This window comes from Amycolatopsis sp. NPDC114478 (assembly GCF_055633805.1).
On the sequence record NZ_JBVKDO010000003.1, the window covers coordinates 498,819 to 553,258 of the forward strand.

At 71.1% G+C, this 54,440-nt stretch carries 59 protein-coding genes, 3 tRNA genes and 1 pseudogene (2 of these 63 cut by a window edge); 25 read left to right on the forward strand and 38 right to left on the reverse strand.

Going from position 1 to position 54,440, the window contains the following annotated elements:
- Positions 1–757 carry the 3' portion of a protein phosphatase 2C domain-containing protein gene (locus ACZ7OH_RS11350; protein ID WP_470280693.1) on the forward strand. Its footprint begins 29 nt before the window's first position, so only the last 757 of its 786 coding nucleotides appear in the window; the start codon falls outside the window, past its left edge; the stop codon is at positions 755–757.
- 35 nt (positions 758–792) lie between these two features.
- Positions 793–1,356: pseudogene (locus ACZ7OH_RS11355) on the forward strand (DUF998 domain-containing protein); the annotation flags it as partial.
- A gap of 81 nt (positions 1,357–1,437) precedes the next feature.
- Here ACZ7OH_RS11355 and ACZ7OH_RS11360 read toward each other — a convergent pair.
- Complete coding sequence (locus ACZ7OH_RS11360) at positions 1,438–2,466, reverse strand: D-cysteine desulfhydrase family protein (RefSeq protein ID WP_470280694.1); 1,029 nt, start codon at positions 2,464–2,466, stop codon at positions 1,438–1,440.
- A gap of 85 nt (positions 2,467–2,551) precedes the next feature.
- On the opposite strand from ACZ7OH_RS11360, the gene ACZ7OH_RS11365 reads away from it, so the two are divergent.
- Genes ACZ7OH_RS11365 through ACZ7OH_RS11375 form a run of 3 tightly spaced genes read left to right on the forward strand, consistent with a single transcriptional unit; the run spans position 2,552 to position 5,366 of the window.
- Positions 2,552–3,928 (forward strand): amidase, encoded by a 1,377-nt coding sequence (locus ACZ7OH_RS11365; RefSeq protein WP_470280695.1) that lies wholly within the window; start codon positions 2,552–2,554, stop codon positions 3,926–3,928.
- Positions 3,895–4,470 (forward strand): TetR/AcrR family transcriptional regulator, encoded by a 576-nt coding sequence (locus tag ACZ7OH_RS11370; protein ID WP_400901136.1) that lies wholly within the window; start codon positions 3,895–3,897, stop codon positions 4,468–4,470. Before ACZ7OH_RS11365 ends, ACZ7OH_RS11370 begins: the two co-directional genes overlap by 34 nt.
- Positions 4,470–5,366, forward strand: a complete 897-nt coding sequence (locus ACZ7OH_RS11375) for an oxygenase MpaB family protein (protein ID WP_470280696.1) — start codon at positions 4,470–4,472, stop codon at positions 5,364–5,366. The genes ACZ7OH_RS11370 and ACZ7OH_RS11375 overlap by 1 nt, the downstream gene beginning before the upstream one ends.
- Before the next feature lie 11 nt (positions 5,367–5,377).
- Here the strand turns inward: ACZ7OH_RS11375 and ACZ7OH_RS11380 are convergent, their stop codons facing one another.
- On the reverse strand, positions 5,378–5,929 hold the full coding sequence (locus ACZ7OH_RS11380; RefSeq protein ID WP_470280697.1) for a CGNR zinc finger domain-containing protein: 552 nt from the start codon (positions 5,927–5,929) through the stop codon (positions 5,378–5,380).
- Between the two features lie 53 nt (positions 5,930–5,982).
- On the opposite strand from ACZ7OH_RS11380, the gene ACZ7OH_RS11385 reads away from it, so the two are divergent.
- The 5 genes from ACZ7OH_RS11385 (at position 5,983) to ACZ7OH_RS11405 (ending at position 10,415) form a co-directional block, all read left to right on the forward strand.
- On the forward strand, positions 5,983–6,837 hold the full coding sequence (locus ACZ7OH_RS11385) for an alpha/beta fold hydrolase (protein ID WP_470280698.1): 855 nt from the start codon (positions 5,983–5,985) through the stop codon (positions 6,835–6,837).
- Positions 6,838–6,933: 96 nt separating this feature from the next.
- On the forward strand, positions 6,934–8,331 hold the full coding sequence (locus tag ACZ7OH_RS11390; protein WP_470280699.1) for a hypothetical protein: 1,398 nt from the start codon (positions 6,934–6,936) through the stop codon (positions 8,329–8,331).
- Positions 8,328–8,720, forward strand: coding sequence for a FixH family protein (locus ACZ7OH_RS11395; protein WP_470280700.1), 393 nt, complete (start codon positions 8,328–8,330; stop codon positions 8,718–8,720). Before ACZ7OH_RS11390 ends, ACZ7OH_RS11395 begins: the two co-directional genes overlap by 4 nt.
- 14 nt (positions 8,721–8,734) lie before the next feature.
- Positions 8,735–9,877, forward strand: a complete 1,143-nt coding sequence (locus ACZ7OH_RS11400; protein WP_470280701.1) for a hypothetical protein — start codon at positions 8,735–8,737, stop codon at positions 9,875–9,877.
- A complete protein-coding gene (locus ACZ7OH_RS11405) occupies positions 9,870–10,415 on the forward strand; it encodes a hypothetical protein (RefSeq protein WP_400901150.1) in 546 nt (181 codons plus the stop codon). Before ACZ7OH_RS11400 ends, ACZ7OH_RS11405 begins: the two co-directional genes overlap by 8 nt.
- Before the next feature lie 130 nt (positions 10,416–10,545).
- Here ACZ7OH_RS11405 and ACZ7OH_RS11410 read toward each other — a convergent pair whose 3' ends face one another.
- Positions 10,546–10,800 carry a DUF397 domain-containing protein gene (locus ACZ7OH_RS11410; RefSeq protein ID WP_400901152.1) on the reverse strand — a complete coding sequence of 85 codons (255 nt, stop codon included), beginning with the start codon at positions 10,798–10,800 and terminating at the stop codon, positions 10,546–10,548.
- A gap of 285 nt (positions 10,801–11,085) precedes the next feature.
- Here ACZ7OH_RS11410 and ACZ7OH_RS11415 point away from each other — a divergent pair, with 285 nt between their 5' ends.
- The gene (locus ACZ7OH_RS11415) at positions 11,086–11,355 is read left to right on the forward strand and encodes a hypothetical protein (protein WP_470280702.1); all 270 of its coding nucleotides are present in this window, start codon (positions 11,086–11,088) and stop codon (positions 11,353–11,355) included.
- 3 nt (positions 11,356–11,358) lie between these two features.
- Positions 11,359–11,613, forward strand: a complete 255-nt coding sequence (locus tag ACZ7OH_RS11420) for a hypothetical protein (protein WP_470280703.1) — start codon at positions 11,359–11,361, stop codon at positions 11,611–11,613.
- A 72-nt stretch (positions 11,614–11,685) separates the two neighbouring features.
- Here ACZ7OH_RS11420 and ACZ7OH_RS11425 read toward each other — a convergent pair whose 3' ends face one another.
- From ACZ7OH_RS11425 to ACZ7OH_RS11440, 4 genes are all read right to left on the reverse strand, one after another.
- The gene (locus ACZ7OH_RS11425; protein WP_470280704.1) at positions 11,686–12,291 is read right to left on the reverse strand and encodes a class I SAM-dependent methyltransferase; all 606 of its coding nucleotides are present in this window, start codon (positions 12,289–12,291) and stop codon (positions 11,686–11,688) included.
- On the reverse strand, positions 12,288–13,136 hold the full coding sequence (locus ACZ7OH_RS11430; RefSeq protein ID WP_470280705.1) for an SAM-dependent methyltransferase: 849 nt from the start codon (positions 13,134–13,136) through the stop codon (positions 12,288–12,290). Before ACZ7OH_RS11430 ends, ACZ7OH_RS11425 begins: the two co-directional genes overlap by 4 nt.
- 1 nt (position 13,137) lies before the next feature.
- Positions 13,138–13,959 (reverse strand): SAM-dependent methyltransferase, encoded by an 822-nt coding sequence (locus tag ACZ7OH_RS11435; RefSeq protein ID WP_470280875.1) that lies wholly within the window; start codon positions 13,957–13,959, stop codon positions 13,138–13,140.
- An 88-nt stretch (positions 13,960–14,047) separates the two neighbouring features.
- Positions 14,048–14,911, reverse strand: a complete 864-nt coding sequence (locus tag ACZ7OH_RS11440) for a helix-turn-helix domain-containing protein (RefSeq protein ID WP_155548665.1) — start codon at positions 14,909–14,911, stop codon at positions 14,048–14,050.
- 236 nt (positions 14,912–15,147) lie between these two features.
- Here ACZ7OH_RS11440 and ACZ7OH_RS11445 point away from each other — a divergent pair, with 236 nt between their 5' ends.
- Complete coding sequence (locus ACZ7OH_RS11445) at positions 15,148–16,068, forward strand: MBL fold metallo-hydrolase (RefSeq protein ID WP_470280706.1); 921 nt, start codon at positions 15,148–15,150, stop codon at positions 16,066–16,068.
- Positions 16,069–16,153: 85 nt separating this feature from the next.
- Positions 16,154–17,593: an NADP-dependent phosphogluconate dehydrogenase gene (gene gndA / locus ACZ7OH_RS11450; RefSeq protein WP_470280707.1), complete on the forward strand. Its 1,440-nt coding sequence runs from the start codon at positions 16,154–16,156 to the stop codon at positions 17,591–17,593.
- Positions 17,594–17,716: 123 nt separating this feature from the next.
- Here gndA and ACZ7OH_RS11455 read toward each other — a convergent pair whose 3' ends face one another.
- The 6 genes from ACZ7OH_RS11455 to ACZ7OH_RS11480 are packed head-to-tail and all read right to left on the reverse strand — an operon-like array spanning position 17,717 to position 23,197.
- Positions 17,717–18,451 carry a Clp protease N-terminal domain-containing protein gene (locus ACZ7OH_RS11455; protein ID WP_470280708.1) on the reverse strand — a complete coding sequence of 245 codons (735 nt, stop codon included), beginning with the start codon at positions 18,449–18,451 and terminating at the stop codon, positions 17,717–17,719.
- 52 nt (positions 18,452–18,503) lie between these two features.
- On the reverse strand, positions 18,504–19,673 hold the full coding sequence (locus ACZ7OH_RS11460) for a 4-hydroxybenzoate 3-monooxygenase (protein ID WP_470280709.1): 1,170 nt from the start codon (positions 19,671–19,673) through the stop codon (positions 18,504–18,506).
- Positions 19,673–20,896 (reverse strand): NAD(P)/FAD-dependent oxidoreductase, encoded by a 1,224-nt coding sequence (locus ACZ7OH_RS11465; RefSeq protein ID WP_470280710.1) that lies wholly within the window; start codon positions 20,894–20,896, stop codon positions 19,673–19,675. The genes ACZ7OH_RS11460 and ACZ7OH_RS11465 overlap by 1 nt, the downstream gene beginning before the upstream one ends.
- Positions 20,897–20,920: 24 nt before the next feature.
- Positions 20,921–21,712, reverse strand: a complete 792-nt coding sequence (locus ACZ7OH_RS11470) for an IclR family transcriptional regulator (RefSeq protein WP_470280876.1) — start codon at positions 21,710–21,712, stop codon at positions 20,921–20,923.
- A 28-nt stretch (positions 21,713–21,740) separates the two neighbouring features.
- Positions 21,741–22,058: an NIPSNAP family protein gene (locus ACZ7OH_RS11475; RefSeq protein ID WP_370970206.1), complete on the reverse strand. Its 318-nt coding sequence runs from the start codon at positions 22,056–22,058 to the stop codon at positions 21,741–21,743.
- On the reverse strand, positions 22,058–23,197 hold the full coding sequence (locus ACZ7OH_RS11480; protein ID WP_470280711.1) for a 5-methyltetrahydropteroyltriglutamate--homocysteine S-methyltransferase: 1,140 nt from the start codon (positions 23,195–23,197) through the stop codon (positions 22,058–22,060). The genes ACZ7OH_RS11475 and ACZ7OH_RS11480 overlap by 1 nt, the downstream gene beginning before the upstream one ends.
- Positions 23,198–23,317: 120 nt before the next feature.
- Between ACZ7OH_RS11480 and ACZ7OH_RS11485 the strand changes: the two genes are divergently transcribed.
- Positions 23,318–24,640, forward strand: coding sequence for a nucleobase:cation symporter-2 family protein (locus ACZ7OH_RS11485; RefSeq protein ID WP_470280712.1), 1,323 nt, complete (start codon positions 23,318–23,320; stop codon positions 24,638–24,640).
- A 41-nt stretch (positions 24,641–24,681) separates the two neighbouring features.
- Here the strand turns inward: ACZ7OH_RS11485 and ACZ7OH_RS11490 are convergent, their stop codons facing one another.
- The gene (locus ACZ7OH_RS11490; RefSeq protein ID WP_470280713.1) at positions 24,682–25,209 is read right to left on the reverse strand and encodes a hypothetical protein; all 528 of its coding nucleotides are present in this window, start codon (positions 25,207–25,209) and stop codon (positions 24,682–24,684) included.
- Positions 25,210–25,379: 170 nt separating this feature from the next.
- Between ACZ7OH_RS11490 and ACZ7OH_RS11495 the strand changes: the two genes are divergently transcribed.
- Together ACZ7OH_RS11495 and ACZ7OH_RS11500 are read left to right on the forward strand one after the other, a co-directional pair.
- Positions 25,380–26,120, forward strand: a complete 741-nt coding sequence (locus ACZ7OH_RS11495) for a rhomboid-like protein (RefSeq protein WP_470280714.1) — start codon at positions 25,380–25,382, stop codon at positions 26,118–26,120.
- 41 nt (positions 26,121–26,161) lie between these two features.
- On the forward strand, positions 26,162–28,474 hold the full coding sequence (locus ACZ7OH_RS11500; protein WP_470280715.1) for a sensor domain-containing protein: 2,313 nt from the start codon (positions 26,162–26,164) through the stop codon (positions 28,472–28,474).
- Here ACZ7OH_RS11500 and ACZ7OH_RS11505 read toward each other — a convergent pair.
- The 4 genes from ACZ7OH_RS11505 to ACZ7OH_RS11520 form a co-directional block, all read right to left on the reverse strand.
- On the reverse strand, positions 28,468–29,253 hold the full coding sequence (locus ACZ7OH_RS11505) for an arylamine N-acetyltransferase family protein (protein ID WP_470280716.1): 786 nt from the start codon (positions 29,251–29,253) through the stop codon (positions 28,468–28,470). The genes ACZ7OH_RS11500 and ACZ7OH_RS11505 overlap by 7 nt on opposite strands.
- Before the next feature lie 34 nt (positions 29,254–29,287).
- The gene (locus ACZ7OH_RS11510; protein ID WP_470280717.1) at positions 29,288–29,638 is read right to left on the reverse strand and encodes a YciI family protein; all 351 of its coding nucleotides are present in this window, start codon (positions 29,636–29,638) and stop codon (positions 29,288–29,290) included.
- A gap of 94 nt (positions 29,639–29,732) precedes the next feature.
- A complete protein-coding gene (locus ACZ7OH_RS11515) occupies positions 29,733–30,875 on the reverse strand; it encodes a cytochrome P450 family protein (protein ID WP_470280718.1) in 1,143 nt (380 codons plus the stop codon).
- 2 nt (positions 30,876–30,877) lie between these two features.
- Positions 30,878–31,447, reverse strand: a complete 570-nt coding sequence (locus ACZ7OH_RS11520) for a class I SAM-dependent methyltransferase (protein ID WP_470280719.1) — start codon at positions 31,445–31,447, stop codon at positions 30,878–30,880.
- 59 nt (positions 31,448–31,506) lie between these two features.
- Here ACZ7OH_RS11520 and ACZ7OH_RS11525 point away from each other — a divergent pair, with 59 nt between their 5' ends.
- Positions 31,507–31,890, forward strand: a complete 384-nt coding sequence (locus ACZ7OH_RS11525; protein WP_470280720.1) for a hypothetical protein — start codon at positions 31,507–31,509, stop codon at positions 31,888–31,890.
- A gap of 34 nt (positions 31,891–31,924) precedes the next feature.
- Here the strand turns inward: ACZ7OH_RS11525 and ACZ7OH_RS11530 are convergent, their stop codons facing one another.
- The 4 genes from ACZ7OH_RS11530 to ACZ7OH_RS11545 form a co-directional block, all read right to left on the reverse strand.
- Positions 31,925–32,077 (reverse strand): putative Ig domain-containing protein, encoded by a 153-nt coding sequence (locus ACZ7OH_RS11530; RefSeq protein WP_470280721.1) that lies wholly within the window; start codon positions 32,075–32,077, stop codon positions 31,925–31,927.
- 30 nt (positions 32,078–32,107) lie between these two features.
- Positions 32,108–32,302, reverse strand: coding sequence for a hypothetical protein (locus ACZ7OH_RS11535; RefSeq protein ID WP_470280722.1), 195 nt, complete (start codon positions 32,300–32,302; stop codon positions 32,108–32,110).
- 209 nt (positions 32,303–32,511) lie between these two features.
- Positions 32,512–33,177, reverse strand: coding sequence for an NAD(P)-dependent oxidoreductase (locus ACZ7OH_RS11540; protein WP_470280723.1), 666 nt, complete (start codon positions 33,175–33,177; stop codon positions 32,512–32,514).
- 138 nt (positions 33,178–33,315) lie between these two features.
- A complete protein-coding gene (locus ACZ7OH_RS11545; protein ID WP_470280877.1) occupies positions 33,316–33,534 on the reverse strand; it encodes a hypothetical protein in 219 nt (72 codons plus the stop codon).
- 265 nt (positions 33,535–33,799) lie between these two features.
- Between ACZ7OH_RS11545 and ACZ7OH_RS11550 the strand changes: the two genes are divergently transcribed.
- Entirely contained in the window at positions 33,800–34,189 is a 390-nt protein-coding gene (locus tag ACZ7OH_RS11550; protein WP_470280724.1) for a winged helix-turn-helix transcriptional regulator, read from the forward strand.
- Positions 34,190–34,377: 188 nt separating this feature from the next.
- Here ACZ7OH_RS11550 and ACZ7OH_RS11555 read toward each other — a convergent pair.
- The 5 genes from ACZ7OH_RS11555 to ACZ7OH_RS11575 form a co-directional block, all read right to left on the reverse strand.
- A tRNA-Phe gene (locus tag ACZ7OH_RS11555) sits at positions 34,378–34,451 on the reverse strand.
- Positions 34,452–34,482: 31 nt separating this feature from the next.
- A tRNA-Asp gene (locus tag ACZ7OH_RS11560) sits at positions 34,483–34,556 on the reverse strand.
- A gap of 22 nt (positions 34,557–34,578) precedes the next feature.
- Positions 34,579–34,651: transfer RNA gene (locus tag ACZ7OH_RS11565), tRNA-Glu, on the reverse strand.
- Positions 34,652–34,750: 99 nt separating this feature from the next.
- Positions 34,751–35,539, reverse strand: a complete 789-nt coding sequence (locus tag ACZ7OH_RS11570; RefSeq protein ID WP_470280725.1) for an SCO6745 family protein — start codon at positions 35,537–35,539, stop codon at positions 34,751–34,753.
- Between the two features lie 152 nt (positions 35,540–35,691).
- Complete coding sequence (locus ACZ7OH_RS11575; protein ID WP_086683067.1) at positions 35,692–35,946, reverse strand: hypothetical protein; 255 nt, start codon at positions 35,944–35,946, stop codon at positions 35,692–35,694.
- 1,354 nt (positions 35,947–37,300) lie between these two features.
- Between ACZ7OH_RS11575 and ACZ7OH_RS11580 the strand changes: the two genes are divergently transcribed.
- A complete protein-coding gene (locus tag ACZ7OH_RS11580) occupies positions 37,301–37,735 on the forward strand; it encodes a hypothetical protein (protein WP_400901208.1) in 435 nt (144 codons plus the stop codon).
- A 174-nt stretch (positions 37,736–37,909) separates the two neighbouring features.
- On the opposite strand, the gene ACZ7OH_RS11585 is transcribed toward ACZ7OH_RS11580, so the two are convergent.
- Positions 37,910–38,113, reverse strand: coding sequence for a cold-shock protein (locus tag ACZ7OH_RS11585; RefSeq protein WP_003097368.1), 204 nt, complete (start codon positions 38,111–38,113; stop codon positions 37,910–37,912).
- A 456-nt stretch (positions 38,114–38,569) separates the two neighbouring features.
- Here ACZ7OH_RS11585 and ACZ7OH_RS11590 point away from each other — a divergent pair, with 456 nt between their 5' ends.
- The 4 genes from ACZ7OH_RS11590 to ACZ7OH_RS11605 all read left to right on the forward strand — a co-directional run bounded on the left by ACZ7OH_RS11590 (position 38,570) and on the right by ACZ7OH_RS11605 (position 41,252).
- Positions 38,570–39,781 (forward strand): L,D-transpeptidase, encoded by a 1,212-nt coding sequence (locus ACZ7OH_RS11590; RefSeq protein ID WP_470280726.1) that lies wholly within the window; start codon positions 38,570–38,572, stop codon positions 39,779–39,781.
- 160 nt (positions 39,782–39,941) lie between these two features.
- A complete protein-coding gene (locus tag ACZ7OH_RS11595; RefSeq protein WP_470280727.1) occupies positions 39,942–40,238 on the forward strand; it encodes a hypothetical protein in 297 nt (98 codons plus the stop codon).
- Between the two features lie 4 nt (positions 40,239–40,242).
- Positions 40,243–40,797 carry a SigE family RNA polymerase sigma factor gene (locus ACZ7OH_RS11600; protein WP_470280728.1) on the forward strand — a complete coding sequence of 185 codons (555 nt, stop codon included), beginning with the start codon at positions 40,243–40,245 and terminating at the stop codon, positions 40,795–40,797.
- A gap of 5 nt (positions 40,798–40,802) precedes the next feature.
- Positions 40,803–41,252, forward strand: coding sequence for a hypothetical protein (locus ACZ7OH_RS11605; RefSeq protein WP_470280729.1), 450 nt, complete (start codon positions 40,803–40,805; stop codon positions 41,250–41,252).
- Positions 41,253–41,591: 339 nt separating this feature from the next.
- On the opposite strand, the gene ACZ7OH_RS11610 is transcribed toward ACZ7OH_RS11605, so the two are convergent.
- Positions 41,592–42,926, reverse strand: a complete 1,335-nt coding sequence (locus ACZ7OH_RS11610; RefSeq protein ID WP_470280730.1) for an MFS transporter — start codon at positions 42,924–42,926, stop codon at positions 41,592–41,594.
- A gap of 237 nt (positions 42,927–43,163) precedes the next feature.
- On the opposite strand from ACZ7OH_RS11610, the gene ACZ7OH_RS11615 reads away from it, so the two are divergent.
- Entirely contained in the window at positions 43,164–43,760 is a 597-nt protein-coding gene (locus ACZ7OH_RS11615; RefSeq protein ID WP_470280731.1) for a PaaI family thioesterase, read from the forward strand.
- Here ACZ7OH_RS11615 and ACZ7OH_RS11620 read toward each other — a convergent pair whose 3' ends face one another.
- The 9 genes from ACZ7OH_RS11620 to ACZ7OH_RS11660 all read right to left on the reverse strand — a co-directional run.
- On the reverse strand, positions 43,761–43,994 hold the full coding sequence (locus ACZ7OH_RS11620; RefSeq protein ID WP_470280732.1) for a hypothetical protein: 234 nt from the start codon (positions 43,992–43,994) through the stop codon (positions 43,761–43,763).
- 49 nt (positions 43,995–44,043) lie between these two features.
- Positions 44,044–46,716: a serine/threonine-protein kinase gene (locus tag ACZ7OH_RS11625; protein WP_470280733.1), complete on the reverse strand. Its 2,673-nt coding sequence runs from the start codon at positions 46,714–46,716 to the stop codon at positions 44,044–44,046.
- A gap of 53 nt (positions 46,717–46,769) precedes the next feature.
- On the reverse strand, positions 46,770–47,738 hold the full coding sequence (locus ACZ7OH_RS11630; protein ID WP_470280734.1) for a glutamate ABC transporter substrate-binding protein: 969 nt from the start codon (positions 47,736–47,738) through the stop codon (positions 46,770–46,772).
- Positions 47,735–49,153, reverse strand: a complete 1,419-nt coding sequence (locus ACZ7OH_RS11635; RefSeq protein WP_470280735.1) for a hypothetical protein — start codon at positions 49,151–49,153, stop codon at positions 47,735–47,737. Before ACZ7OH_RS11635 ends, ACZ7OH_RS11630 begins: the two co-directional genes overlap by 4 nt.
- 215 nt (positions 49,154–49,368) lie before the next feature.
- On the reverse strand, positions 49,369–50,631 hold the full coding sequence (locus ACZ7OH_RS11640; RefSeq protein WP_470280736.1) for a GAF domain-containing protein: 1,263 nt from the start codon (positions 50,629–50,631) through the stop codon (positions 49,369–49,371).
- Positions 50,632–50,789: 158 nt separating this feature from the next.
- Positions 50,790–51,860, reverse strand: coding sequence for an acetoin dehydrogenase dihydrolipoyllysine-residue acetyltransferase subunit (locus tag ACZ7OH_RS11645; RefSeq protein WP_470280737.1), 1,071 nt, complete (start codon positions 51,858–51,860; stop codon positions 50,790–50,792).
- Positions 51,857–52,870, reverse strand: a complete 1,014-nt coding sequence (locus ACZ7OH_RS11650) for an alpha-ketoacid dehydrogenase subunit beta (RefSeq protein WP_470280738.1) — start codon at positions 52,868–52,870, stop codon at positions 51,857–51,859. Before ACZ7OH_RS11650 ends, ACZ7OH_RS11645 begins: the two co-directional genes overlap by 4 nt.
- Before the next feature lie 11 nt (positions 52,871–52,881).
- A complete protein-coding gene (locus ACZ7OH_RS11655; protein ID WP_470280739.1) occupies positions 52,882–53,838 on the reverse strand; it encodes a thiamine pyrophosphate-dependent dehydrogenase E1 component subunit alpha in 957 nt (318 codons plus the stop codon).
- On the reverse strand, positions 53,835–54,440 hold the 3' portion of the coding sequence (locus tag ACZ7OH_RS11660; RefSeq protein ID WP_470280740.1) for an ATP-NAD kinase family protein. Its footprint extends 429 nt past the window's final position; 606 of the gene's 1,035 nt are visible here — the last part of the coding sequence; its start codon lies beyond the right edge, outside the window; its stop codon occupies positions 53,835–53,837. Before ACZ7OH_RS11660 ends, ACZ7OH_RS11655 begins: the two co-directional genes overlap by 4 nt.

Below are 54,440 nucleotides of genomic sequence, written 5' to 3' on the forward strand. Positions count from 1 at the left end.
CGGGGTGGGCGCCGACGGCCACCCGCGCCCCACCGAGGACCACGTCGTCGTGCTGGACGACGCCGTGCTCGTCCTCGACGGCGCCACCTCCGCCGACCCCTCGCAACCCCCGGGCGGCTGGTACGCCGAACGCCTGGCCCGGCGCCTGGCCGCCGACCTGCGCGCCGCCCCGGCAGCCGACCTGACGGACACCCTGACCAGCGCGATCGCCGCCGTGACCGCGGAAAACGAGCTGCGACCACAACAGTCGCCGTCGAGCACGGTGGCCGCCGTGCGGTGGCTCGGCGACCGCGTCGACGCGCTGGTGCTCGCCGACAGCCCGGTGGTCGGGTTCGGCGGCTTCGGCGTCGACGTCGTCTCGGACGACCGGCTCGCGCGGCTGCGGCGGCGCGGGATGCTCCAGACCGGCGCCGACGTCCGGCGGAGGCGCAATGCCCACGACGGCTTCTGGGTCGCCGAAGCCGACCCCGGCGCGGCCGCGCACGCCGTGCGCCGCAGCTGGCCACGGGAAGACGTCGACGCCGTCCTGCTCGCCAGCGACGGTGTCTCCATCGGCGTCGACCAGTACGAACTCTTCGACTGGCGCGAAGTCCTCGCGATCACCCGCGCCGACGGGCCGGACGCCGTGCTGGACGCCGTCCGCACCGCCGAAAAGCAGGACCCGGACGGCGAACGCTGGCCGCGGCCGAAGCGCCACGACGACCAAGCCCTGGTGCTGATCGACTTCGCCTCCGGGGGAATTCAGGGTCTTCCCTGATCACGGCCGTCCCGATCTCCGAGAGCCTGGAGGGCATGGGGACGGAACAGGGGAAGCGCACCAGACCGTGGCGGCTGGTGGCGCTGGGCGCGATCGGCTGGGGGCTGTTCACGGCGGTGGTGCTGCACATCATCAGCTCGCACAACCCGGTGTACGACACGCTGTCGAGCTACACCGTCACCGACCGCGGCGAAGGCATGCTCGCCGCGAGCGTGTTGTCGCTGGCCATCGGCTCGCTGGCGGTGCTCGGCGCGCTGCACGCGGCGGGGGTGCCGCTGTCGCGCACGACCCGGCTGCTGCTCGCGCTGTGGTCGCTCGGGCTGGCCGCGGCCGCGGTGTTCCCGGCGAGCTACCCGGAGGCGCCCGACCCGGTGAGCGGCGAAATCCACCTCTACGCGTGCCTGGTCGCGTTCCTCAGCCTGCCCGGCGCCGCGATCTCGCTGCTGGAACCGCTGCGGGGCCGCCCCGAACGCGACGCCGTCGTGACGGCGGTCCGGCTGAGCGCGGGCGCGTTCGGGCTGTTCGCGGCCAGCTTCGTGTTCGTGCGGCTGAGCGAGGCCGGGGTCGGGCCGTTCCGGGAGATCTCCGACGCGTTCCCGATCGGCGTCATGCAGCGGCTGCTGCTGCTCGCCGACGTCGTCCTGCTGTTCACGTTGCTGCGGGTCGCGACCCGGCTCGAGTCAGCCTTCGACGGCCGCCGCGAATTCGGGCGCGTAGCCGTACAGGCCGGGCATGCCGCCGGTGTGCAGGAACACCACGTGGTCGTCCGGGGCGAAGTGGCCGGCCCATTCGACCAGCGCGGCGGCCACCTTCCCGGTGTACACGGGATCGAGCACGACGCCCTCGGTGCGGCCGAAAAGCCGTAGCGCGTTCCAGACGGCGTCGGTCGGGATGCCGTAGCCGGGGCCGAGCGTGGAGTCGCTCATCTTCGTGTGCGTGAACGGCGGCGGTTCGACGCCGAGGAGCTTGGCCGCGCCCGCGACGAGGTCGTGCAGGTTCTCGGTGGCCTCGTCGAGCGGGTGGCTGACGCAGGCGATGCCGACGCCGAGGCCACCGAGGAGCCCGGCGGCCAGGGTCACTCCGGCCGCGGTGCCGCCGCTGGCGTGCGGAACGACGAGGTGGGCGCGCTCGATGCCGCGTTCTTCGAGCTGCTTCGCGAGTTCGTAGGTCGCGCGGACGTACCCGAGCGCGCCGAGATCGTTGGACCCGCCGACCGGAACGGTGAAGACCTTCCGGCCCTCCGCGGTGGCTTCGGCGACGAGCCGGTCGTAGGTGCGGCCGGTCTCCTCGCCGTCCGCGCAGACGTGGACGGTCGCGCCGAAGAGCTTGTCGAGCGGGACGTTGCCGCCGCGTTCGTACGCGTCGCCGTCGCGCGGGACCTTCGCGGTGAGGACGAGTTCGCAGCGCAGGCCGAGTTTCGCGCACGCGGCGGCGGTCTGGCGGCCGTGGTTGGTCTGGAGCGCGCCGAACGTGATGACGGTGTCGGCGCCGGCCTCCTTGGCCGCGCCGAGGTGGTATTCGAGCTTGCGGAGCTTGTTGCCGCCGGCGCCGAGCGGGTGGACGTCGTCGCGCTTGAGCAGCAGGTTCCGCAGGCCGAGCGCTTCGCCGAGCCGGGGCGCCTCGTGCAGCGGCGTCGGCCAGCCGCCCAGGTCGACGCGGGGGATCGCGGCGAGTGCGACGTCGGGGAAGCCGGCGAAGTCGAAGGTCATGGGCCCCAGTCTGCCGCAAGGGTGGCCGAAGACCAGCGGTATCCGGTAACGTTCGTTCGAACGAACGAGGACCTCGGGGGCCGCCATGACCGCTACGAGCTTGGACTTCACCAGCCTCACCACGCAGGCCGCGCGGCTCGCCGCGGGCGAAGTCACTTCGGCCGAGCTCACGGCGACCGCGCTCGGGCGCGCGCACGCGAGCCAGCCGACGCTCAACGCCTTCCGGCACCTGCGTGACGACGCAGCGCTCGCCGAAGCGGCCGAGGCGGACGAGCGGCTCCGCGCCGGCGACCGGAAGCCCCTGCTGGGCGTGCCCGTCGCGATCAAGGACGACGTCGACCTCACCGGCCTGCCCACGTCGTTCGGGTGCGTCGGCGAGTTCCCGTGCGCGACCACCGACGCGCCCGCCGTCGCGCTGCTGCGCGAAGCCGGCGCGATCATCATCGGCAAGACGAACACCCCCGAGCTGGGCCAGTGGCCGTTCACCGAGGGCCCGGCCTTCGGCGTGACGCGCAACCCGTGGCACCCCGGCCACACCCCCGGGGGTTCTTCGGGCGGGAGCGCGGCCGCGGTGGCGTCGGGGGCCATCGCGGCCGCGCTCGGGTCCGACGGCGCCGGCTCGGTGCGCATCCCGGCCGCGTGGACCGGGCTCGTCGGCATCAAGACCCAGCGTGGCCGGATTCCGACCGAAAGCGAGCTGTTCCACGGCCTGACCGTGCTCGGCCCGCTCGCCCGGACCGTCGAGGACGCGGCCCTGCTGCTGGACGTCGTCGCCGCGACCGGCCGCACGTTCCGGACCGCGGCCGCGCGTGAGCCCGGCCGGCTGCGGATCGGGCTGTCGACGCGGATTCCCTTCACCGCCACCAAGACCCGGCTCGACCCGGTCGTCGAAGCGAACGTGCGGCGGCTCGCCGAGTCACTCGCCGGGCTGGGCCACGAGATCGTCGAGGTCGAGCCGGACTACGGGCTGATCGGGCTGACGTTCCTGCCGCGCTCGCTCACCGGCGTCCGCGACTGGACGCTGCGGGTGCCCGACCGCGCCGGGCTCGACCCGCGCACGCGCAGCAACGCCGGCCACGGCCGGCTCCTGGCCGGGCCCGCGCTGCGCCTGGCCCGCGCGCTCGAGCCGGGCCTGCACCGGCGGATCGGCTCGGTGTTCGGCCGCGTCGACGTCCTGCTGACCCCGACCACGGCGACCCCGCCGCCGCCGATCGGCACGTTCGACGGGCTGTCCGGCTGGGAGACCGACCAGGCCATGATCGCCGCTTGCCCGTACGCTTGGCCGTGGAACGTGCTGGGCTGGCCGGGGGTCAACGTCCCGGCCGGGCTCACGGCCGACGGGCTGCCGCTCGGGGCCCAGCTGCTCGGCCCGTCGCACGCCGAGGAGCGGCTGGTTTCGCTCGCCGCGCAACTGGAAGAGGTCGAACGGTGGCCGGAGCGGCATCCCGAGACAAGCTGGTAAGCACCCGGGACGCCATCCTGCGCGGCGCGCTGACCGTCGTCGGCGAGCACGGCGTGGGCGGGCTGACGAACCGCCGGATCGTCGCCGCCGCCGGGGTTTCGCTCGGCACGTTGACCTACCACTTCCCCAGCCAGACGGCGTTGCTGCGCGAAGCGATGCTGTTGTTCGTCGAGCAGGAGACAGCGAAGCTCGGCGCGATCGTCGACGGCTACCGCTCGGAGGGCTTGAGCGTAGAGCAGGCGGCGTCGGTGGTCGAGCACGTGATCGCGCAGCTGCCGTTCGGCGCCGACGAGCTCGGCGCGCACGAGCTGTACTTGCAGTCCGCCCGCGATCCTGAACTGCACGAGGCTTCTTCGCGGTGCTTCGCGGCGTACGACGAGCTGGCCGTGACGATCCTGGCGGCGCTCGGCGTTCCCGATCCCGGCCGGCTGGCCGGACCGGTGGTCGCGCTGATCGCCGGGCTGCAGCTGCGGCGGCTGGCCACGGGCGAAACGGACACGCCGGTGGCCGAGCCGCTGATGATGCTGATCCGCGGGGCTTGATGGCCCGGCCGATCGTCCGCGGCACGGCGGCGTGGAAGTACTTCGGCGACTTCCGCGACGCGTTGCTGGCGGGTCAGGTGCTGGTGCTGCAGGTGGCGCACCCGGTCGTCGCGGCGGGGGTGCGGGACCATTCGGACTACACGGCGGACCCGTGGACGCGGCTGATGCGCACGGGCGCGTCGCTGTCGATCTACGTGTACGGCGGTGCTTCCGGTGCGCGCGTGGAGGCGGCCCGGCTGCGGTCGTTGCACCGTTCGTTCACGGGCGTCTCGGATGGACGGCGGTACAGCGCCTTGGACCCTGCGGCCTACGCGTGGGTGCACGCGACACTGGTGATGGTTCCGGTTGACGCGCAACGGTTCTTCGGACAGCCACTGTCCACTTCGGAGCTTGAGGAGTACTACGCGCAGATGTGCGACGTCGGGCGGATGCTCGGCGTGCGCGCGCAGGACCTGCCGCCGGACTGGGCGGGGTTCACGCGGTACTACGACTCGATGGTGGCGGGTTTCGCGGGGAACCCGACGATCGAGCAGCTCTTCGAGACGATCCGGACGGTGCCGAAGCCGGTTTCGTGGCTGCGGGACGCGTGGTGGCGGCCGGTGCGGGACCTGCAGGCTCGCGGGCAGATGTTCTTGATCCGGGCGACTTTGCCGCCGGTCCTGCGGGAGCGATTGGGTCTACTGTGGACTGACCGCGACCAGCGGCGGTTCGCGCGGTTCGCTTTCGCGGTGCGGGTTGTCGCGACCCCGATCCCGGCGGGGCTGCGGACGGCGCACATGCGGTGGATCGGCAAGCTGAACGTCTGGCTCCGCGCGCACCCGAAGGTTTACCAGCGCCTGGTGGGCGGCAACGGCCCGGGAGCGGCGCCAGGGGTCGTGAGTGAGGAACAGGGTTAGCACACTGTTCCTCACTCACGACCGCTGAGCCGCGCGTAGTGGGCGCGGGCCTTGGCGCGGTTGCCGCAGCGGGACATCGAGCACCACTGCCGGTTGCGGCGCGGGGACGCGTCGCAGAACCGGATCCCGCAGTCGTCCGCCGCGCACACCCGCACTTCCGCGTCACTCGTCGCCAAGTCGATCGCGTCCGCCGCCAAGGCCGCGAACGCCGTCGCCACCGGGTCCTTCGGGGCCGGGACCTCGCGGCGCAGCCGGCCGTCCACCAGCGCCAGCCGCGGCCGGGGCGCCGGAGCCGCTGCCGCCGCGTTGTTCACCAGCTCGATGTCCATCTTGTCCGGCACCTCGGGCGGCAGCAGCACCCGGTCGATCGCCTCGCGCAGCGCCTTCGCCGCCAGCACGTTCCCGGCCGTCACCGGCACCGGGCCCGTCGTGAAGCCCGCCAGCGAGAGCCACTCCGCCAGCGCGTCCGGTCCCGTCAGCAGCTCCACGCCGTCCGCGTACCGCGAGCGCAGCGTGTTGACCAGGTCGAGGCACGGCCGTCCGCCGTCGAAAGCCCACTCCATGCCCTCATTCTAACCGTTGCCGACAGTTAGAACGTCGGCTACCGTCTAACCCTATGAACCGGTTAGAAGGCATGGCCACGGTCAACGGACTCCGGATGCACTACCGGCGAGCCGGCGAGGGGCCGCCGCTGTTCCTCCTGCACGGCTGGCCGCAGACCTCGCACTGCTGGCACCGCGTCCTGGCCCCGCTCGCCGAGACGCACACCGTCATCGCGCCCGACCTGCGCGGCTACGGCCGCACCGACAAGCCGAAGTCCGGCTACGACAAGCGCACGATGGCCGCCGACGTCGCCGCGCTCGCCGAGCACCTCGGCTTCGACCGAGTCGCCGTCGTCGGGCACGACCGCGGCGGCCGCGTCGCGCACCGCTGGGCTCTCGACCGCCCAGACCAGGTCGAGCGCCTCGCCGTCCTCGACATCGCCCCGACCCGCGCCATGTGGCAGCGCCTCGACACCGGCGTCGCGAAGGCCTACTGGCACTGGCTCTTCCACCTCCAGCCCGACCTGCCGGAGCTCCTCGCCGGCCAGAACATCGCCGCCTACCTCGGCTACTTCTTCGAACGCTGGACCTACCAGCGCCACGCGCTCGACGCCGACGCGCAAGCCGAGTACGTCCGCGCCTTCTCCCAGCCCGGAGCCCTGCGGGCCGGCTTCGACGACTACCGCGCCTCCTTCCCCGACGACGCCGAACTCGACGACGCCGACTTCGAAGCCGGAAAGCGCGTCACCCAGCCACTTCTCGCGCTCTGGGGCGCGAACGGCCTGCTCGGCACCCTGCCGACGCTCGAGATCTGGCAGGAGTACGGCACCGACGTCACCGGTGAGGCGATCGCCGAGTGCGGGCACTTCCTGCCCGAGGAACAGCCCGCCGAAGTCGTCGCCCACCTGCGGAAATTCCTCGGCCCCTGAGACTCCCGGGGGCTCCGGTCCCCCGCGCTGGGGACCGGAGTTCCCTCCCCGCCGTGACGCCCGCCACCCGCGGCCGTCGCTAGGTTCGGACCCACGATGGGGACCAAACCGAAATTCGCGTTGCTGATGCTGCTGGCCGTGCTGGGGATCGCGGCCGGCGGCGGGACCGCGCACGCCGACGGCGCGCCGGCCGGCACCGACGTCCAAGTCGCGCAGACCCTCGGCGCGCGCGAACTGACCGTGATCATCCGCCGGGTCGACGTCACACCGTCGCCGCTGCGGGTCGACGTCGTGACGCACCAGGGCTCGCCGCCCGGCACACTGCACCTGGCCGTCGCGGCCGACGGCGTCACGAGCGCCCGCACCGACGTCGTACTCGGCGCCGAGCCGGGTGTCTACGCGGGAAATCTCCAAGTCGACAAGCCGGGCCCGTGGGAGCTGTCGCTGAGCGACGGGACCGGGCCGGCCGCGACGATCCCGTTCATCGTGCCCGCGCGGGTGGTTCCGCCGTGGGAGAAGGCGACCTACGGCGGGTTCGTCGCCGCGGGCGTGTTCCTGCTGCTCGCGTTGGTCGTCGGCCTCAAGGCGAGGCGGACGGCGTTCGCGCTGGTCCCCGCGGGTGGGGCGGTCGCGGCGATCGCCGTCGCGGTCACCGGCGCGCTGCTGTCGGCGAGCACTCCCCCGCCGCCCGCGCCCGGCAGCCAGCTCGACCCGACGTTCGACAACGTCACCGACCCGTACGCCAACGCTCAGTTGTCCACAGTGGACTACTCACGGCCGCCGGTGAACCTCGCGGTGCGGGCGGAGATCGGCGGGCTGGAGCTGGGCTTCACCGACGGCGCCACCGGCCGCCCGGTCGACGACCTGCTGGTCCACGACAACGCGCTCGTGCACCTCGTGCTGGTGTCGCCGTCGGGGCGGATGAGCCACCTGCACCCGGTGCGCGTCGGCCCCGGCGACTACCGCGTCCGGGTCGCCGATCCGGAGGCCGGCACCTACGCGGTCGCCGCGGAGCTGGTCCGGCGCGGCGGCGGGGTCCAGCTCGTCCGGTCCACTGTGGACCTGGCCGGCACCGCCGCGCCCGCGCCCGAACCACCCGGCGCCGGGCCGCGGACCGTCGACGGCACCCCGGTCGACCTCACCGTCACCCCGGGCACGCCGACCACCGTCACCGCGCACTTCAAGACCCAGGACCTCCAGCCGTGGCTGGGGATGCTCGGCCACCTCATCATCGCCGGGCCGATCTCCGGACCCGTCGGGGAAAGCGCCGCGAAGGCACCGACCTGGGCGCACGTCCACGCGATGATCCCGCCGGTCGCGGGCCAGCTCGACCGCCCGGACGAAACCGTCGCCGCGTACGGCCCGGACGTCAGCTTCACCTACACGTTCGCCGCGCCCGGCCGGTACCGGATCTGGCTGCAGGCCGAACGCGGCTACCGCGTGCTCACGATCCCCGCCGTGGTGGACGTCCCGACGACAGGAGCCGGCCGATGAGGCGCCCGACGTTGTTGATCGCGGTGGTCGCGCTGCTCGTCGCGGCCGGTGCCGCCTGGCTGCTCTGGCCGGGCGGCAGCGCGAAAGCCTCGACGCAGCAAGCGGTTTCCGGGCCGTACACCGTGCAGTTCTCCGCGGACGAGCCCCGCATCGGCGGCAACACGTTCGCGATGGCCGTCACCGGGCCCGCGCCCGAAGGCGTCACGGTCGCGCCGGTCATGGCGCAGATGGGGCACGCGTTCCCGGCGGTCCCCGCGGCACCGGACGGGCCGGGGCGCTTCCGGGCCACCGGCGTCGGGCTGCCGATGTCCGGGCAGTGGGAGATCACCGTGTCGCTGTCCGGCCCCGGCGGCCCCGCCCAAGTCGTTTTTCCGTTGCTCGTCAAGTAGAAAGGTTCGGGGGAATGGATCTCACCGCATCCGGCGTGCGCACCACGTCGGTGGCGAAACAGGCGCGAACGGGGTTGCTGCCGGCGAACGTCGTGCTCGGCGGTTCGCTCTTGTCGCTGGTCGGGCTGACCTGGGACATCCAGTGGCACAGCGACGTCGGGCCGGACACGTTCTTCACGCTGCCGCACTTGTTCCTGTACGCGGGCAGCGCGGTCGTCGGCCTGGCGAGCCTCGCCGTCGTGCTGCTGACGACGGCGGCGCGGCGCGCGGGCCGGCCGGTCGACCCGCGGGTCGGCGGGCGCGTGGTCAACGTGTTCGGCCGGACGTTCGCGGCGCCGCTGGGCTACCTGGTTTCGGGCGTCGGCGCGGCCACGTTCCTGCTGTACGGCCTGTGGGACCAGTGGTGGCACGGCCTCTACGGCTTCGACGCGGTCATCGACTCGCCGCCGCACATCGGGCTGCTGCTGTCGATCACGGTGTCGCTGATCGGCACGACCGCGGTGTTCGCCGCGGCGCGCGAGCACCTCTGGGGGCGGATCGGCACGCTGGCTTCGCTGACCGTACTGCTCACCTTCGGGCCGGTGCTCTCGCTCGGGCTGCAGCAGGTGCCGGACGACTACGCCGACGCCGTCTCGATCGGCTGCTCGATGATGGCGGTGCTGCTGGTCGCGGTCGGCGCGAGCTTCCTGGGACGGCCCGGGGGCGCGGTCGGTACCGCGGCGCTGGTGGCGGTCGTGCAGGGCGTCTTCTGGTGGTTCTCGCCGTGGGCGGCGAAGGCGTACGCGGATCTGGTCGACTTGCCGCTGCGTGACGCGATTTCCGGGGTGCCGGAGATGCCGTCGCTGACGCCGCTGGCGCTGCTGCCGGTGGCCGCGCTGATGGAGCTGGGGTACCTCGCCGGCCGGCGCCGGGGGTGGCGCGCGAGCCGGGTGTCCGTGGTCGTCGGCGGGATCGCCGGGGCGCTGCTCGGGCTGAGCCTGCCGGTCCAGCGCGTCCTGCTCTACACCGGCGCGCACCTGCCGCCGTCCTGGTGGCTGGCGACGACGGCCGTGTTCAGCGGCCTGTTCGGGCTGCTCGGCGGGTTCGCCGGGTGGCGGTTCGGCGGGATGCTCCGGCTGCTGGCGCCCGCGAAGAAGGGGGAAACCGCTGATGCGTAAGACACTCCTGGCCTTGGCGGCCGTCGCCGGGCTGCTGTTCGCGACCGCGGCGCCGGCGAACGCCTACGAGCCGGTCAACATCGTGCACACCGAGCACGTGCAGGCCGGGCCGTACGCGCTGACGATCGGGTTCAGCACCTGGCCGGTGAAGGCCATGCAGTCACTGGACTTCACGTTCATCCCCGACGGCGGGATCGAGGACAAGTCCGGCACGCTCACGATGATCAACCCCGAGGGCGGCAAGAACCGGACGCAGCCACTGGTCCGGCACCCGCGCAAGCGCGACGTCTGGGGCCTGGACGTCCGGTCGATGCCGCGGCCGGGCGAATGGACGTTCCACTTCACGGTCAACGGCCCGGCGGGGTCCGGCACGGGCGACCTGCGCGCGCTGCCGGTGCTCGAACAGCCGGGGCCGCCGATGGGCTTGAGCTGGGCGATCAGCACACTGCCGTTGATCGGGCTCGTCGTGCTGGTCGTGGTGGCCTGGCGCCGGACTCGCGGGCGGCTGCGCGGGGGTGAGCTTCCGGCAACCGGGTGAGATTCCGCTCACATCGCGCACTCAGGCGTATCCGCGGTGTCGCGAAGGCCTCCTTCACCGTGACGGGAAGGGGGCCTTCGCGATTTCTACACACGGACGGGTGATCATGATCACCCGCGCAGGGGAGGACTCAGGCGGGCAGGTCGAACTGCCCGGCCTTCACGGCGACCAGGAACGCTTCCCACTCGGCGGAGTCGAACACGAACACGGGGCTCGTGGCGAGCTTGGTGTCGCGGACACCGATCAGACCTTCGCGACCGAGGTTGACCTCGACGCAGTTCCCGCCGTTGGGCTCGCTGGCGAACGACTTTTCCCAGGCCGCCTCTTCGAACAGGGACACGGCCGTGTTCGGATCGTAATCCGCGAACGACGGATAATCCGCCATGGGTCGTACCTCCGAGGATCGATGGGGGGCGCGGCCGCGACCTGGTCGAAAGTACCCGCGTCCGGCTACTCAGTGTCTCAATGGAGTACGCCGCACGGCCAAGCGGGTGATCAACTAGGTCTGGCCTCGACATGAAGATTATTCCAGGAGTAGGATTAATCGCATCGGCCGGGGCGCTGGCGTCGGTGAATGACTGCCTGCATGCGGCGGGCGGTCCCCGAACGCGGGCCACTGGCTGACGACCGACAAACCCACCACCGCAGGACCTCATGGGGGAGGATCAGCGTGATCGTCGAGGACAGCGCGCCACCGTGCGTGCTCGTCGTGGGCAGGCTCGCCCGGGGAACCGCAGGTGAGGCCCGCCGGGTGGTCCACGTCTTCGGACTGGACGCGGCCCACGGCACGACCGAGCTGGTCCGAACCAAGTGCGGGGAAGCGCTTTCCCGCGCCGACGTGGAATGGCTGGCCCCCGGGGCCGGCATGCCGTGCGAACCCTGTCTCGGACTGACCGGCGGCGAACGCGCCCGGTCGCCGCGACGAGAGCTGGGGGTGTAGACGATGGCCGTCCGGCTGAACTCGCTCTTCCGCCGCGAGGAAGAAGAGCACCGTGGCCGCCGGGGAATCGGGAACGAGCTGCGGAACCGCTTCGGTTTCAGCCTGATCCAGGCACCGCTGCGCAAGACGACGACCTGGGCCACGGACCAGGACGTCCCGCTGCAGCGCTACCCGGACGGGATCCGGACCACGCGCCCGCTGGAGACCGCGATCGACCTGACGCCGCTGCTGCGCGGCCGGATCGGGTCGCGCGCTTGAGAGCCTGAACTGCCGTACCACCACAGAAGAGCCCCGGTTCCCGATGGGACCGGGGCTCTTGCCGTTGCGGGGCTACGGTTTCCGCAGGAACAACCGCCCCTGACGGTACGGCCGCTCCCCCTCGACGTGCTCCCGGTACATCCGGCCCACCTCGGCCAGCCCCGCCGCGGACGCCATCGAAGCCAGCGCATCCAACGGCCACACGTACGCCGTCGTCACCTTGTGGTCGAACTCCGCCACCGGGCCGTCTCCGGCCTCGAAGCACCCCAACAGAACGTGACCGCCGGGCGCCAACGTCCGGGTGAATTCGGCGAAGTACCGCGGTACCTCCGCCGGCGGCGTGTGGATCATCGAATACCACGACAGGATCCCCGCCAGCGACGCGTCGAGCACGTCCAGAGCCGCCATCGAACCCTCGTCGAACCGCAGCGACGGATGAGCCGCGCGCGCCAGGGAAACCATCGCCGGGGACACGTCGACGCCGAACGCGTCGACCCCCAGGGAACTCAGGTGCGCCGTCAGGTGGCCCGGCCCGCAGCCGACGTCCGCGACCGGGCCGTGACCGCGCACGTAGTCCGCGAACGCCGTCCACGCCGCGCGGTCCAGCGGGTCGTCGTTCCAGACGTCGCGGACGAACTCGGCGTACTGGACCGCGACCGCGTCGTAGGCAGCCGTCACGGTTTGCGGCCGAGGCCGCAGATGTGGCCGACGAACGCCGGGTCGTTCGCGAGCTTCTTCGTGGCCTTGGACTCCATCTCCTCCGGGTGCCACTCCGGCAGGTACACGATGCCCGGCTCGACGAGCTCCAAGCCCTCGAAGAACGTCGTGAACTCCGCGCGGCTGCGCAGGTGCAGCGGCGTGCTCGACTTGTTGTACTGCGTCATGATCGACTCGCGGCTCTCGGCGTCGGCCATGTTCTCGAGGCCGTCGCTCGTCAGGTGCGAGGACAGGAAGTACGAGCCGGACGGCAGCAGCGACAGGTACTTCTGGATGGTCTGGGCCACCGGCTCGTCCTCGCCGAGGAAGTACAGGACGCCGACGATGATCAGGCCGATCGGGCGGTTCGGGTCGAGGACGCCGGTGTCGAGCGCGCGCTTCCAGATGTCGGCCGGGTCGCGCAGGTCGCCCTGCAGCACCGCGTGCCGGTCCGCGACGCCTTCGCGCTCCAGCAGGATCTGCGAGTGGGCCACCGCGACCGGCTCGTTGTCGACGTAGACGCACCGCGCGTTCGGGTTCACCTCGGCCGCGACCTCGTGGACGTTGCCGACCGTCGGCACGCCGGACCCGAGGTCGAGGAACTGGTCGATGCCGTTGCGGGCCAGGTACCGGACGCCGCGGCCGAGGAAGTCGCGGCCGACCCGGGCCACGGTCTTGATCATCGGGAACGTCTTGACCGCCTGCTCGCCGAACTGCCGGTCGATGGCCCAGTTGGCGTCCCCGCCGAGGAACCAGTCGTAGATGCGGGCCGCGTTCGGCCGCTCGAGGTCGACGCCTTCGGGAGCCTCGGGATCCTGCGTGGTCATGTCATCCTCCAGGCTTGCGGCCGACACCGCCGACCACGCTCGCGAGGGGGACCGTGGCGGCGCCGGGCTCGGGACGCCACTCTCCCACAGGCACGATTCCCGGCTCGACCACCTCGAAGTTACCGAAGAACGCGGCGATCTCGTCGAGCGTCCGGGACACCGCGGGCGAGCTCGACCGCTCGGACAGCTTCACCAGCCGGCGGATCTGCTCCAGCTCGTCGCCCTCGACGCCGGACTCGGTCGCGTGCGAGAGGACGTACGCCGAGCCGGGTGCCAGCAGCGTCCGGTAGTCGCGGATGGCTTCGCGGACGCCGGTGACGTCCGGCAGGAAGTGCAGCACGGCCACGCTGAGCAGGCAGATCGGCCGGTCCGGGTCGAGCACGCCGGTGGCCAGCGCGGCTTCCCAGACCTCGTCGGCGTCGCGCAGGTCGGCGTGCAGGACGGCGTGGCGCTCGGGGTCGCCCTCCTCGTCGAGCAGGATCCGGCCGTGCGCTACGGCCACCGGCTCGTTGTCGACGTAGACGCAGCGGCTGTCGTCGGCGTACTCGTCGGCCACCTCGTGGACGTTGCCGGCGGTCGGGATGCCGGAGCCGAGGTCGAGGAACTGCGTGATGCCTTCGGCCAGGCAGTAGCGCACGGCCCGGCCGAGGAAGTCGCGGTTGCCCCGGGCCAGGGTCTTCGCCAGCGGAAACGCTTTCACGGCCAGTTCGCCGTACTGCCGGTCGATCGCCCAGTTCGCGGTGCCGCCGAGCGCCCAGTCGTAGATCCTCGCCACGTTCGGCCGGTCGAGGTCGACGGCGTCAGGGAGGAAGTCGGGGTCCACGATGTCCACTCCCGGTGGAATCCAGCGCAACATACCGACTCTACCGAAAGTTGTTCACCGCCTGGGATACCTCAGGCGGCCGTTCGCCCTATTGGAGCTGCTGCATCTGGCCGCGGTAACCCTCCGCAAGCTCCTTGAGGAACTGCCGGGTCTCCTGCCGCTCCAGCGCGGCTCCACGCAGCCGGTCCCACGAGTCGACGAAGATGTTGAAATCCTTGACGTCGTCGAGGTACAGCCCGCCGGCGGAGTGCTCGATGTAGACGAAGTCCCGGGTGCGGTCCGGGAAGCGCATGATCGTGAAGTCGTTGGGCACCGCGGCCAGCCGCGCCCCGAACGGCAGTACGTGCACGTACACGCGCGGGTGACGTTCGAGCGAGAGCAGGTGCTCGACCTGGTCGAGCATCACCGCGGGCGCGTACCCGCCGGGGGCCCGGCGCAGCGCGCCCTCGCTGATGATGAACCGGTAGTAGGGCGGCTGCTGCTGCTCGAACACGGCCTTGCGGTCGAGCCGGTTGCGCACCAGCGACGTCACGTCGGTCGCGCCGGCCTCGGTGAACTGCTTGAGCATGTAGTGCTCGGACTGCAGCGGACCGGGGATGCGCTCGCCGTGCCAGGTGAGGATCTCCGCGGCCGCGGGCTCCAGGTCGGTGAAGGTGCGGAACCAGTGCGGCACCACCGAGCGGTAGCCGGACCAGTGGCCGCGCTGCCCGGCGGCCGCACGCGCCAGGTTCATCAGCGTGTCGGCTTCTTCGCCGTTGATCCCGAATGCGTTCAGCATGGATCGCACATCCCCGAGCTTGACCCCGACGGCACCGGACTCGATCTTGTTGACCTTGCCCTGGGTGCAGCCGAGGACCTCGGCGACCTGCTGCTGTGTCATCCGCGCCGCGGTGCGGGCGTGCCGGAGCTCGTTCCCGAGCTGCTTCCGGCGCGAGGTGACGGTGCTGGCCATCGCCCTGCTCTCCCGGACCACTACCAAGCGACGGCGGCCTCCCGGTCGCCGTCGCGCGCGAACTATCGAACCCACCCAGGCTAGTGCTTGACCTTGCGGATCTCGATGATGACATCGCGCAGCGTTCCAGGAAACGCCGCGGAATGCCAGTCACCTGCGCTATCACTCGCCTGGACCAGCGAAATTCCGAATTATTCCGCCAACCGGCGGAGCCCGGTCTCGGGCATAGTGGGCGGGTGACCGATCGTTCGCCCTCCGCCGCCGCCGTCACCCGGCTGGCCGACCAGGTCCACGGCTACGTCCAGCCGGACGGCTCCTGGTACATCAACAACTGCGGCGTCGTCGACGCCGGCGACCACACCGTCCTCATCGACACCTGCTCGACCGAGCGCCGCACGCGCGCGCTGCTCGCCGCGGTGGAAGCCGCCACCGGCAGCCCGGTGACGACGCTGGTGAACACCCACCACCACGGCGACCACACCAACGGCAACTACCTGGTCGAGGGCGCGACGGTCATCGGCCACCGCAAGACGCGGGAGCTGATGGTCGCCGAGGGCATCCAGACGTTCGAGGGCATCTTCGTCGGCAACGACTGGGGCCAGCTCGAGTCGCGGCCGCCGGAGGTCGTGTTCGACGACCGGCTGACGGTGCACGCCGGCGACGTCACCCTCGAGCTGATCCACCCCGGCCACGCGGCCCACACGACCAACGACGTCCTGGTCTGGCTGCCCGAGCAGCGCGTGCTCTACGCCGGCGACCTGGTGTTCCACGGCGGCAGCCCGTTCGCGCTGATGGGCTCGGTGGCCGGCTGGCGCAAGGGCCTCGACGTCATCCGGGAACTCGAACCGGAAGTGATCTTGCCTGGTCACGGCGGCCCGTGCGACCTCTCGGTGGTGGACACAGTGGACACGTACCTGAAGTTCGTCCAGGAGACGGCCGAGCGCGGCAAGGCCGCCGGGCTGTCGCCGCTGGAGGCCGCGAAGGAGGCCGACCTGGGCGAGTTCGCGTCGCTGAGCGAGCAGGAACGGCTGCCGGGCAACCTGCACCGCGCGTACGCCGAGCTGGACGGCGCCGAGTGGGGCGCGCAGATCGACCTGGTCGCGGCGATCACCGACATGCTCGCCTACAACAAGGGCCCGATCCGCTGCTTCTCCTGAACTGAGTGAGCTGATCCGCCGTGGCCTCCCTTGAGGCGTCGATCGGACTACTGTCTGAATCGAGAGAGTCTTCGGAAGGATGCGGATGAGCAAGAAGGCGAGCATCGGGGTCACCGGCCTGGCGGTCATGGGCCGCAACCTGGCCCGCAACCTGGCCCGGCACGGGCACACGGTGGCCCTGCACAACCGGTCCGAGGAGCGGACCCGCGCGCTGGTGGAGCAGTTCGGCGACGAGGGCGACTTCATCCCGGCGTACTCCGCGCAGGCGTTCGTCGACGCGCTGGAGCGGCCCCGGCAGGTCGTGATCATGGTCAAGGCGGGCGCCCCGACCGACGCCGTCATCGAGGAGTTCGCGCCGCTGCTCGAAGAGGGCGACGTCATCATCGACGCCGGCAACGCGCACTTCGCCGACACGCGCCGCCGCGAGAAGGCGCTGCGCGAACGCGGGCTGCACTTCGTCGGCAGCGGCGTCTCCGGCGGCGAGGAAGGCGCGCTGCACGGGCCGAGCATCATGCCCGGCGGCTCGAAGGAGTCGTACGAGTCGCTTGGCCCGCTGTTCGAGGACATCTCGGCGAAGGTCGACGGCGAGCCGTGCTGCACGCACATCGGTGCGGACGGCGCCGGCCACTTCGTCAAGATGGTGCACAACGGCATCGAGTACGCCGACATGCAGCTGATCGCGGAGTCGTTCGACCTGCTGCGGCACGCGGGCGGCTACTCCCCCGCCGAGATCGCCGACGTGTTCCGCACGTGGAACACCGGGCGGCTCGACTCCTACCTGATCGAGATCACCGCCGAGGTGCTCGCGCACGTCGACAAGGCGACCGGCAAGCCGTTCGTGGACGTCGTCGAGGACGCCGCGGAGCAGAAGGGCACCGGCCGCTGGACCGTGCAGATCGGCCTCGACCTGGGCGTCCCGATCTCGGGCATCGCCGAAGCCGTCTTCGCGCGTTCGCTGTCCGGGTCCAAGTCGCTGCGCGCAGCCGCCCGCGGCCTAGGCGGTCCTTCGGCGTCACCGCTCACCGGCTCGGCGCTGGACCGCTTCGCCGACGACGTCGAGCAGGCGCTGTACGCGTCGAAGGTCGTCGCATACGCGCAGGGCTTCAACCAGATCCAGGCCGGCGCGACGGAGTACGGCTGGGACATCGACCTGGGCAAGGTCGCCTCGATCTGGCGCGGCGGCTGCATCATCCGCGCGAAGTTCCTCAACGACATCACCTCGGCCTACGCCGACGAGCCGGAACTGCCGACCCTGCTCACCTCGGGCGGCTTCCGCAAAGCCGTCGAGGACGCGCAGGACTCGTGGCGGTCGGTGATCTCGACGGCCGTCCAGCTGGGCATCCCGACGCCGGGCTTCTCGACGGCGCTGGCGTACTACGACGGCCTCCGCGCCGACCGCCTCCCCGCGGCGCTCGTCCAGGGGCAGCGCGACTTCTTCGGGGCGCACACCTACCGCCGCGTGGACCGCGAAGGTTCGTTCCACACGGCCTGGGCCGCCGACGGCCGCCCGGAGTCCGAGGCCTGACAACGACGAACGGGCCCTCCCGAAGGAGGGCCCGTTCGCGTTTCCGGGAAGACCCCCTGGTCCCGCCCGGTCAGAGCACCGTCACGAGGACGATCGCGAGAACCACGGCCAGCCAGAGCGGTCTCATCCCCGCGCGGCGAGGATCTCTTCGAGGACCGCCAGGATCTTCCGCTCGGCCTCCTCCTTCGTGATCCCGAGGCCGTCGAGCACCTCGAAGCCGGCGCCTTCGCGCTGTTCCAGCAGCGCCAGGAGGATGTGCTCGGTGCCGATGTAGTTGTGCCCCAGCCGCAGGCCCTCGCGCAGGGTCAGCTCGAGGGTCTTCTTGGCCGCCCCGGAGAACGGCATCGGGTTCGGCACGGGAACGACCGCCTCGGGCAGCCGCGCCTCGGCGGCTTCACGGACGGCGTCGAGCTGCACGCCCTGGGCGATGATCGCCCCCGCCGCGAGGGCCGCCGGCTCGGTGAGCAGGCCCAGCACGATGTGCACGGTGTCGATGTGCGGGCTGCCGTGGTCGGCGGCGGCCTTCTGGGCCTCGACGATCACGTGCCGCGCCCGGTCGGTGTAGCGGCCGTAGACGCGCTCGATCGTCCCGGACGGGTCGCCGCCCGGATCGACCTTGGGGACGAACCGCTTTTGCGCGGCCTGCTTGGTCACGCCCATGCTGGCACCGATGTCGGTCCAGGACGCCCCGGACCGCCGGGCCTGGTCGACGAAGTGGCCGATGAGGTGGTCGGCGACCTCACCGAGGTGCTGACCCACGTAGACGGCGTCGGTGAGCTGGGCGAGGGCGTCCTTCTCGTTGTTGCTCTTGATCGCGCTGATGAGGTCGTCGAGCTTGATCTGGGTGGGTTCGGTCATGACGTCAACTGTAGGTTGACGCCCTGGGTGCGTCAACCACGAGTTGACGATCTCAGGCGAACGGCAGCCCGACGTAGTTCTCGGCCAGGCTGGTCGCCGCCGCGCGCGACGACGTCGTGTAGCGCAGCTGCGACAGCTGCAGTTGTCGCGCGAAGCCGTCGGCGTGCGGGTCGGTGTGCAGCATCGTCGTCATGAACCAGGAGAAGTGCTCGGCCCGCCACACCCGGCGCAGGCAGGTGTCCGAGTAGGCCGCGGCCAGGGCTTCGTCCCCGCGCAGCAACGCCTCCAAGGCTCGCGACAGCACCCGGACGTCGGCGATCGCCAGGTTCATGCCCTTCGCGCCGGTCGGCGGGACGATGTGCGCCGCGTCGCCCGCGAGGAACAGCCGGCCGTGGCGCAGCGGTTCCGCGACGAAGCTGCGCATCGGCGTGATGCCCTTGTCGAGGATCGGGCCTTCTCGCAGCCTGAAGTCGCCTTCGACCTCCAGGCGAGCGGTCAGCTCCGCCCAGATCCGGTCGTCGGACCAGGCTTCGAGGGACTCCGCCGGGTCGACCTGCAGGTACAGCCGCGTGATCTCCGGCGTCCGCATGCTGTGCAGCGCGAACCCGCGTTCGTGGTGGACGTAGATCAACTCGTGGTGCGACGGCGGGGTCCGCGCCAGGACCCCCAGCCAGGCGAACGGGTATTCGCGCTCGTACACCGTCAAACTGTCCGCAATGGACGGACGCGAGATGCCGTGGAAGCCGTCGCAGCCCGCGACGGCGTCGCACTCGATGGTCTGCGGGACACCGTCGGAGTCCCGGTAGCGCACGACCGGCCGTTCGGTGTCTACATCGGACAGAGTGACGTCCGAAACCTCGTACGAGATCGGCCATCCGCGGGCCTCGTGCGCGTCGATCAGGTCCTTGACGATCTCCTGCTGCCCGTACACGGTGATGCGCCGGCCGGTCAGCTCGGTCAGCGCGATCCGGTGGTCGGCGCGGTCGAACCGCAGTGACAGCCCCTCGTGCGGCATGCCCTCCGCGGCCAGCCGGTCGCCGAGTCCCAGCGACGTCAGCAGCTCGACGGTCGGCTGCTCGCACACCCCGGCGCGCACGCGCTGCCGGACGTACTCGCGGTCGCGGGCCTCCAGGACCATGCAGTCGATCCCGGCTTCGTGCAGGAGGAAGGACAGCAGCAGCCCGGCCGGGCCGGCGCCGATGACCGCGACCTGGGTGCGCATCACGCCGCTCGCGACTTCAGGTGCGCCTTCAGGTCGAACGCGCTCGCTTCGAGGTCCGCGTACGCCGGGTGCGGGTCGGCGGTGAACAGGCGCCGGGCGGCGATGTGGTCGGCCGGCCGGTTCACCGACTCGACGGCGATGAGGACGTCGTCGCGGAAGGACAGCACCGAGAACTTGCCCGCGGCCCGGTCGCCCGCGACCACCGTCTTGTCGGCGCCGGACAGGATCCCGGCGATCTGCAGCTTCGCGCCCGACTGGTCGGTCCAGAACCACGGCAGGCTCGCGTACGGCTCGGGCGTCCCGGTGATCGCGGCGGCCACGCAGCGGGCCTGGTCGACGGCGTTCTGCACGGACTCCAGCCGCGTCGCCGCGCCCGCCTGCACGCACGGGAAGTTGGCGCAGTCGCCGATCGCGAAGATCCGCTCGTCGGCCGTCCGCAGGTGCGCGTCGACGACGACGCCGTTGTCCACGGGGAGGCCGGCTTCGGCGGCGAGGGTCGTCTCCGGCACGACGCCGACGGCGACCACGACCAGGTCGGCGGGCAGCCGGGTGCCGTCGGAGAGCTCGACCTCGCGCACTCGCGAGTCGCCGTGCAGCGCCGAGACGCCCTGGCCGAGCAGGACCGTGTGCCCGGCTTCGCGGTGCAACGCGGCGAAGTAGGCGGAGATCTCCGGCGTCGCGACGCGGTTGAGCAGCCGGTCCTGGGCCTCGACGATCGTGACCGGGCGGCCGGCGTGCGAGGCGAACTCCAGCCCGATGAACCCACCCCCGACCACGACGACGTTCTCGGCCTGCACCAGGGACTCGCGGAGCTTGTCGGCGTCGTCGCGCGTGCGCAGGGTGAGCACGCCCGGCAGGTCCGCGCCGGGCACGGGCAGCGTCCGGTTGCGCGCGCCGGTCGCGAGGATGAGGTGGTCGTAAGCCCGCTCGGTGCCGTCTTCGAGGCGGACTTTCGACGCGGGCCGGTCGATCGCCGCGACCCGACCGGCGACCAGTTCGATGTCCTTCTCCGCGAAGAAGTCCTCGCCGCGCAGGTGCAGCTGTTCGAGCCCGGCGGTTCCGGCCAGGTAGGCCTTCGACAACGGCGGCCGCTGGTACGGCACGCCCGGCTCGTCCCCGATCAGCACGACGCGGCCGTCGAAGCCGCGGTCCCGCAGCGACGCGACGGCCTGGAACCCGCTCTGACCCGACCCGACGACGAGCACCGTGTTCTGTGCACCCATGCCTGCCATCCGATCACACGAGCCTCAAGCCGTCGAGGAGTCACCGGAGGACCGCAGGGCCCGAGGCGCCCCGAGCACCCGGGAGATCCCTCGCGCGGCGGCGCGGACGGCCGGGACCAGCGTCCGCGGGTCCGTCCATTCGGCCGGGACGACCACCGAGATCGCCGCGACGACCTCGTCCGTCGAGTCGAAGACCGGGGCTGCCACCGACAGCGAGATCAGCTCGATCTGGCCGTCGCTGATCGCGTAGCCGTCGCGGCGGACGTCGGCCAGGACGCGGCGCAGCTGCCCGGTCGAGGTGATCGTCTTCGGCGTGAACGGCTTGAGCGGCCCGGCCAGGACCTCGTCCTGCGCCTCGGCGGGGGCGTGCGCGAGCAGGACCTGGCCGACGCCGGTGGCGTGCGCGGGCAGCCGGCCGCCGACGCGGGTCAGGACGTTGACCGCGCCGCGGCCGGAGATGCGCTCGACGTAGACGACCTCCGGCCCGTCGAGCACCGCGAGCTGCACGTTCTGGTGCGTGGCCTCGTAGAGGTCCTCGAGGAACGGCATCGCGCTCTCCCGCAGCTCGGCGCCGTGCGGGGCGAGCGAGGCGACTTCCCACAACCAGAGCCCGACGCGGTAGACGCCGGCCTCGTCGCGGACGAGCGCGCCGCGCCGGGTCAGTTCCCCGGCGATCCGGTGGGTCGTCGACAGCGGCAGCCCGACGCGGCGGCTGAGTTCGGACAGCGTGAGCTGCGGCCGTTCGGCCGTGAACGCGCCCAGCAGGTCCAGGACGCGGTCCACGACCGACGGCGGCCGCTTCGCGCTGTGTCGCACGTCCGGCCGCTTCGCGCTGTGTCGCACGTCAGAGATCGTCGTCCGGGAGCAGCGGGCGCATGAACGACCGCCGGTACCGCACCACGCAGCCGCTTTCGTCGCGGATCTTGTCGGCCTCGATGAAGTCCGGGTCGACGCCGAACAGCGTCCGGTAGCGCTCGTACGCAGCGAGGCTCTCGAAGCTGAACAGCGCGCGGGCTTCGTCGCTCGCGCCCTCCGACGGCAGGAAGTAGCCGTGGTGGACGCCGCCTTCCCGCTGCACCAGCCGCATCCACGCGGCGGCGAAGCGTTCGAAGTCGGCGAGCTTCGCGGGGTCGATGACGTAGTCGACGACGCAGGTGATCATCAGTGGCCGCCCCAGACCCGGTCGGCCGTGGCCACGATCAGCTCGAGCTTGCGCAGCTGGTCGTCCGGGGTGAGGTCGTTGCCCTCCTCGGTCGAGGAGAACCCGCACTGCGGCGACAGGCAGAGCTGGTCGACATCGACGTACTGCGACGCCTCTTCGATCCGCCGCACCAGGACGTCCGGGTCTTCCAGCTCCGGCTGCTTGGTCGTGACCAGGCCGAGGACGACCTTCTTGTCCTTGGGGACGAACCGCAGCGGTTCGAAGCCGCCGGAGCGTTCGTCGTCGAACTCCAGGAAGAACCCGTCGACGGCCAGGTCGCCGAACAGCGCTTCGGCGACGAACTCGTAGCTCCCGGAGGCGACCCACGACGACCGGAAGTTGCCGCGGCACAGGTGGGTCGTCACCGCGAGGTCCTCCGGACGGCCTTCCAGGGCCGCGTTCAGCGTAGCGATGTTGCGCAGGTGCTGGCGGTCCGGGTCGCCCCCCATCCGCGCGACGAGCTCCCGCTGCGCCGGGTCGTTGAGGTAGGCGAGGCTGGTGTCGTCGAGCTGCAGGTACCGGCAGCCGAGGCCGGACATCGCGGCGATCTGCGCTTTGTAGGCCGCGCTCAGGTCGGTGTAGAACTCCTCGAGGTCCGGGTAGACGGTCTCGCTGACCGCCGCCCGGCCGCCGCGGTAGTAGACCATGCTCGGCGACGGGATGGTCAGCTTCGGCGTCACGCCGGGGTCCACATGGGACTGCAGGAACTCGAAGTGCTCGGCGAAGATCGGCTCGTCGAGCCGCACCTTCCCGTCGACCTGCAGGCCCGGCGGGCTGAACTCGAGGTCGCCCGCCAGGTTGTGGAACTTGACGTGCAGCCGCTCGTCGCTCTTCGAGACGCCGCCGAGCGCGTAGATGAAGTCCATGTGCCAGGAGGCACGCCGGAACTCGCCGTCGGTGGCCGAGCTCAGCCCGGCCGCCTTCTGCATCTTGATGACGTCGCGGATCGCGTCGTCCTCGACCGCGCGGAGCTGCTCCACGCCGATCTCGCCGCTTTCGCGCCGCCGACGCGCGTCACGCAGCACCGGGGGCCGCAGGAGGCTCCCGACGTGATCGGCGCGAAACGGCGGGCCCACCTGGGAAATACCACCCGAAGTCATGCACCGATGGTCACACATCCGGGACCGTTCCGCCGCCCCCCGAAACAAGATCATGACGTCGGAGTCTTGCTACCGTCACGCGCGACGCGTTGGCTGTCCCCCGGTGAAAGGGGCCTGTGCATGACGAAACACCCGGTCGACGAAGTCCTGCCCGCCGGACGGCTGGCGCTGCTCGGCCTGCAGCACATGTCGATCATGTACGCCGGCGCGGTCGCGGTACCGCTGATCGTCGGCAGCGCGCTGAAGCTGGACCCGGCGACGATCGGGCTGCTCGTCAACGCCGACCTGCTGGTGGCGGGCATCGCGACGCTGATCCAGGCGGTCGGCATCGGCAAGCTGCTGGGCATCCGGCTGCCGGTGGTCGCGGGCGCGACGTTCAGCGTCGTGAACCCGATGATCCTGATCGCGTCCCAGTACGGCCTGCCCGCGGTGTACGGCGCGATGCTGGCGTCCGGCGTCTTCGGGCTGCTCATCGCGAAGCCGTTTGCGAAGCTGATCCGCTTCTTCCCGCCACTGGTCACCGGGACGCTGCTGCTCGTCATCGGCGTCTCGCTGCTCGGCCCGGGCGCGGGATTGATCGCCGGCAACGACCCGACGGCGTCCGATTACGCGGCCCTGTCGCACATCCTGCTCGCGTTCGGCGTGCTCGCGCTGCTGGTGCTGTTCACGCGGGTGCTGCGCGGGTTCGCCAACCAGATCGGGCCGCTGCTGGCGCTGGCGATCGGGCTGGTGGTCGCGATCCCGCTGGGGCTGGTGCACTGGGACACCCTCGGCGCGGCGAGCTGGTTCGGCCTCGCGTCGCCGTTCCACTTCGGGGCGCCGACGTTCCCGGTCGCCGCGGTGCTGTCGATGTGCGTGGTCATGCTGGTGACGTTCACCGAGTCGACCGCCGACATGATCGCCGTCGGCGAGATCACCGGTCGCCCGCCGACCGACTCCGACCTCGCGCGCGGCCTGGCCACCGACGGCTTCTCGGCCGTCCTCGGCGGCGTCCTGAACTCCTTCCCCGACACGGCGTTCGCGCAGAACGTCGGGCTGGTGCGGATGACCGGCGTGCGCAGCCGCTGGGTGGTCGCGGTGACCGGCGGAATCCTGGTGCTGATGGGCCTGGTGCCGAAGATCGGCGCGTTCATCGCGGCGATCCCGCAGCCGGTGGTCGGCGGGGTCGCGGTGGTCATGTTCGCGATGGTCGCCGCGGTCGGCGCGCAGAACCTCCGCACGGTGGAGTTTTCAGGCAACCACAACACGTTCATCGTCGCGGTCGCGCTCGGAGTCGGCCTGCTGCCGGCGTTCGCACCGAAGATCTTCCAGCACTTCCCGGCGTGGCTGCAGACGATCTGCGGCAGCTCGATCACGGTGGCGGCGGTACTGGCGTTCACGCTGAACCTGCTGTTCAACCACCTCGGCCGGCGTTCGGAGCCGGACCTGCTGGAAGCGCCGTGACCACCCGCTCGATCAGCGACCTCGCGGAGCAGCTGTCCTGATCACCAGCAGATGATCAGGATGCACGACGGCCGCGGCGGGGCCGGGGTCGTCGTCGGGTGCGTCGGCTGGTGCGTCGGCTGCTGGCCGGCCGGTGGGGTCGTCGTGGTCGAGGTGACCGAGCTGGACGGGTCGCCGCTGGTCGGCGTGGTGGTCGGCATCGCGGCGCCGGAGCTGCTCCGGGTGGTCGGGTCGGTGCCCGGCACCTCGGTGACGGTCTCGCGGGGCACGCCGACGCCCGGGACGACGTCGCCGCCGCCGGTGCCGCCGTCGGGCGGGGAGTCCGTGGCCTGGTCCGCGCCACCCAGGCCGGTGGTGCGCTGCGGGAACGGGATGACCTGGATCTGGTCGACCGGGGACGCGTCCTGCCTGCCCTTGCCGCCGAGGCCGACCAGCACCGCCGCGGCGCCGCAGCCGATGACGACAGCGAGCATCACCGCGAGCACCCGCCACCGCGACTGCCCCGGTCCTGAGCGCTCGCCCCAGCCCTCGCGCACGAGCAGCTCGGCGACCGATACCTCGTCGTTCACCCCGACAGACCTTCCCGAGAGGCCTTTCGGCCGACATCGTGGCCGTATTTTTACCGCACAAGACCCCCGAAAGGGTGAGTTTCTGGCAAAAATTCGTCACGTAACGAACCTTTTGACTGTGGGTGACATTCCACAGCGGATTCACAGCTGGGGTTCGGCAAGCTCCCAGCATGACCGGCGAAGCTCGGAGCATGCTGCTGAAAGCCGATCGGCCGGTCCCCCGGATCGCCGTGCCGCGCCGCAGCCTGCGCGCGTTCGTCCCGACCCCGCGGACGACCCCGTTCACCTTCGGCTACCTGGTGGTCCTGCTCGGCACGACGCTGCTGCTCAAGTTCGCCGACCCGGAGCTGACCACCCGGCTGCTCCGGCTGTCCAGCACCGACGCCCACAACCTGTGGCGCCGGCCGCTGAGCTCGCTGCTGACCAGCGCGCTCTGGCTGTCCGACGAAGGCTGGCTCGCCTACGTCGTGATCTTCGCGATCGCCGTCGCGCCGCTGGAACGCCGGTTCGGTGCCCGCCGCACGGCGATCGTGTTCTTCTCCGGCCACGTGGTGGCCACGCTCGTCACCGAGCTGCCGGTGATGGCCCTGATCAGCACCCACGTGCTGCCGAACTCGGCCGGGCACTGGCTCGACATCGGCGTCAGCTACGGCTTCTTCACGACCGCCGGCGCGCTCGTCTTCCTGCTGCGCGGCCGCGCGCGCCCGGTCGCGCTGGCCGTCGTGGAGGCGTTCATCGCGGTGATCTGGCTGAGCGACGACCCGACGACGCTCGACTCGGTCGTCACGCTGCTCGGCCACGCGTTCGCCGCGCACTTCGGCCTGCTGTTCTGGGGGCCGCGGCTGCGCGGCGCTTCCGCAGGCCGGACCGGGATTCGGGCGGGTAGGCAGGCGCCGGAGTCGGTGGTGTAATCGACCGAGCCACACGCCGACTGCCGGGGGGACGGACGCTCATGCAGGCAGACTCCCTCGCCGAACTGGTCGAGCTGAGTCCGGACGCGATCTGCGTCCACGAGAACGGCGTCCTGACCTACGCGAACCGCGCCGCCCTCGAGACGTTCGCGGCGCGCTCGGCCGACGAGGTGGTCGGCCGCCGGTTCACCGACTTCGTCGCCGAGGAGTCGCGGGCGGCCGTGGTGGAGAAGCTGACGCGGCTGACCGAGCCGGGGCAGGCGAGCGAGCCGGTGGAAGCGCTGATGTCCCGGCTGGACGGCAGCAAGTTCGCCGTGGAAGCGGTGTCAGTGCGCCTCGGCGGCCGGCTCGCCTACCAGGTCGTCATGCGGGACATCACGGCGAAGAAGGCGGCCGCGGACGCCCTGCGCTACCAGGCCGCGCTCGTCTCGCACGTCAGCGACGCGCTGATCGCGACCACCGGCGACGGCGTCGTGACCAGCTGGAACCCGGCCGCCGAGGCGGTGTACGGCTGGACCGCGGCCGAAGCCGTCGGACGGCGGGCCGGCGAGCTGGTCGGCGCGCCGCTGGACCTGCGCGGCGGCGGGGTCACCGAAGCGGTGCACCGGCGGCGGGACGGGGCACCCCTGGCGGTCCGCGTTTCGGCAGCTGAGATGAACGACGGATACGTGCTCGTCTGCGCGGACGAAACCGCGCGGCGGCGGGCCGAGCAGAATTACCGCACGGTCGTCGCGTCGCTCGACGAAGGCGTGCTGGTGATGGGGCCGACCGGGCTCATCGAGGCCGCGAACCCGGCCGCGTGCCGGATCATCGGCGTCGCCGAGGCCGACCTGATCGGCGTCCCGTGCCACACGCTCGTGCTGTTCACCGAGGACGGGCACTGGATCCCGCCGGACGAGACGCCGTCGGTGCGGACGCGGCGGACCGGCGTCACGCACAACGGCCTGGTGGTGCGGCTGCGCCGGCCCGACGGCCGCGACGTCTGGGTGTCGCTGACCTCGCGGCTGCTCAACCCCGACGACCCGGCGGCGCTGGCCGTGGTGACGTCGTTCACCGACATCACCGAGACCCGCGCGATCAGCGCGCAGCTCGCGCACGACGCCACCCACGACCCGCTGACCCGGCTCGGCAACCGGACCCTGGTGCTCGACCGGCTCGCCGCCGACCGGCGCGGCGCGGTCACCGTGCTGTTCCTCGACCTGGACAAGTTCAAGGTCATCAACGACTCGCTCGGGCACTCGGTCGGCGACCAGGTGCTGCGGATCGTCGGCGAGCGCCTGCGGCGCTGCTCCGGGCGCGACGACCTGGTCGGGCGGCTCGGCGGCGACGAGTTCGTCGTCGTCACCGGCGAGGTCACCGACCCCGGCGAAGTGCGGGCGCTGGCCGAGCACCTGCGGGCCGCGCTGGCCGAGCCGATCGGTGTGCTCGGCCGTCAGCTGCACCTCGACGCGAGCATCGGCGTCGTGCTCGTCGGGACCGCGGACCGCCGCAGCGCCGAGGACCTGCTGCGCGACGCCGACGTGGCGATGTACCAGGCCAAGACGCTCGGGCGCGGCCGGCACCACTTCTTCGACGTCGGCCTGCGCGAGCGGATGCAGCGGCGGCTGCGGATGGAGCAGGACCTGCGCGACGCGGTGCACGACGGCCAGCTCTGGCCCGCCTACCAGCCGGTCGTCGACCTGCGGACCGGCGAGATGGTCGCGGTCGAGGCGCTGCTGCGCTGGACGCACCCCCGCCACGGCGCGATCTCGCCCGCGGAGTTCATCCCGCTGGCCGAGGAGAGCGACCTGATCAACGTGATCGGCAAGGAGATGCTCCGCGCGACGACCCGCGAGCTCGCCACGCGGCGCGGCGAGCAGGGCCTGGATCTCACGCTGAAGGTCAACCTGTCGACGCGCCAGCTCGACGACCCGCACCTGGTGCCCGCGGTGCAGGACGCGCTGGCCAGCACCGGGCTGCCGGCCGCCGCGCTCTGCCTGGAGGTCACCGAAAGCGCGTTGATGCGCGACCAGGAAGCGGCCGCGGAAGTGCTGGCGTCCCTGCGTTCCCTCGGCGTGCTGCTGGCGATCGACGACTTCGGCACCGGCTATTCGTCACTCGCGCAGCTGCGGCGGCTGACGCTGGACACGCTCAAGATCGACCGGTCGTTCATCACCGGGATCGCGGAGTCGCGGGACGCCGAGGCGATCGTCACGAGCATCATCGCGATGGCGCACGCGGTGGACCTGACGGTGATCGCCGAGGGCGTCGAATCCGCGGAGCAGCTGGAGCTGCTCCGCACGCTGGGGTGCGACCAGGCCCAGGGCTACCACCTCGGCCGCCCGGTGGCGGCGGCCGAGCTGTTCGGTCAGTAGACCCGCTTGAGCCTGCTCAGCTCGTCCGGCGTCAGTTCGATGCCGAAGTCCTTGAGGGTGGCGTCGAGCTCCTCGGGGTCGATCGTGGTGGTTTCGCTGCTGCCGTTGGGCTTTTCGACGGTGAGTTCGCGGCCGAGCAGCTTGCGGCTGACGCCGGGTTCGAGCGTCATGATCACCAGCCGGCCGGTGAACGGCGACTTCGGGTGCGTCGAGGTGTAGTGGTGGTAGACCTCGTAGTCGATCGGGTGCATGCCGTCGAGCCGGAAGTCGAGCAGGTCCTCGTCGCCCTTCTTCAGCGTCCACCAGCCGTTCTTCTCGGTGAGCCGGTGCGACCAGCCGGCCTGGTCGGTTTCCTGGCCGTCGACGAGCGGCATCGGGGCGAGGATCCCGGCGCCGAACCCGACGTCGGCGTGGAAGCGTTTTCCGTCGGCTTCGGCGACGAGCGTCATGTGCGTGTAGGGCCCCGGCCGCCGCGGCTGGACGCGCGCGGCGAGCCGGTGGACGCGGTAGCCGAGCTGCTCGAGGACGGCGGCGAAGAGGCCGCTCTGCTCGTAGCAGTAGCCGCCCCGCCGCCGTCCGACGAGCTTCGCGTGCACGACGTCGAGCGAAATCCCTTGGTGCTGCCCGAGAACGACGTCGACGTTCTCGAACGGGATGGCCTGGACGTGGGCGCGCACCAGGTCGGTGAGCGCTTCTTCGGACGGCGGCCGCCGTCGCTGCCCGACCCGCGTCAGGTAGGCGTCCAGGTCGACGGCATCGGTGCCCCACTCGGTGCTCATGGGGTTCAGCGTGCACCCTCGACCTTGATCGAGGTCAACCCTCGTGGACGATCTTGCGCACCTCGACGGCGGTGTACTGGGCGTCCGGGATCATCGCGGCGAGCTCGACGGCGCGTTCCTCGGTCTCGACGTCGACGATGTAGTACCCGCAGAAGAAGGCTTCGGTCTCGATGAAGGCGCCGTCCTGGACGTCGGTGGACCCGTCCTTGACCCGCACGGTCTTGGTCTCCGACGGCTCGGCCAGGGCCTTGGTCCCGACCATTTCGCCGGTGTCGGTGATGAGCTTGGTGAAGTCGCCGTGGCCTTCGTAGACGGCGTTCTTCTGGTCGTCGGTGAGGGTGTCCCAGAGGGTCGGGTTCATGTGGAGGGTCAGGAGGTATCGCATGTCGGCTCCCCGGCGTGGGTGGCGGCCCCGGGTGGGCTGCCTTTCGCCGGGTGGTCGGGGCGGGACTTCCGGACCGGACACGGCGGTTTCGGGTTCACTCGTTCGGCCTAACGGGCAGGCTGGTCAGCCCGCGGATCCGGATCCCTTCGCGCCAGGCGACGTCGTCCGCCGCCAGGCTGAGCCGGGGGAACCGCCGCAGCAGCCGCGTGAGCGCGACCTGCGCTTCCAGCCGCGCGAGGGGCGCGCCGACGCAGTGGTGGATGCCGTGCCCGAAGGCGATGTGCCCGGCCGGGTCGCGGGCCAGGTCCAGCCGGTCGGCCGCGTCGAACCGGGCCGGGTCCCGGTTGGCCGCCCCGACCGCGACCTGCACGAACTCGTCCGCCGCGATGGCGACCCCGCCGAGCTCCAGGGGTTCGCCCGCGTAGCGCAGGGTCGCGAAGCCGACCGGCCCGTCGTAGCGGAGGAGCTCTTCGACGGCGGCGGGCACTCGCGTCAGGTCCGCGCACAGCGCGTCGAACTGGCCGGGGTTGCGCAGCAGGGCGTACACGCCGTTGCCGATGAGGTTGACAGTGGTCTCATAGCCGGCGAAGAGCAGCAGGAAGGCCGTGGCGACGAGCTCGCGCTCGCTGAGCCGGTCTTGCTCGTCACGCGCTTGCACCAGGCTCGAGAGGAGGTCCTCGCCGGGGTTCTCGCGCTTGCGCCGGACGAGGTCGACGAGGAACTCCTTGAGGTGCCGCACCTGCGCGGGCGCCGCGGTCCCCGCCCCGAAGCCTGCGGTGCGGCGCCGGAACTCGACGCGGTCCCCGGGTGCGACGCCGAGCAGTTCGCCGATCACGGTGGCGGGCAGCGGAACGGCGAACTCCTCGATGAGGTCGAATGGATCGCCGGTGAGCGCGTCGAGCAGCGCGTCGGTGATCTCTTCGACCCGCGGCCGCAGCGCTTCGACGGCCCGGGCGGTGAACGCCTGGTTGACGAGCTTCCGCAGCCGGGTGTGGTCAGGCGGATCGGCGTCGAGCATGTGCGTGCTCGCGGTCGCGGCGATTCCCGCCCACCGGGCGTTGGCCCCGGCTTTCCGCAGCCGCGGATCGGCGAGCGCGGCCCGCGCCTCGGCGTAGCCGGTGACGACCCAGCCGATCTTCCCGTTGGGGAACCGGACGCGGTGCACGCTGCCGTGTTCGCTCCACCGGCGGTAGTGCCGGTGCGGGTCGGCGAAGAAAGCGCTGTCGAGTTCGATCACGGTCAGCTCGTGATCAGGTAGCGGTCGTCGTCGATTTCCTTGCCCCACAAGGCAGGATCGTCGAGCGTCCGGACTTCGGCGTCCCCGCGGTGCGCCTGCACGAGGGCCAGGCAGTCGTCCCGGGTGAGCCCCGCCCCGGTGAACCAGCGCCCCTCGACGAGGACGAGCCGGCCCCGGGGGCCGAGCAGCCGCACCCACTTCTCCAGGGCGGCCCCGGGATCGGCCATGGCCCAGAGGACGTGCCGCCCGAGGACGACGTCGTAGCTGCCCGCCGAGCAGGGCGGATCGGCGGCGTCCCCGAGCCGGAAGTCAACGGTCCCCCCGGCTTTTTCCCTGGCGACGTCGAGCATCGCGGTCGAGGAGTCGACACCGCAGACGTCGTGACCGGCCTCGGCGAGGAGAAGGGAGAGGCTCCCAGTCCCGCACCCGAGGTCGACGACTTTGCTTTCGGCGCCGGGCATGAGCGGGAGGAGAAGGTCGGCCCAGGCCTGGCGGACGGCGGGGTCTTTGAGGCCGTGGTCGGGCTGCTCGTCGAAGAACGCGGCTTCGGCGTCCCAGGGGTTCGGCGTCACACTAGCTCTTTCGCGGCCGGCCATACCCGCATTCTCGCCGGATCCGCTAGTACTTGGCCATGGCGTACGTCAGGTTCCAGAGCACCGAGCCCAACCCCGACGGGCGGCACCCCGGTTTCTTCGGGTTGATCAACAACCTCAGCCGGTCCGGAAGGCTGACCCCGGCGCAGGAGGAGTTCCGCCAGGCCAACCACGCCTGGTACGAAGCGCACTACACGAACCCGTCCGAGGTCGACCCGGCCGTCTACGACCCCGCGGTCAACCCGGGCGCGACCGCCTGGTTCAAGGAATCGGCCGATGAGCTCGTCGCCCGGGCCGACGGCTACCTCGAAATCCTGGACGCCCACGGCATCGGCTGCACCAGGCTGGTGGCGCGTGAGGCGCCGGGTCGGGTCGTCTACGAGGACGCCGACCAGATCGTCGTCGTTCCGCACCGGAGCTGAGCCCGAACACAAAACCGCTCCGACCTGTCCACGGCTAAGGGTTGATGGTCCAGCGGAACGAGGTGGTGGCGGTCCGCTGATCGATGACGTCCTTCACCGTCCCGTTGACGGTGTAGTCACCGGCCGCTGTCGACGTGCCGCTGATCTTCCCGTAGGACGTGTACGTCAGACCCGGCGGCAGGCCCACGATGGTCCAGTCACAAATGTAGTTCTGGTGCTAGCAATAAAGCTGGACCGGAGTGACCGGGACGCCGGCGGTGCCCGTCTGGGGGCCGGGATTGCTGGCCGTAAGAGGCGGCTTCGGATCGGCCGGCCCGACGACGGCTGCGGCCTCCTGAGTGACCGCCACCAACCCGCCGGACGACAGCACCAAGGCTGCCACGAATGTCAGCGATCGCTGCAACCGGCGCATTTCCCCTCCTGGATTCCGAGCTCCGCCAACGGCAACCAGCCGCTGATCGGCAACGTACCGAGGGTAAAGATCAGGATCGCCCCGCGACGTCTCTCATCGTGCGACCACGCCTTCGTCGATCCGCCCCCAGCTCAACGGTGAGGAGCACCGGGCGTCGAGGCGAAGGGTTCCTGTTGATACGGGGACCAGCCGCGGCTTGGCGGGCGGGGTCAGCCGCGGGTGTTCCAGACCAGGGGCGCTTTGCGGATCCATGCGTCGTCCTCGATCGTCTGGACGAGGAACTGGGCGAGGTCGGCGCGGTTGATCCGTGCGCCGGGCATTTCGGTGCCGGCCTCGGCGGCCCGTACGGGGCCACCGGCGGGTTTGTCGGTCAGGGTGACGGCACGGGCCAGGGTCCAGTCGATGCCGGACGAGGCGCGGATGACCTGGTCGACGCCGGTGTGGTCCTCGAAGCCCGCCTTGATGTTCGACAGCTTGATGAACGCCTTCACCAGCGGGTTGAGCCGGGCCCAGTCGTCGCCCGCGCCCTGCGTGGACGTCAGCACGATGCGGCGGATGCCCTGCTCGCCCATGACGGTAAGAGTGTGGCGGGCGGCGTCGGTCATGAACGTCGGCGGGCTGACCGGCTTGGCCCACGGGTTGTCGGAAGCGCGGCCGTTGTTCAGCACGCTGATCACGGCCTCGGTGCCTTTGGCTGCCCGGCGGATGTCGTCGATGTCGGCAGCGGTTCCCTGGATCAGTTCGACGCCGGCGGGCGCCTGCACCTTGCCGGGATTGCGGAGCAGGGCGCGGACGTGGTGGCCGCGCTGGGCCGCGTACTCCAGCACGTGAGCGCCGGTGCGGCCGCTGCCGCCGAAGACCAGGAGGTTACTCATGGGGGCCAAAATGCCTTTCGAGGAGTTCAGGGGGTGGATCAGGCGCGCTCGGGGACCGCGCAGCCGTCCGGTCCGCAGACCGGGGCATCGCCGGCGGGGGTGAGGGGGTGGCTGTCGTCAGACGCCTTGCGCAGCAGTTCAAGGAAGCTGTCGCTGTCCTGGGCGCCGGCGGTAGCGGCGGTCGGTGAGGGCCTGGTGGGTCTGCTCGCGGTCCAGGCCGAGCTCGTCGGAGAGCCCCTGGAGGTCGTCCAGGGAGAAGACCGGCTCCGCCTTGCCGAAGTAGGTGGCGAAGATCGCGTCCCAGGCCTCGCGGTTCTTGCCCTGGGCGCCGGCGTGGGCGAGGAACTCGTGCGCCAGGTCGGTGTTGCCGACTTGTTGTCCAGCACCTGATAGGGGATCAGACCTTCGCTCTCGGCGAGCTTGTCGCCCTCGGGGAAGCTGTCCGCGTGCTCGAACCGCGCGCGGTCACCTCCGACCAGATGTCCACCTTCATCACGCACCTCCATTTCTTACAATTTGTGCGTAACGCCATGATGGACCAGCATGGAAGGCGATACAAAAGGCACACCGGTGTGCGTGCCGGAGAGGAATGTGCGTAATGGAGACGGCCAACGGAGCACAGGTGCCGGCACGAGCGGCGGCGATCGGGCCGTGCGCGGCCATCCCCGCCGAGCACATGGCGTTCATCCGCCAGACCCTCGACCGCGTCGGCGACAAGTGGAGCCTGCTGCTCATCGCGGTCCTGGAGTCCGGGCCGCTGCGCTACACCGAACTGCAACGGCAGGTCCCCGGCATTTCCCAGCGCATGCTCAGCCTCACCCTTCGCCAGCTCCAGCAGGACGGCCTGATCACCCGCACCGCCTACGCCGAGGTCCCTCCCCGCGTGGAGTACACCCTCGCCCCGCTGGGCCGCGGCCTGCACGAGATCGTCACCTCGCTGATCGGCTGGGCCGCCGACCACCACGACGAGATCCGTGCCAATCGCGAGCGCGCCGCAACGGCCGGACCATGACCGCCGACGGCCGCACCCTGCACTCTGCGGCCGCACCAGCAAGCCTCCACGGGAGGGCCGGGGATGTGGTGAGAGCCAGCAGGTCAAGCCAGGTGACCGGCGCGAGTGTCAACAGCGGCCACGGCCAAGATCGGCCCCAGACACAAGAAAGCCGCCTTGACCTAAGTCAAGACGGCTTCTTCGAACGGTGGCCAGGGCCGGGGTCGAACCGGCGACCTTCCGCTTTTCAGGCGGACGCTCGTACCAACTGAGCTACCTGGCCGGGAACGCCGGCAAGGAGCCGAACGATCTTGCGACCCTGACGGGACTCGAACCCGCGACCTTCGCCGTGACAGGGCGACGCGCTAACCAACTGCGCCACAGGGCCTTGCGTTTACTACAGTACTGCGTACTCCCAACGGGATTCGAACCCGCGTTGCCGCCTTGAAAGGGCGGAGTCCTAGGCCGCTGGACGATGGGAGCCCGGCCGGTTTCGGGTGACCGACCGACCGCGCTCTCAGGTCCCCCCGGGAGCGATTACAAGCATAGGGCACGTCGCCACCGGTTTGCACCGGGGGTTCCTTAAGCTTCCGACGAACCCACGACCTGCGCAAACAGCTCCGCCAGCCGTCGATCGAGCTCCCCCTGCTCCGGCTCGGTCAACGTCGGTGACACGAGTTCGCCGATCCGGTCGTCCGTGAGGGACTCGGCGCGGTGCCAGCGGTCGAGCAGATCGGGCTTGCGCCCGGCCGCCGCGACGAGCTCATCGGCAGCCTCCGCCGGCCACGCCGTGCGCAGCAGCCGCTCGCGGCCGCCCTCCGGGTCGGCGACCACCGCTTCCGGCACCGTCAGCCCGACCGCCCGCAGCGCCGCGAAGTGCAGGCCGCCGCGCAGCTCCCGGACGAGCATCAGGGCGAACCCGAGCCGTTCGACGTCTCCCGCCGGACGCTCGGCGTTCTGCCAGCCGGCGAACAGCGCGAGCCCGCTGGCGTCGGCGGCGTCGGCGACGCGGAACAGCAGCTCCGCCAGACGGCCGGGCTCCGATACGGCCGAAAGGTTGACGCGCGACCACCGAGCCGATGACTCCGCGTAGGCACGGACGGACGCGGACGCGTCCAAGGCCGCCATCGCGGGCGGCAAGACGAACTCGAAGAGCCAATGCGGAAAGATCCCGAACAGCTCCGCGGCCACCTTCGGCGGCACGTCCCCGAGCACGGCCGAGCGCCCCCGCAGGTAGAGCGAACGCGGCGGCAGCCCGACCTCCGCCTCGACCGCCGCCAGCTCCGGCGACGTCATGAACTTGCCGCCCAGCACCTGCACGACCGGCCGGATCCGGCTGGCCAGTCCCGCCGCGCCCTCGATGGTCGTCATGTCCGTCCCCTTTCGACGCGGCAAACGTAACACTGTTACGAAACCTGCGTCAAGGAACGTCGTCGACCTCGCGAATCACTCACCGAAAATGGCGACAACCAGCAGGAACATCACCGGACAGGCCCAGCGGAAACCCCGCCGGGCCCCCGGCCTCAGCGCTGGACCGGCGCTTGCCCGTCCTCGTCCAGGTTCAAGCCCAGCATCTCCAGCAGCTGCACGCAGTCCTCGACCCCCAATGCGCCGTTCGCCACGGCCAGCCTGGCTCGCCGGACCTGATCGTCCGACACCCGCTGCGCATCCGCGGCACCGCTCCGCTGAGCCGGCAACCCCCCGGCGAACGGAGCACTCCCCCCATCGGCACCTTCGTACCGAAGGAGGAACTGCCGTACTTCAACAGACCCGCTCATAGCCCCTCCACACGGCTCACAACAACTTGGCCGCGAGGCTAACCAGCGCCGGCCACCACACACAGCCCCCCGGAGAGTGAACCTGAGGCCACGCTCCGCTCAACGCAGCGCAATCGGCACAGAGGGAGAAGGAGACCACCCGAACGACTGTCACCTGGCGCGGAAGTGACACCGCACGCGGAAATTTCCCGCTCTCCACTCGCCCAGAAGGGGAACTCGTGCAACAATCGAGGTGCTGACACACCCCCGGTCAGCGCCTGTGGAGATCCCCTCCGACCCCCGCGTTCCTCCCCCTGGCGCGGGGGTCCTCCATTTCTCGGGCCTGCTCGGGCTTCGCCCTTCGCCTGCCCGATTCATTCCCGTGTGCTGACCCGGGGGGGCCGAGCCCCCCGGACCCCCCACGGTGCGTCTCTTACGGCTTTTCGGGGTGCCTGGGTTCTCGCCTCGGGCGCTGCGCGCCCTGGCGATCTCTGCCGTAGCTGCTGCTCTCCCCTTGCGCCTTTCTCCTGCAGTGCTCCGGGTGCCCTTGCGGCCTGGCTTCGCGCGCCCCTCCTGCCGCATCCCCGCACTCCTTGCGGCGCACCTCTTCGCACCCCTTCTGCCGCACCCGGGCGCCCTTACGTCTGCCTCTCGTCACACCGCGGCGACCGTTACCGGCCTGCCTCATTTCGCCCGTTGCCCGCTGGGCCCCCTCCCCGCGTTCTTCGCCGTCGCGTCACGGCGGCCTTGCACCTCATCTCGCCGCGACTCTCCAGCCCGCGCTCCCGCTGGTGCGCCTATGTGCCCAATCCGCTCGTCGCCGGCCGGCACACCCTGGCTAGCCTCTGCCCCGCCAGAGCGCCCTTGCATCCATCGCCCTCTCCTTGGCCCCCTCTGCGCCGCCGGCTTAGCCCCCGCCGCCCCGCCGGCGCCGCCTTCCGTCCGCCCTCTCCCCTTGCCCCTCCTGCGCCGCCCACCGCGCTTCTCGTCGGGCCGCGCACTTTCGGGCGCCCCGCCGGGACCTCCCGACCTCCGCCTCGCCTCCTGGCGCCCGGCGGTCGACCGCTGCGTTCCCGCCGCTCGCCACCTCAGCCCGCTTCCCACCTCGGCAGCCGTGCGTCTCGGCGTCCGCCCTTTCCCCTCCGGCGCGCCGTACCGTCCGCTCGCCGCCTCGTCCCCGCGTTCCCCTCAGCCACCGCTTACCCAGCCGACCAGCGGCCCTCTCGTGATCGACTCGTTGCGTTAGAGCCCTGTTGCGCTGCGCAAACTTTGGCTACTCCGTTCGGGTAACCGCTGGGCTGATCGGGGCGACCGTTCGGCGTGTTGTGGCTCACAGTGGTTTGTGTGGTGAGACCTAACCGTTATCGTGGCTGGCGTGCCTCTTCCCTCCCTTGGCCGCTTGAGCAGCCGGACGAACCTCAAAGCCGCGTCCTCCGGACGCCATCGTGGTGCCGCGAAGCCTGCGGATGATGGCGTTGTCGAGGACAAGGAACTCACCTCTTACCTCGCAGCACTGGCGCCCGATGCCGACAACGAGAGCACTGGCTCCGGCAAGCGCTTCGGCGAAGCTCAGGTCATCCAGCTCCGGATGAGCCTCATCGCCAACCAGCAGCTGAAGGACATCGCCGCCGAGCGGGACATCTCGCCCCAGGCGCTCGCTCAGGAATGGATCCTCGAGCGGCTAAACTGGGAGGGCCAGGCCTCGTCGCTGCAGGACCAGCGGCAGCAGGCCGGCGACCTCAGCGACCTCACCGACGAGTTCCACTTCCCCGCCGACGCCTTCGACGCGCCGGCCCTCGGGCGCCGCTGACACGAACACGAGAAAGGGCCCCCGGCGATGAATCGCCGGGGGCCCTTCGCTCAGGCCTTTGAAAACGCAGAGGGCCTGGGAGGCTTATTCAGCTGTCTCCCGTCGCGTGACTTTCGTGCGGACCTGCGGTCTGCGGTAAGGGGGCGGCGGGCCGAGCGGAACAAACCCCGGTTGTCAGATCGCGCGGACCTTCTGGGCCTGCGGACCCTTCTGACCCTGGCCGACCTCGAACTCCACCCGCTGGTTCTCCTCGAGGGTGCGGAAGCCGCGGCCCTCGATCTCCGAGTAGTGAACGAACACGTCGCCTTCGCCGCCGTCCTGCGCGATGAAGCCGAAGCCCTTCTCCGCGTTGAACCACTTCACAGTGCCTTGCGCCACCGCTGTACTCCTCGTTACACAGATCCGCTTCGAATGCCACCGAAGCGGCACCCCGACCGTCCCGGGCGGTTCCAACGAGTCGAGTCAAGAGCGTGTCGGCTCCATGGCTCGCGTCAGAAGTTCCGCGAGTGTGAAGCCACTAACACGCAAAACGACGGCCTGAGAGCAGACTACCGGGATCTGGCCAAAGTTGAACCCCGTGATCGAGGCGAAAAACGCCTGTCCGGGCCAAGGTCACCGGAACGTCGTAGGGCTCCCACCACGTTCTGCCGGGCCCACCGGATAGTCTTGCGCAGCACAGCGACACCGTGATCACCGGATACGGCTCGGAGTCGCCCGTGCCCCCTCGGTGAAAGCCCTCCCGGACAACTGTGACCTTCGTCACGCGACTCTTGCTCAACGTCGCCGGTCCGCGGGACGTCTCGATGGGGGGAAGCACCAAAGGGGCAAAGGGGAATGGGTGTGACGGTGAGGACTTCCACGCGGCGCCGGGGCGCGGCTGTGGCACTGGGTTTGGTCGCCGTGCTGGCGTTGGGGGCGTGCAGCAGCGAACCGACGGTGTCGGCGAGCGGGACTTCGGGCGGGGGCCCGACGTCGGCGCCCGCGCCCACCGCGCAGCCGGCGAAGCTGACGGTGACGCCCGCGGGCGGCGCCCAGGACGTGGCGCCGGGCGAACCGGTCGGCGTGCAGGTCGCCGACGGCACGATCGTCTCGGTCACGCTGACGAACCCGGACGGCAAGCAGGTCCAGGGCCAGACGTCGGCGGACAAGAAGAGCTGGAACACCACCGAGCAGCTCGGCTACGGCAAGACCTACACCTGGTCCGGCCAGGTCAGCGGCTCCGACGGCAAGAACGCGCCGATCGGCGGCGCGTTCACCACGGTGAAGCCGAAGCGGCAGATGTCGGCCAGCCTGAACGTCGGCGACGGGCAGACGTACGGCATCGCGATGCCGATCGCGCTGTCCTTCCCGAGCCGCGTGACCGACAAGGCGTCGGTCGAGAAGGCGCTGTCGGTCGAGACCACGCCGAAGACCGAGGGCTCGTGGGGCTGGACGGACGGCGACACCTCGGTGCACTGGCGGCCCAAGGAGTACTACAAGCCGGGCACCACGGTGAAGGTCAACGCCAAGATCTACGGCGTCAAGGTCGGCGAAGGCGTCTACGGCAAGCAGGACGTCTCGGCCAGCTTCACCATCGGCCGCTCGCAGATCGTCAAGGGCGACACCACGCAGCACTCGATGCAGGTGATCCGCGACGGCCAGCAGATCGCCGACTACCCGGTGAGCTACGGCCTCGACTCCGACCCGGGCCGCGTCACGCACAGCGGCACGCACGTCGTGATGGGCAAGCAGGCGACGTACGCGATGAGCAACCCGAAGTACCACTACGAGAACGTCGTGGTGCCGTGGGCGGTCCGGATCTCCAACAACGGCGAGTTCATCCACGGCCTGGCCGCGTCGGTCTGGGCGCAGGGCAAGAAGAACATCTCGCACGGCTGCCTCAACCTGTCGCCGGCGCGGGCCAAGGAGTACTACGACGGCGTGCTCACCGGCGACCCGGTCGAGATCACCGGCAGCACCCAGACGCTGAGCGCCAAGGACGGCGACTACAGCGACTGGACGTACGACTGGGCGAGCTGGCAGAAGCTGTCCGCGCTCGCGGGCTGAGACCACCGAGGAACACCGGGCGGCCGGGAAGTCCAGCGCGGACTTCCCGGCCGTTCGCGTTTTCCGCGGAAAGTCGGTGCAACCCCGGCGATCACCCACCGCATGACTACGGGCAGAGGCGCGACGATCCCGGTCGCGCCCGCGAGAATGAGGAGCTGTCTTGCGTATCCGCATCGCCCTGACCCTCGGCGTGCTCGTGCTCGCCGGTGGTGCCCTGTCCGGTGGCATCGCGCTGGCCGGCCAGGCGCAGCCGGCGCCGCCGACCACCACCCGGCCGACCGACGCGCCGTCCGCGGTCCCGACGGCCACCCGCGTTCCGCAGCCGCCGTCCGCCGTGCCCGCGCTGCGGGAGACGACTCGGCCCGCCCGCACGGGGCCGGCTCCGCGCGTCCCCCGTGCCGTGCCCGCCGGGCCGACGGGCGACCTGCACCTGCCGGCCATCGGAGTGGCCCGGTAGCCAGGTGATCTCCCGCTCCCGTCCGTCGACCGGGCCGGGCTCGCCGTGGGACGGCGAGTTCGCCCGGTACTTCGGCGAGCGCGCGCACAGCCTGCGGTCGACGGCCTTCCTGCTCTGCGGGGACTGGCACCAGGCCGAGGACCTCACGCAGGCCGCGCTGCTGAAGCTGTACCTCGCCTGGCCGAGGCTGTCGCGCCACGACGCCTTGGACGCCTACGCCCGCAAGGTCGTGCTGCGCACGTTCCTCGCCGAGCACCGGCGCAGCAGGTGGAAGCGGGAGCAGCTCACCGACACCCCGCCGGAGCTCCCGGCGGAACCGGCCGCGAGCGGCCAGGACGAGCTCGTCCGGCAGGCTCTGGCCGTACTGGCTCCCAAGCAGCGCGCCGTGCTGGTGCTGCGGTACTTCGAGGACCTGAGCGTCGAGGAAACGGCGAAGGCGCTCGGCTGCAGCACCGGCACGGTGAAGAGCCAGGCCTCCCGCGGTCTGGCGACGCTGCGCAACCGGCTCGGCCCGCACTACGGTGCGCTGACGTTCAGCGCGACCACGGAGGGGAGGTGACGAACATGGACTCCGAAGACGACGTCCGCGCGTACCTGACCGGCGCGGCCGGTGGCGCGCCGCCGCCGATGCGCCTCGAAGCCGCCGACGTGATCGAAGCCGGTGGCCGGGTCCGGCGACGACGCAAGCGCTTCGCCGTCGCGGGCACCTCGGCCGCGACGGCGGTCGTCCTCGCGGTGGCCGGTTTCCTGGCCGGGCACCGCGCCGGGCCGCCGGAGCCGGTGCTGCCCGCCGGCCCCGGGTTGTCCACGATCGGCACCACCTCCCCCGCGCCGACGCCGGCGGTCGCGCCGGCGACGTCGGTGGCGCCGCCCGCGGCCGAACCGAGCCGCACGCCCTCTTCGCGCGCCACGCGGGTCCCGCAGCCGCCGTCGGCGGGCCGGCCGACGCGGTCGGTGCCCACCACCAGCCGGCCGACGGACACGACCCCTCCGACGGCGAGCACGTCTCGCTGACGTTTCCGCAGGTCAAAGGCGTGGCGTAGATCACCTCGGCCAGGTGGGTTTTTGACGAAATACCTGCGCGGGTCGGGGCGATATGCCCGGTGGTGTTCCGCTCGGACACCGGAGGAACTGCTCAGCCGGACGCTTCGCCGCCGGCCCGAGAACCCGAGGAGGAAGCACATGGTGCTCGCCGCGCTGATCGTCGAAACCGGAATCGCTGTCATGATCGCGGGTGCGCTCGCCGCTTGGTCCCGCAAGCGCTTCACTCCTCGGAGCGAAGCGAACTGACCCCCGGCGCACGTGTGCCCCGCCCGGTGATCCGGGCGGGGCACACGGCTATCCGGGGACCGCTCAGCGTTGAGCGGCCGCGGAGGTCAGCTTGCCGCCGCTGTTCTCGGTGTCGATCTCTTCCATCGGCACCTGCGACGTCTCCGGGATCTTGATGATCGGGATGATCGCGATCAGCGCCGCCGCCATCAGGTAGTACGCCGGCCAGTCCTCGTTGCCGGTGCTCTTGATCAGCGCCGTCACGATGACGCCGCACGTGCCGCCGAACAGCGACGTCGAGATGTTGTAGCCGATCGCGAACGAGCCGTAGCGCACCCGCGTCGGGAACATCGCCGGGAACGTCGAGCCGATCACGGCCAGCATGAAGACCAGCAGGATCGCCACGACCAGGAAGCCGACGAACAGCCAGAGGATGCTGCCGGACTGCATCAGCTTCAGGGAGGGCCAGCTCAGCACCAGGAACCCGATGGCCGCGGTGAGCAGCAGCGGTTTCCGGCCGATCCGGTCGGACAGCGCGCCGAGCGGGACGATGATCGCCATCTGGATCACTTCGACCGCGATGATGATCAACGTCGACGTGTTGTCGTTGATCTTCAGCGTGTCGGTGAAGTACGTCGGCATCGTGGTCAGCAGCAGGTAGTCCGCGACGTTCAGCAGCAGCACGATCCCGATCAGGTTCAGGATCATCCGCCAGTTGCGTGAGAAGATCTCCTTGAGCGGCGCCTTCTTCGGTGCCTCGCCCGCGGCTTCCATCCGGCGGAACTCGGGGGTGTCCTCGAGCTTGTTCCGCAGGTAGAGCCCGATCAAGCCGAGCGGCAGCGCGACGAAGAACGGGATCCGCCAGCCCCAGGCGTCGACCTGGTCGGCCGACAGGGACAGCGTCACCGACAGCACCACGAGGTTGCCGAGCACGTACCCGCCGAGGGTGCCGAGCTCGAGGAAGCTGCCGAAGAAGCCCCGGCGTTTCGTCGGCGAGTACTCGGCGATGAACGTCGCCGCGCCGCCGTACTCACCGCCGGTGGAGAAGCCCTGGATGATCCGCAGCAGCAGGATCGCGATCGGCGCGGCGACGCCCATGCTGTAGCCGCCCGCGTACGTGGGCAGGACGCCGACCAGGAACGTGCAGCCGGACATCAGCAGGATCGTGATGGCGAGGACGCGCTTGCGGCCGATCTTGTCGCCGAGCGGCCCGAAGAACGCCCCGCCGAAGGGGCGCACGATGAACCCGACCGCGAGCAGCGCCAGCGACTTCAGGACGGCGTTGCCCTCACCGGGGAAGAAGAGCGTCCCGATGCTGGTGGCGATGGCTCCCGAGGTGAAGACGCCGTAGTCGTACCACTCGGTGGCGTTGCCCATGGCGGACGCCCAGACGGCGCGCTTGACGGTTCTCTCGTCCACTGGCGGTTTGCTCGTCGTTGCTGCTGGTTCGCTCATGCCGGCGACGACCTCCTCCGTGCAGTGCCCTTCGGGCCGTTCGAGCTCATCAGCCCAGTCTTGACCGGCTCTTCGGGGTCGGCAGCCTGAGCCGAAAATCTTCTACAGTGGGGAACTTTCCGGCTACTGAGAGGTAGGTGTTGCCTGCTTACGCCGCGGGTCGCGCGCGGCGCGCCGCTATCGGCGAGTTAACGTCAGCGCATGAGTCGTGTTTCTCAACCCTGGCCGCCGGTGCCGGTGGAGCCGGCCGTCCCGCACCCGAAGGCGCCGGCGCCGGGTACCGAGCTCGGCGTGCACTTCAGCGAGTGCTTCGGCTGCGGCGACGAGGCCGACGCCGGCCTGCACCTGCGGTCGGCGGTCGGCGAGGGCCAGGTGATCCACTCGCGGTTCACCGTGACGGCGGCGCACCAGGGCGCGCCGGGGCTGGCCCACGGCGGGCTGCTGGCCTGCGCGTTCGACGAGGCGCTCGGCTCGACGGTCGGCAACCTGATGCGCCGCCCGGCGGTGACGGGCAAGCTCGAGACGGACTTCCGCAGGCCGGTCCCGGTGGGGTCGACGCTGTTCATCGAGGCCCGGCTGGACGGCATCGCGGGCCGCAAGATCTACGTGAGCGCCGACGGCCGCCTGGACGCCGAGGACGGCCCGATCGCGGTAAGCGCCCGGGCGCTGTTCATCGTGGTCGGCTTCGAGCACTTCAGCACGCACGGCGACCCGGAGGCGCTGGAGAAGCTGGCGGCGCAGCACGAGAAGAACCGCCAGCGCCAGCGCGAAGAGCGCGACTGGGAGATCAACCCCTGATCAAGTGCCGACGCCACCGTGCGGACGAGCCTCGGCGTCATCGCGAGCAGGCCACGACGCGGCCAGAGCACGCGCCTTGTGGGTGAGACCACTCGGCTCGCCGCCGGGTTTCTGCGGCGTGGGCAACAGGCTCGTGAACATCGACTCGATCGCCGCACAACACGCCGCCCGGACGGCGCCGGCCCCGATCGGCGCCGCGTCCTGCTTCAGGCCGAGGACGAAGTCGCGCAGCACGTCATCCGATTCAGTGGGATATTCGGGGTGACGATGCCGACCTGACCGGTCAGGTCAGGGTCCGCGGGCGGATGGCGTTGGCCCGGTCCACGAGCTTGACGCGCTCGTCGACCGTGCTCGCCAGCCGGGCCAGGGCGCGGTAGCAGCGTTCCAGCCCGAACCGCAGTTCCCGTTCCTCCAGCGAGCACCCCAGCACCCGCGCGCCCGGGGTCGGTTTGCCCTGTTTGATCCAGTCGTGCGCCGCTTCGAGCACGCCCACCGACAGCCGCGTTTGGCGCTCGAGGTCGAGCCGGAGCCGCTCCAGGCGGGACGACGCGTCCAGCAGGTCGTGCTCGGTCACCGGGGTCTCGCGGCCGTTGGCCTTGGTCGCCGTCGTCTTGATCTTGATGGCCGCGACCTGCGCGTCGACGTAGTGCGTCGAGGACGGCGGAACCGTCTCGAGCACCTCGACCGCGCTGTTGCGCGCGCCCTGCGCGAGGTAAACGCGCGCGAGGCCGAACGCCGCGCTGACGTACGTGCGGTCGGTGCGCCAGACCAGCTCGTAGAAGCGCGCGGCGGCGAAGTAGTCGCCGACGCCTTCGGCGCTGATGCCGAGCGCGAGCTTCGGCGCGATCTCGCCCGCCAGGTCGTCGTAGACCGATTCGAACGCGACCTGCGCGACCCGCGACCGGCCGCCGGCCAGCTCGATCAGGCCGCGGTACCAGTCGATCCGCCAGTCGTGCGGGAAGCCGTTCTTGATCGCCAGGTACTGCGCCGCCTGCAGCTGCCGCTGCGCTTCGGCCGGCTCGCCCAGCTCGATCCGGGCGCGCACGATCCGCAGCCGCACCTCGATCGACTCCCGCGGCGCGCCGGCCAGGGCTTCGATGGCGCCGCGCGGGTCGAGTGCGGTCGTCGTGGCGAGCACGCCCGCCGCCGGGTCGTCGGTGTCGACCTGCGGGATGGGCAGGCCGGCGACGACCTCGGCCGAGCCGGGCAGCGGCACGCTCTGGCCGGCCTCCGGCACCACCAGCTGGACGCCGAAGGTGCGGCTCTCCGGGCCGAACACCGTCGACGCGCCGGGCCGCGGCTTTCCGGTGCCGAGCGCCATGATTTCGCGCAGCACGCCAGTCAGCTGGTCGCCCATCTCCTCGGCGGAGAGGAACCGCCGGTCCGGGTCGGCGTGCGTCGCGCGCCGCAGGAACCGGTAGTAGGAGCCGAAGAGCGCGAACAGCGGGACCGCGTCCGGGCCGGGCAGGGTGGTCTTGAACTTGCTGGTGTAGCCGGTGAACTCGAAGCTCAGCACGGCGAGCGTGCGCCCGACGGTGAACAGGTCCGACGCCACCGACGCGCCCTGCTTCGCCAGCTCCGGCGCGCTGTAGCCGGTGGTGAAGAACAGCGGGCTCTCGTAGTCGTCCATCCGCCGGACCGCGCCCAGGTCGATCAGCTTGAGCTGCTCGTTGGTCTGGATCACGTTGTCCGGCTTGAGGTCGCAGTAGAGCAGGTTCTGGCTGTGCAGGTAGCCGAGCGCGGGCAGGATCTCCAGCCCGTACGCGATGACCTGGCCGATCGGCAGCGGCTCGGGCCGGCGGCTTTCGCGGTGGTGGGCCAGCGCGAGCTGCCGCAGCGACTGGCCGCCGACGTACTCCATGACGATGTAGCCGACGGTCGTGCCGCTGTGCGCGTCCGGGTGCTGCACGAAGTTGTGGATCTTGACGATGTTGGGGTGCTCGACCTCGGCGAGGAACCGCTGTTCGTTGGCCGCGGCCGCCATCGCCGTCTGGTCACCGGTGTCGATCAGTCCTTTGAGGACGACCCAGCGGTCGCTGACGTTGTGGTCCTGCGCGAGGTAGATCCAGCCGAGTCCGCCGTAGGCGATCGCGCCGAGGACCTCGTACTGGCCGCCGACGAGTTCGTGCGGCTGCAGCTTCGGGAGGAACGAGAACGGCGTGCCGCAGTTCTCGCACTTCCCTTCCGGCGCACCGGGTTTGCCGTCCTTGCCGCGGCCGACCTTCGCGCTGCAGTTGCCGCAGAAGCGCTTTTCCTCCGACACCACCGGGTTCGTCAGCACCGCCGACGCCGGGTCGCGCGCGGGCACCGGCGGGACTTCGACGAGTCCGGCGCCGAGCCGGCCGCGGCGCGAGCGCGACGTTCGCGACGACGTCCGCCGCGAGGTGCCGGGGAACGAACCGGACCCGGACACCGAGCCCGAGCCGCTGCCGGTGCCCGTGCCGGTGTGCCGGCCTTCGCTGCTGCGTTCGGGCAGCACGCTTTCGGTGCCCGGGTCGGGCAGCGGCGTGTCCGGGCCGGTGTCCGGCCGCGGCGCCGGCGGCATGATGCTCTGGGTCTCCGGGGCCGGCGCGGCGAGCACGCTCGTCGGCTGCGGCGCGTTCGGGTCCGGGCGGACGGCCTGCGTCGGGGGCGCCACCGCCTGCGTCGCCTGGACCGGCGGCAGGACGGGGTTGATGCTGCCCGGCGGCCGCGTCGGGTCCTCGGCGCCGGGGATCGTCCCGCGCACGACGGTGGGCTGGCCGCCCGGCGGCGTCGGCGGACGGCGCACGGGCGCGTGGATGACGGTTTCCTCCCCGCGGGAGCCGCCGGACGGCGCACCGTCGTCGAGGCGGCCCGAGATCGACGGCTCCGGCGTCTCCCACCGCACCGGTGGCGGCGGCTGCCAGCTGGGCGTCGCCACCTGCGGCTCGTCGTCCGGCGCGGCGTGCCGAGGACGGCGCGGCTCCTCCGACACTGCTTACCTCCCAGATCCCCGGCCTGCGGAGACCGATCCTAGTCGCGACGCGCTCACCGGTACTGCGGCGACGGCGGCGAGGCCGACCCGAGCGACGGCTCCACCCACTTGTGGTAGCTGTCCTGCCAGACGCCGGTGCTGCGGATTTCGTCGAGCACGGCGTTGACGTAGCGGACCATGTCCTCGTTGTCCTTGGGGATGCCGATGCCGTAGTTCTCCTGCGTGAACTGCTCGCCGACGACCTTCAGCGTCGGGTCCTGCGCGGCCATCCCGGCGAGGATCGTGTCGTCGGTCGACACCGCGGCGACCTGGCCCTGCTGGAGCATCACCAGGCAGTCGGACCAGTTGTCCACCGAGACCGGCACGACCTTCGCCGGGTCGCGCGCGATCTTGGCCAGCGACGTCGACTTCTTGGCCGCGCACACCCGCTTGCCGGTCAGGTCGGTCAGCTTCTCGGCCTTCGACTCCTTCGCGACCAGGATCCGCTGCCCCGCCTGGTAGTAGACGGACGAGAATTCGACGTCCTTCTTGCGGGAGCAGGTGATGCTGTAGGTCCGGACGACGACGTCGACCTGGTGCGCTTTCAAGACGTCTTCGCGCTGCAGCGACGGGATCGCGCGGAACTGGACATGCCCCTCGGAGGTGCCGAACAGCGCGCGGGCGATCGCGTTGACCATGTCGATGTCGAAGCCCTCGAGGTTGCCCGAGGTGGGGTTGCGGAACCCGAAGAGGTAGGTGGTCTGGTCGACGCCGGCGATCAGCTTCCCGCGTTCCTTGATCTTCGCCATGGTCGAGTCGCTGCCGATGGTCCCGTTCGGCGGGAGGCTGGCCAGCGGGTTGCAGCTGGTGTCGGTGGTGCCGCCGGCGGTCGCGTCGGGGCCGCCGACGTGCGCGGGCTGCGGCCACGCGGCGTTGCTGACCGGGGCCGGGTCGACCGGTTTCCCGGGGCTGCCGCACGACGCCGCGAGCAGCGCGACGAGCGCCAGCACGCCCGCCCGGACCGTGTTCCGCCGCCTGCTCACCGATACTCCCTCAGTCGCTCCCGGATCCCCATGGTGACACCCGCGGCGGCGACCACGGCCAGCACGGCGAGGCCGGGCGCCAGCAGCGTCAGCGCGGCGGCGCCGTCGTGGGTGTCGTCGAGGAACTGCTGCCTGCCGACGTCGATCGCCGCCTGGAGGCTGTCGTCGAGCCGCCGGAACGCCGGGGCGGAGCCGGTCTTGCGGTCCTCGAGCACGGCGGTGTCGACGGCTTCCTGGTACTGGCCGGCGTCGTCCTGGGTGCGGACCTGCTTGTGCGCGGTCAGCCAGTCCTGCGCGGCCCTGGTCGCGTCGGCGACCTTCGCGGCGCCTTCGCCGCCCGTGATCAGGCCGCGGGCTTCGCCGAGGAGACCGCCTTGGCCGTCGGGGCCGACGAGCTGGGCCGCGTTGGCGCCGAAGTCCCGCTCGTACGCCGCGCCGTCGCCGCGGGCGACCAGCGTCAGCGTCTCGTCGGCGCGGGCCTGCAGCGCGGCGATCCGCGCGCGGACGAGCACGTCGACGCGGTGCGAGCCGTCGTCCTGGCCGCTGCCGACCAGGCTGCCCTGCACGATCAGCGCGACCGAACCCCACAGCAGCGACACGACGACGGCGGCCGTCGCGACGACGAGCCCGACGTTGAGCACCCGGTTGGTCCGCCGGGTCAGGTAGACCTGCGCGACGACGAGCGCGGCCAGCAGCGCGACCATCAGGATCGTGGCGAGCCACGGGAAGCCGGTGGAGCTGTCCTGCTCCTCGATCAGCCGCTCGGTGTCGACGCGGTAGAGGTCCTGCGAGGCGGGCAGGATCTTCGCGCGCATCAGCTCGGACGCCTCGCGCAGGTAGGACGCGCCGACGGGGTAGCCGAGGCGGTTGTTCGCGCGGGCGGTCTCGACGAGCCCGGTGTAGACGGGCAGCGACTGGTTGAGGACGTCGACCGGGGCGGCCGCGGCGGCGACGTCGGACGAGTCGGAAGCGGCCTTCGCGAGGGCGGCGCCGGCTTCGGCGATGTCGCGCTCGTAGCGGGAGCGCAGCTCGGGCGGCTCGGTGCCGATGGAGAGGAACGCGCTGGCCGCGGTCGCGTCGGCGTCCGAGAGCGACCGGTAGACCTGCTGCGCGGCGGCGGCGAGGGGTTCGCGGTGGTCGATGACGCCGCTGATCGTGTCGTCGCGGCTCTGCACCGACAGCGTCGCGACCGTGCCGGCGACCAGTGCGAGCAGCACCAGAGCGACGGCGATCACGGTGAGCCGGCCGGGGGTGGTCGCGGCGGACCGGATGATCGCGCGGACCGCCTGGCCGGGCAGGTCCAGCAGCCCGAGGAGGCCGCTGCGGCCCCCGGCGCGGTCCCGGCCGTCCGGTGGCGGCGGTGGGGGTCCGGGCGCGGGCGCCGTGGGACCCGGGGCCGTCGCAGTGCTGGTCATCCCCGATTCCTCCCCGAAAGCCTTACCCCGAGAAGGTAGCCGAGTGGCGAGGTGCGCGGGCACGGGCACCACCCGCCGTCACCAGCACGTGATCTCGGGGCGCGTGCCGGCCGGCTCGAAACATTCACCTGTCCGAGTGAATTCGCCGCGCGACGCCGACCAGCGCGCCGACGCAACGCACCGTCCACATCGGACCGTTCGGTCAGCGGGCGTGCTCAGCCGCGGATGGCCGGGGCGAGCGAGTGCGGCAGCACGGCTTCGGGGCTCGGCGGTCGCCTGACCAGCACTTCGACGTCGTCGGCGAAGCGGTAGGGCTTCGCGCCGAGGATGCCACCGAAGTGGCGGCGCAGCCGGGACATCTCGGCGCGGACGGTGACCGCGCGGCTGGCGTCGCCGAAGAGGTCCGAGGACAGCTCGGACGCCGAGCGACCGTCGCGGTGGCTGGCCAGCACGTACAGCATCTCGGCGTGCCGCGGGCTGAGCCGGTGCGTCCACGTCCCGGCCGCGCCGACCACAGTCAGCTCGGGAGCGCGCGGCGACCGGACGTCGAGGACGACGCGGGTCGGCGGGGCGGCGTCGGTCTCGGTGGGGCGGATGAGCCACCCGCCGGGGACGGGCTCGACCGCGCAGTGGCCGTACGCCGGCAGCCAGACCCCGCCGGGCGCGAGGTTCGCGGGCAGGGCGATCCGGTCGACCGGGGCGAGCCCGGCGGCCGCGGCGACCCAGCCGTGTTCGTCGGCGACGACGGCGCGTCCGCCGACCTTCGCGAGCACGGGGACGGCGAAGCCCCTTAGCCGTTCCAGTTCGGTGAGGTGGGTGGTGCGCAGCTGGGACTCCGCCAGCCTCGTCACGGCGTCGACCAGCGCCAACGTTGTCGCGTGGACGGTGGAGGCCGGGCCGGAGAGGTCGACGACGCCGAGGAGCCTGCCGTCGCGCGGGTCGTGCAGCGGCGCGGCGGCGCACGTCCAGGAGTGGTGCGAACGGACGTAGTGCTCGGCGGCGTACATCTGGACCGGGCGGCGCGCGACGAGGGCGGTGCCGATCGCATTGGTGCCGACTGATTCCTCCTGCCAGTCGACGCCTTCGATGAAGCCGAGGCCGTCGGCGCGGCGGCGGATCGCGGCGCTGCCGTCGCGCCAGAGGACGCTGCCGCCCGCGTCGACGATCACCATGATGTGCGCGGCCTGCTCGGCGACGCTGGTCAGGCCGCCGCGCAACGTCGGCAGCGCCTCGGCGAGCCCACTTGCGCGGCGGCGCGCTTCGAGCTGTTCGACGGTCAGGAGAGGCGCGGCGGCGCGGCTGTCGGGGTCCATGCCGAGGCGGCGCATCCGCTGCCAGGAGGCGTCGACGACCGGCCGCGGCCTGCTGGGCAGCTCCTTGCCCGACAGGGCCGCTTCGTGCACCTGGGCGAGGACGCGCGCGTACCGCCGGGGGTCCGCCCCGGCCGGCAACGCTGCCTCGAGGTCTCGCTGCCCCAACCGCCACTCCTTGCGCTCCGCCTCAGTCTGCCTTTTCGGTTCGCTGATCGGAAGGTGGCGACAATCTCGCCGAAGGGCTCTTCGCCGGCCGGGGAGGTGCCGGCGAAGAGCCCTTCGGTGCCTCCGGCGGGGCCAAGAGCCACCGGAGGCGGGGTGGGTCAGCCCGTGATCGCGGCGATCACGGCGCCCGGGGCTTCGAGGTGGACCAGGTGCCCGGCGTCCTCGACGTAGACGTCGGCGGTTCCCGGCGGCAGGACGGCGTCTTGGCGGCCCCAGACGGTTTTGCTCGGTATGTCCACTGTGGACAGCAACCGAGCTGCGTCGATGGCCTGTTCGTCGCCGTCGAGGAGCGTGTCGAGGAGGGTCGTGAGGACCTTGTCGACGCCGTCGTGCCGCTTGTACTTGAGCAGGTCGTCGGTCAGCTGGCGGGTGACCAGGGCGGGGTCGGCGAACAGCGCCGTGAGGTGTGGTTTCAGCTCGCGGCGGGTGGTCGCTCGCGCGAATCCCCGCAGGTAGGCCGCGTTGATCGCGGTGCCGAAGCCGGCCGGGGCGATGAGCGTGAGTCTTTCGACCTTCTCCGGCGCTTTGGCGGCCGCTTTCGTGACGACCGCGCCGCCCAGTGAGTGCCCGACGAGGTGGGCTTTTCCGATGCCTCGCGCGTCGAGGAAGCCGAGGACCGCGTCGGCGAGGGTGTCGAGGGAGCCGTCGCCGACGTCCTTGGTCGATTCCCCGTGTCCGGGCAGGTCGAGGGCGTGGACGATCTTGGTCTTGGCGAGGGGTTCCTGGACGAACAGCCAGGAGTTCTTGTCGCCGCCGTAGCCGTGGACCAGGACGACGTCGTCGCCTTCGGTGCCGTGGGTCGCGTATTCGAGCTTGCGTCCTTCGACCTCGACGAAGCCGGCGACCGGGCCTTCCGGCTGTTCTACTGCTCCGGCGTTGATCTGCGCGCGGGCTTGCCTGGCGGCTTCGTCGAGTTCGCCGTCCGGCGTCGTGCTGGGGGCGATCAGCGCGATGGTGCCGCCGACGGGCACTTCCTCCCCAGCGGCGGCGATGACGCGCTGGAGAACGCCGTCGCCCGGGGATTCGAGGGTGCCGTTGATCTTGTCGGTGTCGATGTCGGCGAGGTCGTCACCGGCCTTGACCTCGTCTCCTTCGGTCACGAACCAGTCGGTGATCCGGCCGCGTTCCATCGAGAGGCCCCACTTGGGCATCGTGACCCGCTCGATCATCGCCGGTACTCCACGACCGCCTTCGCCGCGTTGACGACCTTCTGCGCGTCGGGGATGTAGAGGTCTTCGAGCGCGTCGGAGAACGGGACGGGCGTGTGCGGCGGCGTCACCATCTCGATCGGGGCCCGCAGCGCGCCGAACGCCTCCTTCGCGACGAGCGCGGAGATGTCCGTGGCGAGGTTGCAGCGCGGCGAAGCCTCGTCGACGACGACCAGGCGTCCGGTGTTCTCGACGCTCTCCAGGATCGTGTCGGTGTCGAGCGGGCTGGTGGTGCGGGGGTCGATGATCTCGGCTTCGATCTTGTTGTTGGCCAGCTCCTTCGCCGCTTCTTCGGCGACGGCGACCATGCGGCCGAACGCGACGATCGTGACGTCACCGCCGTCGCGGACGACGTTCGCCTCGCCGAACGGGATCGTGTAGCTGTCCTCGGGGACGTCACCGCTGGTGTCGTAGAGGGCCTTGTGCTCGCAGAAGATCACCGGGTCGTCGTCGCGGATGGCCTGGGTGAGCAGGCCTTTCGCCTCGTACGGGCTCGACGGCACGACGACCTTGAGGCCGGGGATGTGCGTGAAGATCGGGTACAGGCACTGGGAATGCTGCGCCGCGGCGCGCAAGCCGGCGCCGTACATCGTGCGGATGACGACCGGGGTGCGCGCGTTGCCGCCGAACATGTACCGGAACTTGGCGGCCTGGTTGAAGATCTGGTCGAAGCAGACGCCCATGAAGTCGATGAACATGAGTTCGGCGACGGGCCGTTGCCCGCGCGTCGCGGCGCCGATCGCCGCGCCGACGAAGGCGGACTCGGAGATGGGCGTGTCGAGGACGCGGCCGGGGAACTTGTGGAAGAGGCCCTTGGTGACGCCGAGGACGCCGCCCCAGGCGTCGTCTTCGCCGGGGCTGCCGGTGCCGCCCGCGTTGTCCTCGCCCATGACGATGACCGACTCGTCGCGTTCCATCTCCTGGGCGAGCGCCTCGTTGATGGCCTCGCGGTAGCTGATCGTGCGTGCCATGGCCGGCCCTTTCAGTACGACACGTAGACGTCGGTTTCGAGGTCGTCCTTCGTGGGTTTCGGCGCGGCCTTCGCTTCGGAGACGGCGTCTTCGATGAGCTTCGCGACCTCGGCGTCGATGTCGTCGAGGACGTTCGGGTCCAGCTCGCCGCTGTCGGTGACGCGGTCGCGGAACCGGCTGAGGCAGTCGAGGTGTTCGCGGGCGTGGGCGACTTCGCCGGCGCGGTAGGTCTGCTGGTCGCCTTCGAAGTGCCCGTAGTAGCGGGTGAACTTGACCTCGATGAGCGTCGGGCCTCCGCCGCCGCGGGCGCGTTCGACGGCTTCGCCCGCGGCTTCGTGGACGGCGAAGAAGTCGAACCCGTCGACGATCACGCCGGGCATGCCGAACCCGGCGGCGCGGTCGGCGATGTTCTCCGAGGCGACGGACCAGGTGCTGGCCGTGGCTTCGGCGTAGCCGTTGTTCTCGGCGATGAAGAGGGCGGGCAAGTCCCAGACCGAGGCGAGGTTGAGCGCTTCCAGGGTCGTGCCCTGGTTGCTGGCGCCGTCGCCGAAGAAGGCGACGCCGACGCCGCCGGTGTTCTGCTGCTTCGCGGCGAGGGCGGTGCCGCAGATGAGGGGCGGGCCGCCGCCGACGATGCCGTTCGCGCCGAGCATGCCCTTCGAGAGGTCGGCGATGTGCATCGAGCCGCCCTTGCCGTGACAGGCTCCTGTCTTGCGGCCGTAGATCTCGGCCATCATGGCTTTGACGTCGACGCCCTTGGCGATGCAGTGGCCGTGGCCGCGGTGGGTGCTGGCGATGGCGTCGCGGTCGTCGAGGTGGGCGCAGACCCCCGCGGCCGAGGCCTCCTCACCGGCGTAGAGGTGCACGAACCCGGGGATTTCGCCGGTCGCGAACTCCTCGTGCACGCGCTCTTCGAAGGCCCGGATGGTGCGCATCACTCGATACGCCTCCCGCAGGGTGTCCGTCATCTTCGACGCTCCTTCCCCAGCTCGGTTTCCGTGCGCAACAGCCCTTTCCGCGCCGCTTCCGCCATCGCCGCCCGGACGTCGACGACCCACGGCCCGTCCGGTTTGAGCTCGACGAAGGCGCTCTCGCCGGTCTTCAGTTCGAGTTCGCGCTCGCCGTCGAGCGCGATGACGCCACCGGCCGCGGCGAGTTCGACGCGCACGCCGGGTTCCAGAACGCCCCACCCGCGAACCCCGACGGGCCGGACGAGCCCGGGCGCGATCGGTGCGTGCACGACGTACGGCGTCTCCCCGACCGGCCCGAGCTGCAGCGCAACGCCGGTTGGACTGGACCGCGGGCTCGGGCAAAGCTGCCCAGGAACGCTGGAGAGGCCGATGCCGTCGGGTTCGGCGAAGGTGCAGTAGAGCTCGGTGAGCGAGGAGGGATCCCACAGCGCCCGCGCCCCGATGTGCCGGCTGAGCGACACGCAGACGTCGACGAGCGCGATCTCCCGCCGCGCTTTGGTGACGACTTCGAGGACGCTGACCCGGTGCGTGACGAGATCGGGATCGACCTGCCCGGAGGCGATCAGCCCGGCCGCCAACCCGGCGACGGTCGCCTCCCG

Coding starts and splice junctions, on each gene's coding strand:
- ACZ7OH_RS11360 (WP_470280694.1), bottom strand. CDS start 2,466: ATGACCTTCGACTTCGCCGGCTTCCCCGACGTCGCACTCGCCGCGATC.
- ACZ7OH_RS11365 (WP_470280695.1), top strand. CDS start 2,552: ATGACCGCTACGAGCTTGGACTTCACCAGCCTCACCACGCAGGCCGCG.
- ACZ7OH_RS11375 (WP_470280696.1), top strand. CDS start 4,470: ATGGCCCGGCCGATCGTCCGCGGCACGGCGGCGTGGAAGTACTTCGGC.
- ACZ7OH_RS11380 (WP_470280697.1), bottom strand. CDS start 5,929: ATGGAGTGGGCTTTCGACGGCGGACGGCCGTGCCTCGACCTGGTCAAC.
- ACZ7OH_RS11385 (WP_470280698.1), top strand. CDS start 5,983: ATGAACCGGTTAGAAGGCATGGCCACGGTCAACGGACTCCGGATGCAC.
- ACZ7OH_RS11390 (WP_470280699.1), top strand. CDS start 6,934: ATGGGGACCAAACCGAAATTCGCGTTGCTGATGCTGCTGGCCGTGCTG.
- ACZ7OH_RS11395 (WP_470280700.1), top strand. CDS start 8,328: ATGAGGCGCCCGACGTTGTTGATCGCGGTGGTCGCGCTGCTCGTCGCG.
- ACZ7OH_RS11400 (WP_470280701.1), top strand. CDS start 8,735: ATGGATCTCACCGCATCCGGCGTGCGCACCACGTCGGTGGCGAAACAG.
- ACZ7OH_RS11405 (WP_400901150.1), top strand. CDS start 9,870: ATGCGTAAGACACTCCTGGCCTTGGCGGCCGTCGCCGGGCTGCTGTTC.
- ACZ7OH_RS11410 (WP_400901152.1), bottom strand. CDS start 10,800: ATGGCGGATTATCCGTCGTTCGCGGATTACGATCCGAACACGGCCGTG.
- ACZ7OH_RS11420 (WP_470280703.1), top strand. CDS start 11,359: ATGGCCGTCCGGCTGAACTCGCTCTTCCGCCGCGAGGAAGAAGAGCAC.
- ACZ7OH_RS11430 (WP_470280705.1), bottom strand. CDS start 13,136: ATGACCACGCAGGATCCCGAGGCTCCCGAAGGCGTCGACCTCGAGCGG.
- ACZ7OH_RS11440 (WP_155548665.1), bottom strand. CDS start 14,911: ATGGCCAGCACCGTCACCTCGCGCCGGAAGCAGCTCGGGAACGAGCTC.
- gndA (WP_470280707.1), top strand. CDS start 16,154: ATGAGCAAGAAGGCGAGCATCGGGGTCACCGGCCTGGCGGTCATGGGC.
- ACZ7OH_RS11455 (WP_470280708.1), bottom strand. CDS start 18,451: ATGACCGAACCCACCCAGATCAAGCTCGACGACCTCATCAGCGCGATC.
- ACZ7OH_RS11460 (WP_470280709.1), bottom strand. CDS start 19,673: ATGCGCACCCAGGTCGCGGTCATCGGCGCCGGCCCGGCCGGGCTGCTG.
- ACZ7OH_RS11465 (WP_470280710.1), bottom strand. CDS start 20,896: ATGGGTGCACAGAACACGGTGCTCGTCGTCGGGTCGGGTCAGAGCGGG.
- ACZ7OH_RS11475 (WP_370970206.1), bottom strand. CDS start 22,058: ATGATCACCTGCGTCGTCGACTACGTCATCGACCCCGCGAAGCTCGCC.
- ACZ7OH_RS11480 (WP_470280711.1), bottom strand. CDS start 23,197: ATGACTTCGGGTGGTATTTCCCAGGTGGGCCCGCCGTTTCGCGCCGAT.
- ACZ7OH_RS11485 (WP_470280712.1), top strand. CDS start 23,318: ATGACGAAACACCCGGTCGACGAAGTCCTGCCCGCCGGACGGCTGGCG.
- ACZ7OH_RS11495 (WP_470280714.1), top strand. CDS start 25,380: ATGACCGGCGAAGCTCGGAGCATGCTGCTGAAAGCCGATCGGCCGGTC.
- ACZ7OH_RS11500 (WP_470280715.1), top strand. CDS start 26,162: ATGCAGGCAGACTCCCTCGCCGAACTGGTCGAGCTGAGTCCGGACGCG.
- ACZ7OH_RS11505 (WP_470280716.1), bottom strand. CDS start 29,253: ATGAGCACCGAGTGGGGCACCGATGCCGTCGACCTGGACGCCTACCTG.
- ACZ7OH_RS11510 (WP_470280717.1), bottom strand. CDS start 29,638: ATGCGATACCTCCTGACCCTCCACATGAACCCGACCCTCTGGGACACC.
- ACZ7OH_RS11525 (WP_470280720.1), top strand. CDS start 31,507: ATGGCGTACGTCAGGTTCCAGAGCACCGAGCCCAACCCCGACGGGCGG.
- ACZ7OH_RS11535 (WP_470280722.1), bottom strand. CDS start 32,302: ATGCGCCGGTTGCAGCGATCGCTGACATTCGTGGCAGCCTTGGTGCTG.
- ACZ7OH_RS11540 (WP_470280723.1), bottom strand. CDS start 33,177: ATGAGTAACCTCCTGGTCTTCGGCGGCAGCGGCCGCACCGGCGCTCAC.
- ACZ7OH_RS11570 (WP_470280725.1), bottom strand. CDS start 35,539: ATGACGACCATCGAGGGCGCGGCGGGACTGGCCAGCCGGATCCGGCCG.
- ACZ7OH_RS11575 (WP_086683067.1), bottom strand. CDS start 35,946: ATGAGCGGGTCTGTTGAAGTACGGCAGTTCCTCCTTCGGTACGAAGGT.
- ACZ7OH_RS11590 (WP_470280726.1), top strand. CDS start 38,570: ATGGGTGTGACGGTGAGGACTTCCACGCGGCGCCGGGGCGCGGCTGTG.
- ACZ7OH_RS11605 (WP_470280729.1), top strand. CDS start 40,803: ATGGACTCCGAAGACGACGTCCGCGCGTACCTGACCGGCGCGGCCGGT.
- ACZ7OH_RS11615 (WP_470280731.1), top strand. CDS start 43,164: ATGAGTCGTGTTTCTCAACCCTGGCCGCCGGTGCCGGTGGAGCCGGCC.
- ACZ7OH_RS11635 (WP_470280735.1), bottom strand. CDS start 49,153: ATGACCAGCACTGCGACGGCCCCGGGTCCCACGGCGCCCGCGCCCGGA.
- ACZ7OH_RS11645 (WP_470280737.1), bottom strand. CDS start 51,860: ATGATCGAGCGGGTCACGATGCCCAAGTGGGGCCTCTCGATGGAACGC.
- ACZ7OH_RS11650 (WP_470280738.1), bottom strand. CDS start 52,870: ATGGCACGCACGATCAGCTACCGCGAGGCCATCAACGAGGCGCTCGCC.
- ACZ7OH_RS11655 (WP_470280739.1), bottom strand. CDS start 53,838: ATGACGGACACCCTGCGGGAGGCGTATCGAGTGATGCGCACCATCCGG.